Annotated in this window: 45 protein-coding genes and 2 tRNA genes (1 of these 47 cut by a window edge); 25 read left to right on the forward strand and 22 right to left on the reverse strand. The window is 60.5% G+C overall.

From position 1 onward, the window contains the following. A protein-coding gene (locus HPY65_17540) for a hypothetical protein (GenBank protein ID NPU86286.1) crosses the window boundary here: on the forward strand, window positions 1–2273 show its 3' portion. The gene continues 49 nt to the left of window position 1, outside the view; 2273 of the gene's 2322 nt are visible here — the last part of the coding sequence; its start codon lies beyond the left edge, outside the window; the stop codon is at window positions 2271–2273. Window positions 2274–2462: 189 nt separating this feature from the next. Here the strand turns inward: HPY65_17540 and HPY65_17545 are convergent, their stop codons facing one another. Together HPY65_17545 and HPY65_17550 are read right to left on the reverse strand one after the other, a co-directional pair. Continuing rightward, on the reverse strand, window positions 2463–3095 hold the full coding sequence (locus tag HPY65_17545) for a hypothetical protein (GenBank protein NPU86287.1): 633 nt from the start codon (window positions 3093–3095) through the stop codon (window positions 2463–2465). A gap of 96 nt (window positions 3096–3191) precedes the next feature. Continuing rightward, window positions 3192–3827, reverse strand: coding sequence for an IS1595 family transposase (locus HPY65_17550; protein ID NPU86288.1), 636 nt, complete (start codon window positions 3825–3827; stop codon window positions 3192–3194). Between the two features lie 408 nt (window positions 3828–4235). Between HPY65_17550 and HPY65_17555 the strand changes: the two genes are divergently transcribed. After that, window positions 4236–4400 carry a DUF2892 domain-containing protein gene (locus HPY65_17555; GenBank protein NPU86289.1) on the forward strand — a complete coding sequence of 55 codons (165 nt, stop codon included), beginning with the start codon at window positions 4236–4238 and terminating at the stop codon, window positions 4398–4400. A 106-nt stretch (window positions 4401–4506) separates the two neighbouring features. On the opposite strand, the gene HPY65_17560 is transcribed toward HPY65_17555, so the two are convergent. Together HPY65_17560 and HPY65_17565 are read right to left on the reverse strand one after the other, a co-directional pair. Continuing rightward, on the reverse strand, window positions 4507–4752 hold the full coding sequence (locus tag HPY65_17560) for a hypothetical protein (GenBank protein NPU86290.1): 246 nt from the start codon (window positions 4750–4752) through the stop codon (window positions 4507–4509). A 586-nt stretch (window positions 4753–5338) separates the two neighbouring features. Next, window positions 5339–5581, reverse strand: a complete 243-nt coding sequence (locus HPY65_17565) for a hypothetical protein (protein NPU86291.1) — start codon at window positions 5579–5581, stop codon at window positions 5339–5341. Window positions 5582–5953: 372 nt separating this feature from the next. Between HPY65_17565 and HPY65_17570 the strand changes: the two genes are divergently transcribed. Further along, entirely contained in the window at window positions 5954–6337 is a 384-nt protein-coding gene (locus HPY65_17570; protein ID NPU86292.1) for a hypothetical protein, read from the forward strand. On the opposite strand, the gene HPY65_17575 is transcribed toward HPY65_17570, so the two are convergent. From HPY65_17575 to HPY65_17585, 3 genes are all read right to left on the reverse strand, one after another. Then, window positions 6324–6545, reverse strand: a complete 222-nt coding sequence (locus HPY65_17575) for a hypothetical protein (GenBank protein NPU86293.1) — start codon at window positions 6543–6545, stop codon at window positions 6324–6326. The two genes, HPY65_17570 and HPY65_17575, sit on opposite strands and share 14 nt — an antisense overlap. A 125-nt stretch (window positions 6546–6670) precedes the next feature. Next, window positions 6671–6747 (reverse strand) — tRNA-Arg (locus HPY65_17580). 23 nt (window positions 6748–6770) lie between these two features. After that, window positions 6771–6846: transfer RNA gene (locus HPY65_17585), tRNA-Ala, on the reverse strand. A gap of 154 nt (window positions 6847–7000) precedes the next feature. Here HPY65_17585 and HPY65_17590 point away from each other — a divergent pair. Next, window positions 7001–7270: a 30S ribosomal protein S20 gene (locus HPY65_17590; protein NPU86294.1), complete on the forward strand. Its 270-nt coding sequence runs from the start codon at window positions 7001–7003 to the stop codon at window positions 7268–7270. A gap of 9 nt (window positions 7271–7279) precedes the next feature. On the opposite strand, the gene HPY65_17595 is transcribed toward HPY65_17590, so the two are convergent. The 15 genes from HPY65_17595 to HPY65_17665 all read right to left on the reverse strand — a co-directional run bounded on the left by HPY65_17595 (window position 7280) and on the right by HPY65_17665 (window position 19523). Continuing rightward, complete coding sequence (locus HPY65_17595; GenBank protein ID NPU86295.1) at window positions 7280–7813, reverse strand: hypothetical protein; 534 nt, start codon at window positions 7811–7813, stop codon at window positions 7280–7282. A 16-nt stretch (window positions 7814–7829) separates the two neighbouring features. Next, window positions 7830–10418, reverse strand: a complete 2589-nt coding sequence (locus tag HPY65_17600) for a leucine--tRNA ligase (GenBank protein ID NPU86296.1) — start codon at window positions 10416–10418, stop codon at window positions 7830–7832. A gap of 103 nt (window positions 10419–10521) precedes the next feature. Next, window positions 10522–11019, reverse strand: coding sequence for a transcription antitermination factor NusB (gene nusB, locus HPY65_17605; GenBank protein ID NPU86297.1), 498 nt, complete (start codon window positions 11017–11019; stop codon window positions 10522–10524). Between the two features lie 28 nt (window positions 11020–11047). Then, on the reverse strand, window positions 11048–11512 hold the full coding sequence (locus HPY65_17610) for a 6,7-dimethyl-8-ribityllumazine synthase (GenBank protein NPU86298.1): 465 nt from the start codon (window positions 11510–11512) through the stop codon (window positions 11048–11050). Window positions 11513–11715: 203 nt separating this feature from the next. After that, the gene (locus HPY65_17615; GenBank protein ID NPU86299.1) at window positions 11716–12921 is read right to left on the reverse strand and encodes a bifunctional 3,4-dihydroxy-2-butanone-4-phosphate synthase/GTP cyclohydrolase II; all 1206 of its coding nucleotides are present in this window, start codon (window positions 12919–12921) and stop codon (window positions 11716–11718) included. A gap of 3 nt (window positions 12922–12924) precedes the next feature. Beyond that, complete coding sequence (locus tag HPY65_17620; GenBank protein NPU86300.1) at window positions 12925–13575, reverse strand: riboflavin synthase; 651 nt, start codon at window positions 13573–13575, stop codon at window positions 12925–12927. Between the two features lie 24 nt (window positions 13576–13599). Then, entirely contained in the window at window positions 13600–14070 is a 471-nt protein-coding gene (gene nrdR, locus HPY65_17625) for a transcriptional repressor NrdR (protein ID NPU86301.1), read from the reverse strand. Continuing rightward, window positions 14067–14522 (reverse strand): cytidine deaminase, encoded by a 456-nt coding sequence (locus HPY65_17630; protein ID NPU86302.1) that lies wholly within the window; start codon window positions 14520–14522, stop codon window positions 14067–14069. The genes nrdR and HPY65_17630 overlap by 4 nt, the downstream gene beginning before the upstream one ends. Then, on the reverse strand, window positions 14519–15775 hold the full coding sequence (locus HPY65_17635) for a serine hydroxymethyltransferase (GenBank protein NPU86303.1): 1257 nt from the start codon (window positions 15773–15775) through the stop codon (window positions 14519–14521). Before HPY65_17635 ends, HPY65_17630 begins: the two co-directional genes overlap by 4 nt. A gap of 29 nt (window positions 15776–15804) precedes the next feature. Continuing rightward, window positions 15805–16266, reverse strand: coding sequence for a ribose 5-phosphate isomerase B (gene rpiB / locus HPY65_17640; protein ID NPU86304.1), 462 nt, complete (start codon window positions 16264–16266; stop codon window positions 15805–15807). Then, window positions 16263–17510, reverse strand: coding sequence for a beta-ketoacyl-ACP synthase II (gene fabF, locus HPY65_17645; GenBank protein NPU86305.1), 1248 nt, complete (start codon window positions 17508–17510; stop codon window positions 16263–16265). Before fabF ends, rpiB begins: the two co-directional genes overlap by 4 nt. 26 nt (window positions 17511–17536) lie before the next feature. Beyond that, entirely contained in the window at window positions 17537–17773 is a 237-nt protein-coding gene (gene acpP, locus HPY65_17650; GenBank protein NPU86306.1) for an acyl carrier protein, read from the reverse strand. Between the two features lie 15 nt (window positions 17774–17788). Beyond that, complete coding sequence (gene fabD, locus HPY65_17655) at window positions 17789–18754, reverse strand: ACP S-malonyltransferase (protein ID NPU86307.1); 966 nt, start codon at window positions 18752–18754, stop codon at window positions 17789–17791. 31 nt (window positions 18755–18785) lie between these two features. After that, window positions 18786–18971: a 50S ribosomal protein L32 gene (gene rpmF / locus HPY65_17660; GenBank protein ID NPU86308.1), complete on the reverse strand. Its 186-nt coding sequence runs from the start codon at window positions 18969–18971 to the stop codon at window positions 18786–18788. A gap of 18 nt (window positions 18972–18989) precedes the next feature. Beyond that, entirely contained in the window at window positions 18990–19523 is a 534-nt protein-coding gene (locus HPY65_17665; protein NPU86309.1) for a DUF177 domain-containing protein, read from the reverse strand. Between the two features lie 189 nt (window positions 19524–19712). Between HPY65_17665 and HPY65_17670 the strand changes: the two genes are divergently transcribed. The 21 genes from HPY65_17670 to HPY65_17770 all read left to right on the forward strand — a co-directional run. After that, a complete protein-coding gene (locus tag HPY65_17670) occupies window positions 19713–20897 on the forward strand; it encodes a CoA transferase (protein ID NPU86310.1) in 1185 nt (394 codons plus the stop codon). 159 nt (window positions 20898–21056) lie between these two features. After that, window positions 21057–21662, forward strand: coding sequence for a TetR/AcrR family transcriptional regulator (locus HPY65_17675; GenBank protein NPU86311.1), 606 nt, complete (start codon window positions 21057–21059; stop codon window positions 21660–21662). Next, a complete protein-coding gene (locus HPY65_17680; protein ID NPU86312.1) occupies window positions 21663–23465 on the forward strand; it encodes an acyl-CoA dehydrogenase in 1803 nt (600 codons plus the stop codon). It abuts the gene before it with no gap. An 82-nt stretch (window positions 23466–23547) separates the two neighbouring features. Beyond that, on the forward strand, window positions 23548–24006 hold the full coding sequence (locus HPY65_17685; protein NPU86313.1) for a dehydratase: 459 nt from the start codon (window positions 23548–23550) through the stop codon (window positions 24004–24006). A 10-nt stretch (window positions 24007–24016) separates the two neighbouring features. Continuing rightward, window positions 24017–24895, forward strand: a complete 879-nt coding sequence (locus HPY65_17690; protein NPU86314.1) for a SpoIIE family protein phosphatase — start codon at window positions 24017–24019, stop codon at window positions 24893–24895. Between the two features lie 39 nt (window positions 24896–24934). Beyond that, a complete protein-coding gene (locus tag HPY65_17695; protein ID NPU86315.1) occupies window positions 24935–26074 on the forward strand; it encodes an acyl-CoA dehydrogenase in 1140 nt (379 codons plus the stop codon). Between the two features lie 253 nt (window positions 26075–26327). Then, the gene (locus HPY65_17700; GenBank protein NPU86316.1) at window positions 26328–26972 is read left to right on the forward strand and encodes a PHP domain-containing protein; all 645 of its coding nucleotides are present in this window, start codon (window positions 26328–26330) and stop codon (window positions 26970–26972) included. An 81-nt stretch (window positions 26973–27053) separates the two neighbouring features. Further along, complete coding sequence (locus HPY65_17705) at window positions 27054–28517, forward strand: AMP-binding protein (protein NPU86317.1); 1464 nt, start codon at window positions 27054–27056, stop codon at window positions 28515–28517. A 516-nt stretch (window positions 28518–29033) separates the two neighbouring features. Then, window positions 29034–30593 carry an acyl--CoA ligase gene (locus HPY65_17710; GenBank protein NPU86318.1) on the forward strand — a complete coding sequence of 520 codons (1560 nt, stop codon included), beginning with the start codon at window positions 29034–29036 and terminating at the stop codon, window positions 30591–30593. 174 nt (window positions 30594–30767) lie between these two features. Next, complete coding sequence (locus HPY65_17715) at window positions 30768–31655, forward strand: 3-hydroxyacyl-CoA dehydrogenase family protein (protein ID NPU86319.1); 888 nt, start codon at window positions 30768–30770, stop codon at window positions 31653–31655. Window positions 31656–31758: 103 nt separating this feature from the next. After that, the gene (locus HPY65_17720; protein NPU86320.1) at window positions 31759–32544 is read left to right on the forward strand and encodes a crotonase; all 786 of its coding nucleotides are present in this window, start codon (window positions 31759–31761) and stop codon (window positions 32542–32544) included. Window positions 32545–32556: 12 nt separating this feature from the next. Next, window positions 32557–33741 carry a thiolase family protein gene (locus HPY65_17725; GenBank protein ID NPU86321.1) on the forward strand — a complete coding sequence of 395 codons (1185 nt, stop codon included), beginning with the start codon at window positions 32557–32559 and terminating at the stop codon, window positions 33739–33741. Between the two features lie 155 nt (window positions 33742–33896). Continuing rightward, on the forward strand, window positions 33897–35042 hold the full coding sequence (locus HPY65_17730; protein NPU86322.1) for a thiolase family protein: 1146 nt from the start codon (window positions 33897–33899) through the stop codon (window positions 35040–35042). 16 nt (window positions 35043–35058) lie between these two features. After that, window positions 35059–36228, forward strand: coding sequence for a thiolase family protein (locus HPY65_17735; GenBank protein ID NPU86323.1), 1170 nt, complete (start codon window positions 35059–35061; stop codon window positions 36226–36228). Between the two features lie 10 nt (window positions 36229–36238). Then, a complete protein-coding gene (locus HPY65_17740) occupies window positions 36239–36745 on the forward strand; it encodes a Zn-ribbon domain-containing OB-fold protein (GenBank protein ID NPU86324.1) in 507 nt (168 codons plus the stop codon). 17 nt (window positions 36746–36762) lie between these two features. Next, window positions 36763–37218 (forward strand): Zn-ribbon domain-containing OB-fold protein, encoded by a 456-nt coding sequence (locus tag HPY65_17745; protein ID NPU86325.1) that lies wholly within the window; start codon window positions 36763–36765, stop codon window positions 37216–37218. Window positions 37219–37234: 16 nt separating this feature from the next. Then, window positions 37235–38257: a hypothetical protein gene (locus HPY65_17750; protein NPU86326.1), complete on the forward strand. Its 1023-nt coding sequence runs from the start codon at window positions 37235–37237 to the stop codon at window positions 38255–38257. A gap of 33 nt (window positions 38258–38290) precedes the next feature. Beyond that, a complete protein-coding gene (locus tag HPY65_17755; protein ID NPU86327.1) occupies window positions 38291–39817 on the forward strand; it encodes an NAD(P)/FAD-dependent oxidoreductase in 1527 nt (508 codons plus the stop codon). Between the two features lie 614 nt (window positions 39818–40431). Further along, complete coding sequence (locus HPY65_17760; GenBank protein NPU86328.1) at window positions 40432–41655, forward strand: thiolase family protein; 1224 nt, start codon at window positions 40432–40434, stop codon at window positions 41653–41655. 85 nt (window positions 41656–41740) lie between these two features. After that, window positions 41741–42601: a 3-keto-5-aminohexanoate cleavage protein gene (locus tag HPY65_17765; GenBank protein NPU86329.1), complete on the forward strand. Its 861-nt coding sequence runs from the start codon at window positions 41741–41743 to the stop codon at window positions 42599–42601. An 11-nt stretch (window positions 42602–42612) separates the two neighbouring features. Then, on the forward strand, window positions 42613–42777 hold a 165-nt coding region (locus HPY65_17770; GenBank protein ID NPU86330.1), incomplete at its 3' end, for a DNA-binding protein.

Below are 42777 nucleotides of genomic sequence, written 5' to 3' on the forward strand. Positions count from 1 at the left end.
TAACTTATTTAAATAATGGGGGATTGCAAGACATGAACCAAACGGAGAGAGCGATATCCGCTATTTTATCCACATTTCCAACGGCGGAATCTTTCGAATCGTTTTATCAAATGAACGATAATTCAGAGATCTGTGATTCATTCATTTCGTTTGCCGTCCGAAACGGCGTGATCGACAGCCCGGACATGGAAAGCCTCGAGCAGTTTATTCGCACCCATACGGACAGCGCGGTTACATTCAGGGTGCCCGAAAACATCAATTTCGAGGAACTGCTGAATCGTAAAAAAGAGAGCCTGAACCTGAATCTGTCGCTTCGGGCCTTCTGCAATCGAATCAACACGATCCTGACATCGCACGAGATGGCCTTGCCGCGCGTCACCAATTCCATGCTCATACGATTGAAAAAGGAGCCCCTGGATACGCCGCACAAACGGAATGTTCTGAGAAGTATCGCTTTCTGGCTGGGTTATGAGCGAGCGGATATTTCTAAAAAATGGAACTATGACGCTTTAATAAAACTGTTTCCCGAGAACCGCCGATCCCACAAATACAGCGACTACAGCGAAGGCGTCCGGATCGGTTTTTCCCTCACGAGCCGGGGTGAAGTCATCGATCATGAAATCATCGGGTGGCTGAAGAAAACGATCAAGAACTACATCAACGAGGCGATCGGCCACTTTCTTTACGGCAAATGGGGTAAAGTCAAAGCCTACGATATCACGACATTATACGTGGACTTCCCCAAGGAAAAGGAGGGCGGCAATCTCGAGCATTACAGGCAGTGCCTGTGGAGCGCCGTCAGGCTGGCCCACCAGGTCGCCGTATGCTGGGCGCTGTCGAAATACGCCAGCAACAGCCGGTTTCTGTCCATGGCCATCGTTTCGGGAGATTACGCGACCCTGGACAAGCATCTCCTGCCGATTTTAAATGCAAAGCTGCCCGACGATCCGGTGATCCGCATGTCGGACTATGCGCGGCATGGCCTGCTCATCAACGATATCCGCGTCATACTCTGTCAGAAGCCCGCGGAAACCGGGTTATACAGCGGTGAATCGCTGCCCATCTGGTGGATCACATCCCTGTGGACGACGCATTATTTCGATTTTGTGCCTGATCTGCTCCACGATGAGACGTTGCAAAATACCCCCGCTTCGATTGAAAAGCTGAACCAGCTACTCTGGCCCATGGAAGACGTGGATTCCGCATCCTCCAAAATGACGGAGGAGAATGCGATCACCACTTTTTTCAAATATCCTCACAATTCCATGCTGGGGGTAGAGATCGCGAAAACCCTCTATTATCGAAAACGCTATTCGGAAGCGGCGGAGATCCTCCGAATCGTTCTGTCCATCAACCCCAAGGATCTGGTCGCGCGGACACTGCGCATGATGGTGCTCAGAAGCATGGCGATCGATACGCCTTCGCACCGGACGGCGGCCGCCGTTTATCGCCAGGCCAGGCAGGAAGCCGACAACGTCCTGGAATATTGCGACTGCCGGACGGAAGATTTTTATTGTGAATACGCCATCGTATTCATGACCGAAGCCCTGTCCACCGTCCGATACACACGAGCGCATCCGGAAGCCGTCTCCGATGCAAGAGAATTTCGAAAAATCAAACATGCCGTTTTCAAGGCGTTGGACCAGGCAAAGCATCTTTTTGAAAAGGGAATATCCATCTCCTCTTCCGCAACCCGCTCTTCCTATTTATTGAAAAGCGCCATTATGGTTCAGGCGATTTTGAGAAGCGACGATGAGCTGTTTATCAACCCGATTAAACCGCTTACCGCCGCTCTCGAAGTCGGCCAGCAGGATTCAATGGATGTGCAGTGGCAGGTCGGCCTGCGCCGCGGCGAGCTGCCCGCGCAGAAGCAGGATGAACTGGTTGTAAAGCTGACGATCCAAAAAGGGGCCATCCACGATGTCTCAAGCGGCCTGTTCAGCTACCGGCCGACAACCCAATTCTGCAATGCCGTCGTCCTGTGGGATTTCTTTACGGTTCACACGGTACAGACGGCAAAACTGGTTCGGGAAAAATTGGAGAATGCCATAAAAACTGCCCGGCGGGCAGAGCAGGAAAATGTCTGCATCTATTCGTTTACCCGCTCTTACGGCGAGATGGTTACGGCACAGGAATACATCGAGCACATGCAACGGGCGTTGAAAATGATCGATGAAGAAGTCGGCGGGGACTGGATCGGTCGTGATGATACCGAAATTATTGTGGGAACGACACGGGACAAACCGCCCAAGCTCTTTACCCTCAATTTTTAGCCGGTCGGATCACCCTGTGGCTCCTGGGCGGACAGGTTTTTCGGCACACTGCACGCTTCGGGGACAATTGCATATGCCGATTTCCGACTAAAAAAAGCGGCTGAAGGTGGCGGGCCTCATGATCCATGGAAGAAAGGCAACCCGGCATAACCATAAAACCAGTCCACGCCTTTGGAAGCAATCCCTGATTTAATATCGCCGTTGAGGACGCCTTTGCGTATCGTGACGCTCCCGATAAATGTCCCTCCGGAGCTGGCTGAATTCCCGTTCAAGGCGGGTCATCTCATCATGGCTGATTCCGTCTTGCCCCGCCCGCTGCATATCCGACTCAACTCTTCTCAGTTCATTCCGCAGGCGATCGGCTTCCGGCCTTGTTAATGACCCATCGCGCACACCTGCATGAATTTTTGCATGTGCATCGTTAATCTCGCTTTTCAGACGATGCCACCGATCCCGTTGTTGATGACCTCTTTGTTGTGTATCGTGCCGCTCCCGATAAATGTCCCTTCGGAGTTGCGCAAATTCGTGTTCAAGGCGGGTCATTTCCTGGTGGCTGAACCCGTCTTGCCCTGCCCGGTCCATGTGAGCCCTGATTCTGTTCAGCTCGTTGCGCAAACGACTCGCCTCGGGAGGCGTGAGCGAACCATCGCGCACGCCCGCATTGATCTTTGAATGTGCGTCATGGATTTCACCTCTAAGATGATGCCATCTCTCCCGCTGTTTTTGATCCTGATGACGACCCGGCTGAGCATAGGCAATTAAAGTTGAGAAGCAAAACAGGACGAAAACCATGACCGCGCATACATTCCAGAACTTTTTCATGTTCCTCCTCCCTCCGTCAGGGTTGACATCTTTGTTTTTCATTGTTCCCGCCGATAGGTTATAAGGGAATTAATTCTATAATAAAACAGAAGGTAATTAGTCCCATTTTGGCACAAGATCGCAGAGAAAAGTAGCAACTTGGTCGAAAATATCAGAGTTGCGATTATTATATCGAAACTCCAGTTCTTTCAAATAAAGAGGGAACTGTTCCTTGGAGACGCCATGATGCTTGATCAGTCTCTCCTTGGCCCAACTCCAGAACCCCTCCAATCCGTTGATGGTGACCTTACCGGAAGAGAAGTACTTTCCATGGTCCACTTTCAGATGCCGGTATCCGCAGAACATCAGGCTGTCGTAACTCCTGAACTTGTCAGTATAAACGACGCTTCCCCTGCGAACCTTCTTGACGGTGAGACCCAGCAAGGTCTCTGCCGTGACATTCGGGACAACACTGACCTGGACGACGCCTTTCCTCTCCAGGATGCCGAACACGGGAACCTTCCCGGCGGCTCCACGGCCCCGGTTGCCTTTCCGTCGGCCTCCGAAGTAGGACTCATCCAGTTCGATCTCACCGCCCAGGAGAACATCGGCGTCGGCTGCATGATTCAAAATGGCCATCCGGATCGTGCTCACGGCTCCATAAACAGCCTTGTAGGACATCTTCATCTGCTGGGACATCTTCCGGACAGATACTTCCAGTTCAAAGAGCTTGAGGATCGACAACCATTGCACGCAGGTTAGACGACCATGATTAATCCAGCGACCAGAGAAGTCATGGAACGTATATTCACAACGGGAGCATCGGTACCTTTCGTCGCTTAACTTGTATAACTTGCGTTGCCGGCAGCGAGGGCAAAACCGTGATGGTTTTTGAAGCTTTTTCCCAGCAGATATTTTCTGGCTTTGCTCTCGCTGGATATTACATTATGATAACTAGTTAAGTCCATGAGGCACCCTTATCACAGGTGCCAGCACAGGATCAATTACCAAACAGAAAATACCTTGCAGGCATACAAAATTCACAACTCGGTCACCGCCGCCGACCTGAGCTCTACCGGCCATATATTGCGGGAACCTTGCCTTAAAAACACATCAGGAGGAAACGCGCATGGAACGAAACGGTGGAACGATTGACAGGTCATCCGGCTCGTTATCGCCATTGTTCTCATCGCAGCCAATGCCGCAGGCTGGATAACGGGAATAACGGGGCTTATCCTTGCCGTAATTGCCGGGATGCTTCTCTCGAGCGTTGCGTCGGGATACTGCCCTCTCTATGTGAGGCTTGGAATTAAAAAGTCAATATGACCGAATATTAATGTCTGGAAATATTGTTACTTACAAAAAGACGAAACAGCCTTCTCGTCAAGGTATTCAGATATTAAGATGTAAGCGTCAACAACGCTGTGCTCATTCAATGCGATTGATCGTCTTCATCGCCATGGAAATAGATATCAAGAGACATCTGCTGGACTTTTTTGCACGTATTTGCCCAATCCATGAAAACTTTTTTACCCTCTACGGGAATCACAGGGACCTGAGCAACATACATTCTGATCATGCGCTCCATTTGTTCCTGAATGATGGTTAATGAATTGAAAGTATTGCTAAATGCCATCTTGTTAATCTGAAGCTGTCTCAAGATCATGTTCTGGTCCATTATCCATATCCTCCTTCGCGATTGATAGAATGGCAATTTGCTTTATTGTCTGTTTTTACATGATCCATGCCAACGGAGACGCTTGATTGATCGTCAGTCAACTACTAATAATTGCCTTGGGTAAGAAATGGTTCAATGTGAGATATCATGTCTCACCTGTTTTCAACGCATTGATAAAATAGAATTATTTACAGAAAAGGGATATTTGCGATGTTACGCCGGATGGAATGAATCGGAATTGTTTATAAAGATATCGACGAGAGATTTGACGTAGATGTCAATGGTGTGACGTTATTAATAGCAATAATGTCAAAAGTGATAGGGTGTCGAAAAAGATAGCTGCTGGGATCTAAAAAATCAGGCTCCAATGCGGCGATTAGAAAGTGGACTCATTATGCCGATTACGAAATGGCTCTATAGCAGTGACAATTAACACCAGGGCACCCAGATTAGGAATTGAGATAAACCTTTCTCAAAACAGCTAAATAGCTGATTTTCAAGTGTTGTCTCTTGGCTCTTTTGGCTCCAATGTGGTCAAAAGAGCCTCTTTTTTTACCTAGCCCCTTATGAAAGTCCCTTAAGGGGATTACTTTACGTTGTATTTCTTTTTTGCCTCTGAAACTATCCGCTCTGCAACCATCGCCATTGGTTTTATTGGAACTCCGCTACCCCTCAGTTTAACCCTTGACCAATTACATCCCGTTTCGTCTGGCTCCTTCAATTTCAAAACACCACCATCAAAACTGTAGCCCTCAGAGTCTTCATTTTTACGAAGCTCATTGTTTAGGATATTTACCAACTCTTTTTCCGACACCAGTTTCCTTTCCATATAGTCCCCCCTTTTGACATTATGTTACACATTTATAAAAACTGAAAATTACCAAGCCCATGAGAACATAAAAAGTCAACTTTATCCCTGGATGGAAAAAGCTGTAAGGTGAGTAAGCTTCATCAGCTCCACATTTTGGACACAGAAAATGGAGATAACCCTTGGGGTCTTTACCGAGATGTTTAAATATGCTTGTTTGAGGATTATTAATTGTGTCATGAGCCTCAACCACACCTTTAAAGCTACATTGTTTACACGTGATAGCTCTGGTTAGCATTTCCCCCTCCTTTCAAAAAGTTATCCACACCAACCATTTGACAGACTTTATACATCTGTTAAAATGGAAGTGCAAGTAATAATTAAATAAAAATTATGAGAGAAATAAAATTTAGAGCTTGGGATAAAACCAATAAAAGATCGATTGATTTAAAAAATTCTGCGATTGACCCATTGAGTGGAGAAATTATTGGTGCACATGATCCTGATGAATTCTACTTATTTGACAGTTGTGATTATGATTTGATGCAATACACAAGTCTTAAAGATAAAAACGGAAAAGAAATTTATGAGGGTGATATAGTTAATGGAGCAGGAGAATATTGTGTTGAAAAAAAACCTGTAATATGGTCAAGGAGTGGCTGGTATGCTGGTTATGAGGATAAAGAAAAAACAAACATTACAAGTTTGTGTGCACTTGATGATATTGAAGTTATCGGTAACATCTACGAAAATCCAGAATATATCAATAATCAATAATTTCCTGACCAAATTTCTTTCTATAAAGTTCCTGAACAGCTGGTGAAGGTCCATCATGCCAATGACCTTCGTAAGCGTGGGCTTTACAGAGCAAAAGGGCTTCATCGTTAATCCCTTTCATTTTCCAACCGGGAGGCAACGGTCCCTTAGCTGGGTCGTGCATCTGTTTCGCTCCGCAAAGATGGCAAACAAATTTGTGTTCATTCATCGCAATTTCCTCCTTATGAAACCCAATCCGTGTTTCTTTCCCCTCCAATCCGGTGTCCTTTTAAACCAAAGTCCCTTATTAAAATCCCTTATACGGATTAAAGGAAACTCGCTATCCCAATAAAATGGTGCCCCCGCCGCGACTCGAACGCGGGGCACCCGGATTAGGAATCCGGTGCTCTATCCTCCTGAGCTACGGGGGCAAACAAAGAAGTGGAGAAAGAAATGGTGGAGATGAGGGGGATCGAACCCCTGACCTCGGCATTGCGAACGCCGCGCTCTCCCAGTTGAGCTACATCCCCACGTCTTGGTCGGATTGGCTTGTTGCGGAGGGCACCATAACCAATCGGCAATGGCAAGTCAAGCGATTGTTGACGACTTTAGGCACTTTACCCTTGACAGGGAGGGGTATTTCGGATAATGGTCTCAACCTTAATTTCTCAAGGAGGAAGGCAGTTGGCCACACACGCATCCGCGATCAAGAGAAGCAAGCAGGACGAGAAACGGCGCCTCAGAAACGCCATGGTGAAATCCAACGTCAAGACGTCGGTCAAGCAGGTCCTCGGGGCCGTGGCCGGCAAGGACAAGGAAGAGTCGCAGGCCGCGCTGAAGGAAGCGATTCCGGCGATTCAGAAGGCCGCCGCAAAGGGCGCCTTTCACAAGAAGACCGCCTCCCGCAAGGTCTCCCGCCTCACCAGGAAGGTCAACACCCTTCTCGAGAAGTAACCCGGCCTTTCAGAAACCGGACAGAATCATGGAATACGCCCTCTCGGCTGTGTCGCTGGCCAGCTTGACAAGGGCTTCCTTTCTGTTCCGTTCGGTCACCGAGAGGCTCGACGAAGACACCTTGTAGTCCCCCGTCAATCCGAAGTCGCTGTTCGCCCAGAGGACCTTCCCCGTGTCCCGCTCCTGAAGGGAGATGTCCACGTTGACGGTCCAGCGCTCTTCCGCCGCCAGGTTCCCCGCCGCATAGGCCAGGGGTGTCCGCACCAGGTTCTTGATGTTTCCCTTCAGGACGGCGTCGGCCTGGTCGGCCCGGTCGACAATCTGGAAGCGTCCTCCCTGGATGATCCGGTCAATGAAGGCCGACCGGAACGTGTTCTCCACGTTGGGCTCGTTGGTGGCGTTTCCAAAGGTGCGGACGTGGACTCGCTTGATGGCGGGATCGATGCCGTCGCCGCCGGTGCCGACGAAGTGGTAGCCGCAGGCCCACAGGGAGGTCAGGGCCAGAACGATAAGCCAGAAAATCTGCCGTTTCGAAAGATGCATCCGCGCCGTCCCCCCGTCAGTCCTTGACCACGATGTTGACGAGCTTGCGGGGAACGTAAATCTCCTTGACCACCTGCTTCCCCTCGATCATCTTCGCGATTTTTTCGTCTCCCCGGGCGAGCGCCTTGATCTTGTCCTCCTCCTCGTCGGCAGGCACGGTGATGCGGCTGCGGACCTTGCCGTTGATCTGGAGTACGATGGTGATCTCCTCCTCGGAGGCCACCTCCCGGTCCCACGCCGGCCAGGGCATGTCGGCCAGGGGCGTCTTCTTGCCGAGCATTTCCCACAGCTCTTCGGTGATATGGGGAACGATGGGGGCCATCAGGAGAAGCACCGCCTCCACGGCCTCCCGAATCACCGAGAGGGCCAGCTTGTCGCCTTTATCCGGCCTGTTCAGCAGGTACAGGGCATTCACCAGCTCCATAACGGCACTGATGGCGGTGTTGAAACGGAAGCGGTCTTCCAGGTCGCCGGTGACCTTGCGGATCGTCTGGTGGGTCTTCCGGCGGAGGTTTTTCAGGTCCCCCTCCAGGGGCGTCTTTCCGTCGAAGGGAGCCATGTCCCGGATGTCATCCAGGTACTCTTCCATAACGATCCGCCAGATGCGGCTGAGGAAGCGGAAAGAACCCTCGACCCCCTGGTCGCTCCACTCCAGGTCCTTCTCCGGCGGCGACGCGAAGAGGCAGAAGGCCCGCGCCGTATCGGCGCCGTATTTTTCCACCAGGTAGTCGGGATCGACGATGTTCTTCAGCGATTTCGACATTTTCTCCGTCTTGCCGATGATGACGTCCTTGCCGCAGGTGGCGCATTTGCCGTCCTTGGCTTCTTCGGGGAAGAGGAAGCCGTGCTCGGGGCACTTCATCGTCTCCTTGCAGACCATGCCCTGGGTAAGCAGGTTCGCGAAGGGCTCGTCCACGCCGATGATGCCGAAGTCCCGGAGCATCCGCGTGTAGAACCGGGAGTAGAGAAGGTGGAGAATCGCGTGCTCGATCCCGCCGATGTACTGGTCCACGGGCATCCAGTAGTCCAGGGCCTTCCGGTCCAGTCCGGGCTTGACGTCGTGAACGGCGCAGCAGAACCGGTCGAAGTACCAGGAGGATTCCACGAAGGTGTCCATGGTGTCCGTCTCTCGCCGGGCGGCGCCACCGCAGCCGGGGCAGGTCGTCTCGGCGAAGGCCTTGTGCCGGGCCAGGGGCGAGCCGCCCTCGCCGGTCAGCTCCACGTCCATCGGCAGGACCACCGGGAGGTCTTTCTCGGGCACCGGGACGGTACCGCACTTTTCGCAGTAAACCATGGGGATCGGCGCACCCCAGTAGCGCTGTCGCGAGATCCCCCAGTCGCGGAGGCGGTACTGGATGGTCCGCTGCCCCCGGTTGATCGAGATCAGGTGATCGGCGATGGCATCGAGGGCTTTCATGTTCTCCATCCCGTTGAACGGGCCGGAATTCACGAGAATCCCCTCGTCGACGTAGGCCTCCGTCATGGTCTGGACGTTGAGCGCCCGGTTCTGCGGCTGGATGACCACGATGAGCGGCAGGTTGTACTTCTTGGCAAACTCGAAGTCCCGCTGGTCGTGGGTCGGCACCGCCATGACGCAGCCCGTGCCGTAGTCCGCCAGGACGAAATTGGCGGCAAAGATGGGCATCTTCTTGTGGGTCACGGGGTTGAGGCAGTACGACTCGAGGAAGACGCCCTCCTTCTCGTAGTAGTCGGAGGTACGCAGGTTCTTGTCCTGCCGCTTGATCTTCTCGACGAACTCCTGGACCTCGCCCTCGCAGGCCTTGCCCTTCGCCAGTTCCAGGACGAGGGGATGCTCCGCCGCGACGAGCATGAACGTGGCGCCGTAGATGGTGTCCTGCCGGGTGGTGAAGACCTTGATCTCGCCGTTGCCGTCGGCCATGGGAAAGATCATCTCGAAGCCGTGGCTCTTGCCGATCCAGTTGCGCTGCATCGTGAGAACCCGCTCGGGCCAGCCGGGGAGCCGGTCGCATCCTTCCAGGAGCTCCTCCACGTACGCTGTGATCCGGAAAAACCACTGGTCCAGGGTCTTCTCCACCACGTCGGAGGAGCAGCGCCAGCAGAGCCCCGCCTCCACCTGCTCGTTGGCCAGGACGGTCTGGCACTTGGGGCACCAGTTCACCGAGGAGGTCTTCTTGTAGGCCAGGCCCTTTTCGTACATCCACAGGAAGAAGAGCTGCTCCCACTTGTAGTAGAAGGGCTCACAGGTGGAAAGCTCACGGTCCCAGTCGTAGCTGAAACCCATCCGCTTGAGCTGCTTCTTCATGTTGGCGATGTTGTCGTTTGTCCAGACGGCGGGGTGGATGCCCCGCTCGATGGCGGCGTTTTCGGCGGGCATTCCGAAGGAGTCCCAGCCCATGGGGTGCAGGACGTTGAACCCCTGCATCCGCTTGTAGCGGGAAACGACGTCGCCGATGGCGTAGTTGCGGACGTGGCCGATGTGGATCCGGCCGGAGGGATAGGGGAACATCTCCAGGAGGTAATATTTCTTTCGCGCGGGATCCTCATGTACGTGGAACGTCTTGTTCTCCTCCCACTTCTTCTGCCATTTCTGTTCGATTTCCCAGGGGTTGTACTTGATGTTCATGGCGGGCTCCCTTGCGGTAGAGATGTTGTCCCGTCGTAACACAACGGACCTCTTCTTTCAACCTGATTGGGGAAAAACGGGCTTTTGCGGGACGGCGGGCCGTCTAGTCCGGGATGGATGCCGGGCTTTTCGGGTCTTCCTCGCCGGATTCCGACGCGTCGGGTTGAGGCTCCGGGGACCGGTTCTCCCGGCCGAAGCGGCCGTGGAGGGCGTCGAGGATGCCGTTGATGAAGGCCCCCGAGTTTTCGGAACCGAAGAGCTTCCCCAGATCGATGGCCTCGTTGAGGGCCACTTTGGGGGGGATGTCAGGGCAGAACCGGAGCTCGTAGACGGCCATCCGCAGGATGGCCTTGTCGACCTTGGACATGCGGGGGAGAGACCAGTGCTCGGAACAGCTTCCGATGAGCCCGTCGATCTCGTCCCGCCGCTCCCAGGTGCCGGTCACCAGGTCCGCGGTGAATTCGCGGGCCTCCGCCGGCATCTCCGAACGGTCGAAGTTCTGCCAGTAGTGTTCAAGAGCTTCCCAGGGGTCCCGTTCCTGGACGTCGAGGCCGTAGAGGATCTGTACGGCCGCTTCCCGGGCCTTTCTTCTGACTTGCATGGGCATGATGCCGCCGCCGGCGGGCCTTTCAGATCTTCCGGAAGAGGTCGACCATTTCGATGGCCGTCATGGCCGCGTCCCAGCCCTTGTTGCCCGACTTCGTCCCGGCCCGCTCGATGGCCTGTTCGATCGTATCGGTCGTGAGGACTCCAAAGGCGACGGGCACTTCCGTTTCCAGCCCGACCATGGCGATCCCCTTGGTCACCTCGGCGCTGATGTACTCGAAGTGGGGTGTGGCCCCCCGGATCACCGCCCCCAGGCAGATCACGGCGTCGAACCGGCCGCTCTTGGCGATCTTCTTCGCCGCCAGGGGCAGCTCGAAGGCTCCCGGAACCTTGTAGACCTGGATGTCCTTCTCGTCGGCGCCGGCCCGCACGAGGGCGTCCAGGGCTCCTTCGATGAGACGGCCGCAGATGAAGTCGTTGAAGCGGCTGGCGATGACCCCGAACCGCATCCCCTTGGCGACGATCTTTCCTTCCACCGTTTTCGGCATAACTTCTCTCCATTCCCGCCCTGGGCTGTTGAAAAACGGCTGTCTGCTGCGTTCCCCTCGTCCTTCGCCACCCGACGTACGAAACGGTACGACTCACGGTTCAGGATTTCGGGCGCCTTGCATCCGACCCTTTTTGTACAGCCCGGGGCAAAGGTCTTGTCCTCTCCGAGAGGAGACGGCTTTCAGTCCGTCCCCGAATCCGTCTATACTCCGTTCAGCATGTGCCCCATCTTCTTCTTTTTCGCCGACAGGTACCGGATGCTGCTGTCCGTCGGCTCGATTTCGATGGCAACACGCTCGGTGATCGTGATGCCGTATCCCTCCAGGCCGACTACTTTGCGGGGATTGTTCGTCATGAGGCGCATCTTGCGGACGCCCTGATCCGCCAGGATCTGGGCACCGATGCCGTAGTCCCGGAGGTCCGCCTTGAATCCCAGATCCAGGTTCGCCTCCACCGTGTCGCGGCCCTGCTCCTGCAGCTCGTAGGCCTTGATCTTGTTCACCAGGCCGATGCCGCGCCCCTCCTGGTGCATATAGACGATCACGCCCTTGCCTTCGTCTTCCACCATCTTCATGGCCGTCTGCAGCTGGTCGCCGCAGTCGCAGCGAAGGGACCCGAAGATATCGCCGGTGGCGCACTCCGAGTGGACCCGGACGAGGACCTCGTCCTCCGGCGTGATCTCTCCCTTGACCAGGGCGATATGGAGGATGTCGTCCACGTCGTTCTCGTAGACGGTGATGCGGAAATCGCCGCCGAATTTGGTCGGCAACAACGCCGAGGCGGAGCGGTGAATGAGACGCTCGTGCTGCATCCGGAATTCGATCAGGTCCGCGATCGTGACGATCTTCAGGCGATGCTCCGCGGCGAAGGCCTCCAGGTCGGGCATGCGGGCCATCGTCCCGTCGTCCTTCATGACCTCGCAGATGACGCCGGAGGGCTTGAGCCCCGCCAGGCGGGCCATGTCGACCGAGCCTTCCGTCTGTCCCGTCCGGACGAGGACGCCGCCCTTGCGGGCCCGGATCGGGAAAATGTGGCCCGGGCTGACCAGGTCTTCCGGCCGGGCGTTGTCGTCCACGGCCGCCCGGATGGTCGTGGCCCTGTCGGCCGCCGAGATCCCCGTGGAGACCCCGTGCTTCGCCTCGATGGAAACGGTGAAGGCCGTGCCGAAGCGGGACCGGTTGTCCCGCACCATGGGGTACAGATGGAGCCGGTCGGCGTGTTCCTCCGTCAGGGTCAGGCAGATGAGGCCCCGTCCGAAGCGGGCCATGAAATTGACGGCCTCCGGCGTGGCGAACTGGGCCGCCATGCAGAGATCTCCCTCGTTTTCCCGGTCCTCGTCGTCGACGAGTATAACCATCCGGCCGTTCCGGATGTCTTCCAACGCTTCCTTGATCGAACTGACTGCCATGTCTCAATATCCCTTGTCGAAGCCGTGTTCCGCCAGGAAGGCCCGGTCGATCCCCCGGCCGCCCTTTCCTCCCTGCAGAAGCTTCTCGATGTATTTGCCCAGAATGTCCGTCTCGATGTTCACGGTGTCGGCCACCTTCCGGAATCCCAGAGAGGTCTCCTGCGCCGTGTGGGGGATGACGTTAACATAGAAACGGTTATTTTCACAACGGTTTACCGTCAGGCTGATGCCGTCCACCGCGATGGAACCCTTCTCCACGACATACTTTCCCAGTTCCCTGGAAATCTCGAAGCCGAAGACGATCGAGGAGCCCCGGTCCGTCTTCTCGACGATCCGTCCCACGGTGTCCACGTGGCCCAGGACGAGGTGCCCCCCGAGAAAATCGGTCAGGCGCAGGGCTTTTTCCAGGTTCACCCGCTCCCCCGTCCGGAGGCCCTTCAGGGTCGTCCGCTCCAGGGTTTCCGCCGAGACGTCGGCGGCGAAGCGGTTTCCGTCCCGCCTCGTCACCGTCAGGCAGGCGCCGTTGACGGCGATGCTGTCGCCCGTCCTGATGTCCGAAAGGTCCAGGGCGGCCTCCACTTCCAGCCGGCCCTCGGGGCCTTTCTTCGCGAGCCCCCGGACGGTCCCGAACCCCTGGATGATTCCCGTGAACATGACCTGCATTCCCCGGCCTTCCGGCTACTTCTGCTTCTCCTTGTTGACTTGGAGGAAGTCCTGCAGCTCCTCCATGAAATCCCCGACGTCCTTGAAGGACCGGTACACCGAAGCGAACCGCACGTAGGCCACGCCGTCGAGGCCTTTCAGCTCCCGCATGACCTGCTCTCCGATGGCCGTGGAGGGGATCTCCTTCCCCTGGTATTCCTGGCAGGCCTGCTCGATCCGCTCGATGATCTCCTCGATCGACTCCGTGGGGATGGGCCGCTTCTCGCAGGCCTTCTTGATGCCGTTCCGGATCTTCACCATGTCGAAGGGCTCCCGGCGGCCGTCCTTCTTGACCACCACCGGCAGGACCTCCTCGACGTACTCGTAGGTCGTGAAGCGCTTTCCGCAGGCCAGGCATTCCCTGCGGCGGCGGATGGAGCTGCTGTCCTTGCTCACCCGGGAATCGATGACCTTGTTCTCGCCGTTGGCGCAGAAAGGGCACTTCATGACTGGGACACCTCGATGCCCGCCTCCTGGAGCATCTCCGCCGCCAGGTCGTCCTGGTAACCATCGCGGATGACGATCCGGACGATCCCCGCGTTGATGATCATCTTCGCGCAGATCACGCAGGGCTGGTTCGTGCAGTACAGAGTCGCCCCCCGGACGCTGACGCCGTGCAGGGCCGCCTGGATGATGGCGTTCTGCTCCGCGTGGAGCCCACGGCACAGCTCGTGGCGCTCTCCCGAAGGGACCTTTTTCTCCAGCCGGAGGCACCCCCGGTCGAGGCAGTGGGCCATCCCGGAGGGGGCGCCGTTGTACCCCGTGGACAGGATCCGCCGGTCCCGGACCAGCGCCGCCCCCACCTTGCGTCGCACACAGGTGGAGCGCCGGGAGACGACCCCGACGATGTCCATGAAGTACTCGTCCCATGAGGGACGCCTGGCCGCGCCGTCCGTCATGACCCCGCCCGGATCCGCTCCGCATAGAGGGGGAACCGCTCGCAGAGGGCCGAGACGTCCGCCCGGACGCTCGCCACGAGGCTTTCGTTGCCGGGATCCCGGAGAACCCGGGCGATCCAGCCCGCGACGAGGCGCATCTCTTCTTCTTTCATGCCCCGGGTTGTAAGGGCCGGCGTCCCGATCCGGATCCCGCTGGTCACCATGGGGCCCCTCGTGTCGAAGGGGATGCCGTTCTTGTTGACGGTGATGCCCGCCCGGTCCAGGACCTCCTGGGCGTCCCGGCCGGTCACGCCGGATTCCGTGAGGTCCACCAGCATCAGGTGGTTGTCCGTCCCGCCGGAGACGAGGCGGAAGCCTTCCTTCATGAGCGCGTCGGCGATGGCCTTCGCGTTTTTGACGATCTGGCCCTGGTATTCGGCAAAGGCCGGCTGAAGTGCCTCCTGGAAAGCCACGGCCTTCGCCGCGATGACGTGCATCAGCGGGCCCCCCTGCATGCCCGGAAACACCCGGCTGTTCAGGGCCTGGGCGAAGTCCTGGCGGCACATGACGAGGCCTCCGCGGGGACCCCGGAGGGTCTTGTGGGTCGTCGAGGTGACGAACTCGCAGACGGGAATCGGCGAAGGGTGCAGCCCCACGGCCACGAGTCCCGCGATGTGGGCGATGTCGGCCATGATGACGGCCCCGACCGAGTCGGCGATCCGCCGGAAGGCCTCGAAGTCGATGGTCCGGGGATAGGCGCTGGCGCCGACGACGATCAGCTTCGGGCGGTGCTTCTTCGCCTGGTCTTCCACCTCGTTGAAGTCGATGGTCTCCGTGTCCTTCCGGACGCCGTAGGCTACGACGTTATAAAGCTTCCCCGAAAAGTTGGCGGGGCTGCCGTGGGAGAGGTGACCGCCGTGGGAGAGGTTCATGCCCAGGACCGTATCGCCCGGCTGGAGGGTGGCGAAGTAGACGGCCATGTTGGCCTGGGTGCCCGAGTGGGGCTGGACGTTCGCGTGGTCGGCGCCGAAAAGCTTCTTGCAGCGCTCGATGGCCAGCGACTCGGCCACGTCCACGTACTCGCAGCCTCCATAATAACGCTTCGCCGGGTAGCCCTCGGCGTACTTGTTCGTCATGATGCCGCCCTGGGCCTCCAGAACGGCCTCGCTGACGAAGTTCTCCGAGGCGATCATCTCCAGCTTGCCGGCCTGCCGGATCGTTTCCCGCAGAATGGCGTCGGCGATTTCCGGATCGGTCTTTTTCAGGTGCGTCATGGATTCCGTCTTCCTCCCGTTGTTATGGATTATTTGAGGTGCAGGGCATCCTCGATCCCGCGGATCTTGTCGAGGCGCTTCCCATGGCGCCCCCCTTCGAACTCCGTCAGGAGCCAGGTCCTGACGATTTGCCGGGCCGCCTCCGGATCCGTCTTGCGCCCCGCCAGCACGAGGACGTTGCTGTCGTTGTGGAGCCGGCTCATGCGGGCCGTCTCCTCGTCCAGGCACAGGGCGGCACGGACGCCGGGATAGCGGTTGGCGGCGATGGACATGCCCACGCCGGAGCCGCAGAAGAGGATCCCCCGGGCAAACCGGCCGGACGAGACGGCCTCCGCCACGGGGCGGGCGAAATCGGGATAATCCACCGGTTCCGGACCGTTCGTGCCGGCGTCCGTCACAGGGATGCCGGCCTTGGCAAGAATCGCCTTGACGGCTTCCTTCAGATCATAACCGGCGTGGTCGGAGCCAAGGATAAGCGGCTGCATGTTCATGGGGCGAACTTTCGCAAGACAATCACGGCGTTGGCCCCTCCAAAGCCGAACGTGCTCGACAGGGCGGCCCGGATCTCCTGCCGGCGGGCATGGTGGGGCACATAATCGAGGTCGCATTCCGGGTCGGGGTTGTCGAGGTTGATGGTCGGAGGCAGGATGCCTTCCTCCACGGCCTTGGCCGTAAAGATCGCCTCGACCCCGCCGGCGGCTCCGAGAAGGTGTCCCGTCATGGACTTCGTCGAGCTCATGGCCAGCCGGCGGCTGTGCTCCCCGAAGACAGCCTTGACGGCTTCTGTTTCATAGGCGTCGTTCAGGGGTGTGGATGTGCCGTGGGCGTTAATGTAATCGATCTCTTCCGGCCGGAGACCGGCGTCCCGGAGGGCCTCCCGCATGCACCGGGCCGCGCCCTCGTGCCCCGGCGGAGGCGCCGCCAGGTGGAAGGCGTCCGCCGTGGAGCCGTAACCCGCGATCTCGGCGTAGATCCGGGCTCCCCGGTCGAGGGCCCGGTTCATTTCCTCCAGGACGACAAGCCCGGATCCCTCGGCGATGACGAATCCGTCACGGTCCCGGTCAAAAGGTCGGCTGGCCTTTTCTGGCTCGCCGTTGCGGAGCGAGATGGCCCGCATGGAGTTGAAGCCGCCGACGCCCAGGGGGGTAATGGCCGCCTCGGCACCTCCGGCGAGCATGACATCCGCCCAGCCGCCGGCGATCATCCGGTAAGAGTCCCCGATGGCGTGGTTTCCGGCGGAGCAGGCGGTCGTGGTGCAGTTGATGGGTCCCCGGAGGGCGTGCCGGATGGATACGTGACCCGCTGCAAGGTTACCCAGGACCGCCGGAATCGCGAAGGGGGAGATCTTCCGGGGACCTCCCCGGTCGATGGCCTCCTTCGCCGTCTCCATGTTCGAGAGTCCGCCGATGGCGGATCCGATGATGGTGCCGGCCCGGTCCCCGCCGGACGTGTCCGCGGCCAGGTCCGCGTCGGCCATGGCCATGTCGGAGGCGGCGAGGGCGTAAACGATGAAGGGGTCGATGCGGCGGAGCCATTTCTTGTCGACGAAGGCCAAAGGGTCGAAATTCTTCAGTTCGCCGGCAATCGTGGTCTGGTGACCCGTGGTGTCGAACCGGGTGATGGTCCCGATGCCGGACCGGCCCGCGCAGACGCTTTCCCAGGCCTCGCGGACGGAGTTGCCCACGGGGGTGACGGCCCCCAGGCCCGTGATGACAACCCTTCTTCTGTTCGTCATGAAATCCGCCTGCGGTCGATGGCTGGTCAGGAAACGCCCTTGCTCTTGAGGAAGGCGATGGCGTCCTGGATGGTGCGGATCTTTTCCAATTCGTTGTCGGCGATCGTGATGCCGAAATTTTCTTCCATCTCCATGATCAGTTCCACCAGATCAAGCGAGTCGGCGCCGAGGTCCTCGATGAAGGCCGCTTCGGGAACGCACTCCTCGCGCGTCACTCCGAGCTGCTCCATGATGATGTTGATGACCTTTTCCTCCAGTGTCATGAACCGTTTCCTCCTTCAGGATTGCACCGGCTGCTCCGCATCCCCGCCGAGGAGCGAAGCGGCTTTCCTCAGGGAATCCGCATTCTCCGCGTTCAGCAGACGGAACCTCCGGTCGATGCGCTTGATAAGGGCCGACAGGGTGCGCTTGGGACCCATCTCCAGGATGGTATCCACCCCCAGGGCGGCCATTTTTTCGATTGTCTCCTTCCACCGGACCGGCCGGATGATCTGCCGGCACAGGAGTTCCCGGGCTGTTTCCCGGGTATAGAAAACGTCGGGATCGCAGTTCGGGATCACGGGCACGGCAAAGTCCCCGAAGGGAATCTCTTCCAGATCCTCCCGGAGGCGCTCCGACGCCCGGGCCAGGAGATCGCAATGGCAGGGCACGCTGATGGGCAGCTTCACCGCCTGCGCCCCGCCGGACCGTCGGATCTCTTCAACCACACGCTCCACCGCCCCGGCGTGGCCGGAAACGACCGTCTGGCCGGGGGCATTGTGGATGGCCAGCGTTACTTCTTCCCCTCCGGCACAAACCTGGAGACAGGCCGCCCGAACGGCTTCCTCGCCGGGTCCCAGGATCGCGGCCATGGCCCCTTCCCCTACGGGAACGGCTTCCTGATGATAACGGGCGCGGGCCCGGACCAGGGGGAGAAGGTGTTCCAGGGACAAGGCGCCGGCGGCATACAGGGCCGCATATTCTCCCAGGCTGTGACCCGCCAGGACGGCCGGAACCAGCGGCATCTCGCTGCGAAAAGCCTCGTAGACAGCGATATCCAGGGTCAGGACGGCCGTCTGGGTGTTGACCGTCAGGTCCAGGGCCTCCCGCGGCCCCTCGAAACAGAGGGACGCCACATCAAAGCCGAGGATATCCCGAGCCCGGTCGAAGACGGCGCGGGCAGCGGAGAACTCGCTGTACAGATCACTTCCCATTCCTACGTACTGCGAGCCCTGTCCGGGGAAAACCAGTCCCAGTCGGAACATGGACGGCCCTCTCATGAACGGCCGGCTCGGACTACGACAGTTTTTCCGCCGGCACGACCTCGCGGCCCTTGTAGGTTCCGCAGTTGGGGCAAACGCGGTGGGGAAGCTTCGGCTCACCGCACTGGGGGCAGGCGGAGCCCAGGGTCGGGGTCAGGAAATCGTGGGATCTCCGTTTGTTCCGGCGGGTCTTGGAATGTCTTTTGACTGGGTTTGGCATGACCGATGTTCCTCGTTTTCAAGAATTTTTCAGCTTCAGTTTTTTCAGAACGGCGAGGCGCTCGTCGCCCCCGCGGGGGGGACATGTACAGGCATCGCGGTTCAGGTTGGCCCCGCAGGATCCGCAAAGCCCCCGGCAGTCGTCCCGGCAGAGCATCTTCATCGGAACCTGCAGCATGATCTGCTCGTAGATAACCGGGTCGAGGTCGATGACCTCCTCCCGGTAGTACACGCAGTCCAAGTCGTCCCTGGACAGCTCCATTTCCTCCGCGTGTATATCCGGTTCGGGCAGAAAGATATAGCGGAATTCGCACTGGATACGCAACCGTGCATTTTCCAGACAGCGGCAGCACTCGCCCAGGACTTCCGTCGCCAGGGAGCCTTCAACATAAACGGCCTCCCGCACCTTCCGGAGCACACAGGCGACCTGGACTTCGCCTACCGAGAATTCCACCGGCTCGCCTCCGTCCAGCAGCTCCGGCAGCCAGTCCTCCTCCTTTATTATAGAGTAGGCCTTCCCTTCCTCGGGGATCTGTCCGATGGGGATTCGCATGAGAATTACCTCAACCGGAAGAAAGGGCTGAATAAAGGACAAAACATGGGCCTTGTCAAGGAAATTCTCGGCGAAGATTTTGCTTGACAAGGCATTCCGAAGTCGTTATTCGATGCCTGACTGACTGGTCAGTCACATTTTGCCAACACACAGGATCATCCTGTAAAGTCAATGGGAAAGGAGAGAATAATGAAACCCCTGAAAGGCGTAAAGGTAATCGATTTCACCAGTTCCATCTCGGGGCCGTACTGCGGCGCCCTCCTGGCCGACTACGGCGCGGAGGTCTACAAGCTGGAGCGGCCGGGCCGGGGAGAGGACTCGCGGCTGTTCCCCCCCCAGAAGGATGGCGTTCCGCTGGGCTTCGTCAGCATCAATCGGGCCAAAAAGGGCCTGTCGATCGACCTGAACAAACCGGAGGGACAGGAGCTCTTCCGCAAGTTGGCCGCAAAAGTGGATGTTATCCTTGAGAATTACACACCCGGGACGATGAAGCGCTGGAACATCGATTACGAGACGATCAAGGCCGTCAACCCCAAAATCGTCTACTGCTCGATCTCCGGTTTCGGCCAGTTCGGCCCCCTCTCCCCCCTGCCGGGTTACGATGCGGTCATCCAGGCCATGAGCGGCATGATGATGTCCACCGGCTTCCCCGACGGCGCCCCCACGAGAACGGGTAACGCCGCCGTGGATTACCTTTCCGGGACCTTCGGGGCCCTCGGAATCGTGATGGGCGTCCTCCAGGCCCGGACGACGGGGAAAGGCATGCACGTTGATGTCGCCATGCTCGATTGCGTCCTCAACACCCAGGACGTTCCGTTCCTCAGCCCGATGAACCTGGGCAAGGAAGTCCAGCGCTTTGGCAACCGCCTCGCCTACGTCACCCCCTTCGACACCTTCAAGACGAAGGACGGCTGGCTCATGATCGCCACGGCGAACAATAACAATTTCGGCGCCCTCGCCAAGGTCATGGGACGCGAGGACCTGATGGAAGACCCGAAATTCTCCGACAACTACCAGCGCTGCGTGAACGAAGCCGACCTCCGGGAGATCATCGTTGGCTGGACGGTTCAGCATGGAACCATGGAACTGCTCGGCATGCTGATGAAAAACGGCGTGCCCTGCTCGCCGATCCAGAATGCAGGCGACATGCTGAAAAATCCGCATGCCCAGGCGCGCGGCCTGGTCGCGGAAGTGACCCACTCCAGCGGCCTTCAGGTGAAGGTCCCCGGCGTGGCCATCAAGATCGACGGCCAGATCCTCCCCGTCGAGGGGAGCTCCCCGGATGTCGGCCAGCACAACGCTGAGGTCTTCGGCGAGTTGCTGGGAATGGGAGAGGCGGAGCTGGCTCCCTTGAAAGAGAAGGGCATCATCTGATAAACGGAAGCGTCGACCATGGAATATCAACGGAAGGACCGTTTTTGATCCCGGGCCGTGCGGCCCGGCCGTCGCGGAAGAAAGATCCCGCGTTGGTACCGGACCGCCGGCCCTGCCTGTCATCAACGCACAAATCCTACCGGGAAAGAGGGAATCGCTATGACGGAGAAGGCACAGACCAAAAGGGACATCATCCTCGAAGCCGCCGTCCGGGTATTCTCTGAAAAAGGCTACCACAACAGCCGGACCCTGGACATCTCGACGGAAGCCGGGGTGGCCTACGGCTCCCTCTACCACTACTTCGCCAGCAAGGACGACATCCTCCTTTCGATCTTCCGGGAGCGGTGGCATGTCCTCCTGGATCGGATGGAGAGGATCAACCAGACCGTCAGCGAGCCGGGGGAAAAGATCCTGGCCATCATCGATTTTATCTTCCGCAGCTATCAGAACAACCCGGACATGATGAAAGTCCTCATCATGGACGTGCCCCGGCACTCTCAGTTCTATTCACCGGAGAACTGGAAAGTATACAACGCCTTCCTCAAAAACCTGGCGGACGTCTTCCGTGAGGGGCAGGAAAAGGGGATCTACTGCCAGGCCATCTCCCCCCTGGTCGCCTCGTACATCATCTATGGGGCCGTGGACATGACGATCCGCCAGTATGTCTACAACCCCGAATTCAATCACGACGAGTTTCCCGTTGAGCAGGCCAAGGAGCAGATCGTGCGCATGCTCAAGCAGGGTTTTTCCAATAGGGAGGTTTGAATGGGTCAGAACTTTTACAAGCGGGACGATCGGGACCTGCGGTTCGTCCTGCACGAACAGCTGGGCATCGAGCGGCTCCTGGAGCTGGAAGCCTACCGGGATTTCACCCGGGAAGATTTCGACATGATCCTCAACCAGGCGCAGAAGATCGCCGCCGACGTCATGGCGCCGACGTTCCAGGACGGGGACCGGGAAGGCGCCCGGTTCGAAGCGGGCCGCGTCATGGCGCCCAAGTCCTTTCACGATGTCTGGAAGGTATTCCAGGAGGGCGGCTGGTTCGCCCTCGCAACGAAGCCGGATTTCGGCGGCCAGGGGCTCCCCCTGGTCATCGCCGAGGCGGCCCAGGAATTCTTCATGAGCGCCAACTTCGCCTTCGGATGCTACGCCGGCATGGGTCCCGGTAACGGGGCCATGATCGAGAAGTACGGAACGCCGGAGCTGAAGGAGCGTTTCCTGTGGAAAATGTATGACGGGACGTGGAGCGGAGGAATGTGCCTCACCGAGCCCGCAGTAGGTTCCGACGCCCATATGGTCTCGACGAAGGCGACTCCCGACGGGGACCTGTACAAGATCCAGGGGACCAAGATCTTCATCACCTCCGGGGAACACGACCTGGTGGAAAACATCATCCACCTCGTCATTGCCCGGATCGAAGGAGCCCCGGCGGGGGCCAAGGGGGTTTCCCTCTTCGCCGTACCCAAGATCTGGGTGAACGAGGACGGCTCCCTCGGCGAGCCAAACGACGTCTCCTGCATCGGCATCGAGCACAAGATGGGCCTCAACGGCTCGGCCACCTGCGTCATGAACTTCGGGGAGAACGGCAACTGCCGCGGCTACCTGATCGGTCAGCAGGGGATGGGCCTGGCCTACATGTTCGACATGGTGAACCTGGCACGGATGGCCGTCGGGCTCGAGTCGGTAGCCTTCGGGGCGAACATCTACGCCAATGTCCTGGCCTACGCCAAGGAGCGCATTCAGGGCGTTCCCTTCGGAAAGAAGGGGGACCGGGTGCGAATCGTCGAGCACGTGGACATCCGGCGGATGCTGATGAACATCAAATCCATCACGGAGGGTCTGCGCGCCCTGGTGTTCAAGGCCTATTTCATGGAAGACCTGGCCAAGGCGGCGGCCACGGAAGCGGAGCGAAAGGCTGCCCTGGGCCGCCTGGAGTTCCTGACGCCCCTGGTGAAGGCCTACGGCTCCGACCGGATCTTCGAGCTGGGCCGGGAAGGCATCCAGATTCTCGGCGGTTACGGGTTTACCAAGGAATATCCGGTGGAGCAGTACACCCGGGATTGCAAGATCCTCTCCATCTGGGACGGCACCAATTACATTCAGGCGCTGGACCTCATCGGCCGCAAGCTCAACATGGAAGGCGGGAAGATCTACCGGGAATGGATGGACGAAGTCCTCGCCCTCATCCGGAAGGGACGCTCGGAAAACCGGTTCCCCGGCGAGCTCGCCATTCTCGAGGAGGCCCTCGAGGCGGTCATGGAGATCGCCCTTCTCTACGGATCCTTCCTCAAGGAAGGAAAGGTCGATCTTGTTCCCCTGACGGCGACCCGCTTCCTCGACTGTGTCGCCGAGGTGGCCGTTGCCCATCTGCTCCTGGAGCAGGCCCTCATCGCCGAAGACAAGCTCCGGAGCCGGGACACCGACCCGGCGGACCGGGCGTTTTATGAGGGAAAACTCCATACCGCAGCCTACTATGCCAACAACCTTCTCCCTCAGGTCTTCGGGCGGGCCCGCATCATCAAGCTCCAGAACGACTCGGCCGTCCGGATCCCGGAAGACAGCTTGTAGGAGGGGAGCGGAAAGGATATCATAGAGGGCAACTCCCTTATTCCCGGATAGGGGGATATTCCATCTCAAGAGAGGAGAAGTCATGGATAAGCTGTTTTTGGAAGATTACACCGTAGGAGAAGTTCTGAAATCGCCGGCCCGGACCATCACCGAGACGGACATCACCTTTTTTGCAATGCTGACGGGAGACTGGCACCCCATTCATACGAACGTCGAGTTTGCCAAGAAAGCCTTCTTCGGTGAGCGGATCGCCCACGGCATGCTTTCGTTGTGCATCGGCAGCGCCCTCATCTTCCGGCTCGGCCAGTACGTGGCCCTGCCCAAGTCCTTCATCGCCTTTTACGGCATGGATTCCGTCCGGTTCACCGGCCCCGTCAAGATCGGCGACACGATCCACTGCGAAGTCACCGTGGAAAAACTGGATCCGAAAGACGACAAGACGGGCGTCATCGTCTCGAAGAACGCCATCAAGAACCAGCGGGGCGAAGACGTGGTGATCTACACGACGAGGGCCCTTTGCGGGAGAAAACCGAAAGGCTGAGCGGGAGACGTTGCAAAATAACGGCTATCTCTTCAACCATCAACACCGCTCGGTCCGCCGCCCCGGAGTTCTCGGGGCGCGGGTCCGGGCGGGATCAACCGGATCCCCGCCGACGTCGGGGGTCGGCGACGGGATCCTGATTCACCCCGACAAGGCCTTCTTCGCCGTCGGGGACGGTTCCGACCGGAATCCCCGGGCGGTCCGGCGGGTCATGGAAGGGTTCAGCGCGATCCTGAACGGGATGACCGGCCTGGAAGCGGGCCGGGCCTACCGGGAGGAGGAGGCGGCGATCCTCCGGGAAAGCGTGGTTCTCGCCGCGGCAATGCTGGTCCGGGAGCTTTATCCTTCCGACGGCTGCACCTTCACCGGCATCCTGCTCTTCAGGCAGGACAGCGGCCTCCGGGGCCTGATGTTTCATGCGGGCGACAGCCTCCTGTACCGGATCGATACGGAAAGCGGCTCGGTGCAGAGACTGACGGAGAACAACTTCTGGTTCGTCGGCCGGGCGGACCGGTTTTCGCAGGTCGAGGAGATTTCCCTCGAGGAATCGTCCCGCCTGCTTCTCGCCACCGACGGCTTCGCCGCCCTGCTCCCGTCCGGGGAGGGCGACGGGAAGGAGCTCGGAGAGATCTGCCGCCGGTATCCCGTCGAGGAAGTTCCGGACCTCCTGTTCGACCGGTACGACCGGCCCGGATGCATTCTCGACGACGCGGCGGTCCTGTGCCTCGCCCCGGCCGGACCGACGGGTTGCGGCTCCCCGTTCATTCTCGGGGGAACCAGCGCCGCGGAAGAACAGAGGAGAAGACAGCAGGTCGAGGGGCTCCGCCGGGAAGACCGCTACGAAATCCATTACCCGGGCGCCGGAAAAGGCTGCCCGGACATATACTGAACGGAATCGACGAGACTCCGGAACCAAGAGGGATGATCCATGTACAATGACTATTTCAGTGAATCACACGACATGCTGAGGGACAGCGTCCGCCGCTTCGTCGCCCGGGAAATCGCACCGCACCTCGACCGATGGGAAGAAGAGGGAATCATCCCTCTGGAACTCTACAAGAAGGCCGGAGACGCCGGTTTCATCGGGCTCGGCTATCCCGAGGAGTACGGCGGAACGCCCGGCGACATCTTCCACCAGGTGGCCTATACGGAGGAGATCATGCGCTGCGGCGCCGTCGGGCTTCCGTCGAGCCTCGGCTCCAGCGCCATCGCCGTGCCGCCCATCCTGGCCCTAGGAACGGAAGAGCAGAAGCAGAAGTTCGTCCCCACCGTCCTGGCGGGCGACAAGATCGCCGTTCTGGGCGTTACGGAGCCGAGCGGCGGTTCCGACGTGGCGAATCTCCTCACCCGGGCCGTCCGGAAAGGCGACAAGTACATCGTCAACGGCTCGAAGACCTTCATCACCAGCGGGAGCCGAGCGGACTACGTGACCACCGCCGTCCGGACCGGCGGACCGGGACACGGCGGCATCAGCCTCCTCGTCATCGAAAAGGGGACGCCGGGATTCACCTGCTCGAAGAAACTCGAGAAGATGGGCTGGTGGTCTTCCGACACGGCAGAGCTGAGCTTCGACGAATGCGAAGTCCCCGTCGAAAACCTCCTGGGGGCGGAAAACAAGGGGTTCGTCGGGATCATGGTGAATTTCCAGAAGGAACGCCTCTACCTCTCGGTGGAAGCCCACGCCGTGGCGGAAATGGCCCTGGAGGAGTCGATCAAATACGCCAAGGAGCGGATCGCCTTCGGCAAGCCCCTGACGGGCTTCCAGGTGACCCGCCACAAGCTCGCCGAGATGGCGACCCAGGTGGAGGCGGCCAAGCAGATGAGCTACAGCGTTGCCACCAGGATCGGCAACGGCCAGCCCGCCTACAAGGAGGCCTGCATGGCGAAGAACTTCGCCACGAAGGTCTGCGACCGGGTGGTCTACGACGCCGTCCAGATCCACGGCGGCTACGGCTACTGCCGGGAATATCTCGTGGAGCGCCTCTACCGCGACTCGCGCCTCTTCGCTATCGGCGGCGGGACGTACGAGATCATGAACGAAGTCATCAGCAAGCAGATGGGCTTGTAGTGAAGCGGGCTGCTGAAACGGGGCTGCCTGCGGCGTTGCCCTGATCCCGTGCCACTCGACGTGTACAAGATGATGAAGGAAGTAATCGGCAAGCAGATTGGTTTATGAACGAGAGAAAGGGCTGTTCAAAAATGCCCGGAGGCAAGGCCCCCGAAATCCTGAGCCATGAGTCGTACTTTTTCGGTACGTCGAATGGCGAAGGATGAGGGAAACGCAGCAAACGGTTATTTTTCAGCGGCCCGGGATACACACCATGGAGATGGACCTTCACATCCACACCAACCGCTATTCCGGTTGCAGCAACCTGCCCCCGTCCGGCCTGCTGCGGAAGGCCCGGGAAGCGGGCCTGGACGGCATCGCCCTGACGGAGCACGGCATCCGCTGGTCCGACGACAACCTTCAGGAGCTCGTCGAAGCCAGCGGCGTGGAGAACCTGCTCGTCCTGGCGGGCCAGGAGGTAGCCTGTTACACGAAGCGCGGGGAATTCCAGGGGGAATTTCTGCTGTTCGGATATCCCCGCAGCCTCGGATCGAGCCGTTCCCTGGAGACGATCCTGGAGATGGTGCACGGGGAAGGCGGTGTCGTCATCGCCGCCCACCCTTTCAAGAAAATCGTATCCTCCAACAGCGATTTCTACGGGGCCGGTTTCCGGGTCTACGACTACGACCTGGATGGTCTGGAGGTGGTTCACCCCTCCTACGACCGCGAGAGCATCGCCCTGGCGGAGGAAGCCATGAGAAAGCGGAACCTGGCCGGCATCGGCTGCAGCGACGCCCATGATCTCCGAAGCGTCGGTCTCTGCCGGACGGTGTTTCCGGATCCCATCACCGACATGGAGGGCCTCTGCGACGCCATCCGGGCCCGCCGTGTCACCGCACGGAGCCTGAAGGCCCTGTAATGCCATTCATCCCGTTTTGGAAGCGACGTTCTTTGTGCAGACAGACATGACTGACCAGTCAATCTAAAAGGAGGAAACGACATGTCGAAAGTGTTCAAAGTACCGCGGAACCGTGAAGAGATTATGGCCTGGATCGACAGCATCCCCCTGTACAAAGGGGACCAGCCGCTGGATCTCGCTTTCAAGAGCAAGGAAGAGATCCGGAGCGCCCAGGATGCCAACCTGGTCGCACAGATGGAGCGGCTGGAGAAGCAGAGCCCCTTCTACCGGGAGAAGTTCAAGGAGTGGGGCGTCGATCCGAAGTCGATCAAGAGCGTCGAAGACCTGGAAAAGATCCCCGTCACGAGCAAGGCCGACTATATGAAGGACCGGGGCGAATCCTTCAAGCTGGACATGGATTTCGCCAAGATCATGGATTACATCCTCTATGAGATCACGTACACCACCGGGACGACCACGGGGCTTCCGTCGAGGTTCTACAACACGACATACGACATGTTCCTGCAGACCTGGATGTTCCGCATCGGCTGCAAGATCACCTATCTCGAGCCCGACGACATCCTCATGAATCTCTTCCCGTTCCACTTCATCCCCCACATCGGGTACTACAAGACGGTCCACTTCGCCTCCGCCGTGGGGATGACGATGTGCTGGGGCTTCACCGGCGCCCCGCTGCCCGGGTTCCCCTACAGCATCCACCGCTCCATGCAGCAGGCCATCGAGGATATCGAGAAGAAGAAGGTCAATGCCCTCTCGGGGATCGCCTCCTACATCCGGCGGCTCATCATGACCGCCGAGGAGCAGGGGCGCGACCTCTCCCGGATCAACAAGATCCAGGCCCTGGGCGAGGCGGTGCCCAAGGGGATGCGGGACGACATGCGCAGGCGCCTCCAGAAGATGGGGGCCGGCGAGGTCTACATCAGCAACGCCTTCGGATTCACCGAGGGGCAGACGGCCTTCCAGGAGTGCGCGGAGCTGGGCGGAGCCCACTGCGGGGTGCCCCAGATGTACTACTTCGAGGCCGTGGACGAGAAGGGGAAGCGGAAACCCGACGGGGAGCCGGGGCTCTTGTGCATCACCCACCTTGACCGCCGGGGCACCTGCCTGCTTCGCTACCTGGTGGGCGACATCGTCGCCATCACAAACGAGCCCTGCCCCATCTGCGGCCGCAACGACCAGCGGATCGTAACGACCGTGGGAAGCACCTACGGGACCCGGACCAGTGAGCTCATGAAGGTCAAGGGAACCCTCATCAACCCCGAGACCATGCGGGACGCCGTGGCCAACACCCCGGGGGTCATCGAGTACCAGTTCATCGTGACCAAGGAAAAGGCCGACGATCCCTACTCCATGGACCTCCTGATCCTGAAGGTCGGGGCCGACGAGGGCGTGGACAAGGCCCGGATGGAAGGGGAACTGAAGGAAAAGGTCAAGCGGGCCGTGGAGCTGACGCCGAAGGTGGAGTTCGTGCCGTTCACGGAAATCTTCAACCCGGGCCAGACCCTGAAGGCCACCCGGATCGTCGACCAGCGGCCAAAGGAATGAGAAAGGGATCAGACGGGAGACGGGACGGCCCATGGGGCGCGGGGGCTGTCACGGGGGCTCCCGCCGTCGCGAAAACGTTTCCGCTCTTCGCCTTCTGAAACCGAAGAGCCTGGGAGACGGAAACGTTTTCCAATTGCTCCTCTGGGAACCCCCGGCCGCGCCCCCGCGGACGAAGCGTAAAGAGGCACGAAAAAGTTCAGGAAGGGTAATTTTTAAATCTGTGCCCGGGTGGTCCGGGAAACCCGCCTGAACAGAAAAAAGAAAGAATGTAAGGCGACGCCATCGCCTCCCTTCCCCGACCGACGGGGGAAGCGGACGACCGGTTATCGGCGACACCGCTTCCCCTCGAGGCGCGGGGCAAGTTCCGGCTGACGGGAGGGCGGCGGGGCGGCGCCGGCGGAAAGAATCCTTCCCGACGGGCGGGCTTCTCCAAGACCGGAGGGCCCGTCCGTATCGGGGCGACGGGGAAAACAACCGACATCCATGCAGGGAGCCAGACAAAAGGAGGGCAACATCATGGTGCTGGGAGATTTTCTCAAGAAATACGCCACAGAGCGTTCGGATCGGGAAGCCGTTGTCTTCCAGGACCGGCGCTTTACGTTCCGGGATTACGACGAACAGACGGACCGCGTCGCCGCCGGGCTGCTCAGGCTCGGGGTTCGGAAGGGCGACCGTGTCGGCATCTACGTCCCCAACTGGCCGGAAAATGTCTTTCTCTACCTTGGTGCCGCAAAGATCGGCGCCGTGGCGGTCCCCGTGAGCTGGCGCTTCACGCCCCAGGAGGTCCGCTTCGTTGCCGAAAACGCCGGGATCTCCGTCCTCGCCATGACGGCGGGATTTCTGGGAATGGATTTCCTCCAGGGCCTGGCCGCCGTCCGGAGCGAGCTCTCCTCCCTCCGGCATGTTGTGATCCTGGAACGCGACAAGGCCGCGGCGGGAATGATTCCGTTCGACGATTTCATCGCCGACCCCGGACCGGATCTGGAAAAAGCGAAAGCGGCCGTCCAGCCCGACGATCCCGTCCTGTTTCTCTATACATCCGGCACCACGGGGGTGCCCAAGGCCTCCGTCCTGACCCACCGGAACCTGATCTCCTATACCGACGGCCAGATCGCCAGTTCCGATTTCGCCGGGGACCACCGGCTCCTCCTGAACATCCCCCTGAACCACGTCGGGGGCGCCGTCATGGCCGTCATCGCCTGCCTGAACGCAGGCAACACCCTTGTCATGATGGACATGTTCAACCCCGAAGAGACCCTGAAGACGATCGAGAAGGAGAATATCTCCGTCATCGGCCAGGTGCCGGCCCAGTACGCCCTGGAGCTCCTGAATCCGAACGTCGAGAAGTACAACCTGAAGTCCATCCAGGTGGCCATCGTCTCCAGCCAGCCCTGCCCGTCGGAGCTGATCCTGGGAATCAAGACCAGGATGGGCGTCATGCCCCGGAACGCCTACGGGCTCACCGAGGTGAGCGGCGCCATCACCTTCACCCACCCGAGCCATGGCGAGGAGAAGCTCAAGTACTCGGTAGGCCGGGCCATCCCCGGGGTGGACCTCGTCATCATGGACGAGCGGAACGGCATCCTTCCGCAGGGCGAGGTGGGCGAGATCGCCGTCAAGGGCGATCCCGTCATGAAAGGCTACTGGAAGCGGCCCGACGAAGACAAACGGGTCTTCGACGACAAGGGATACTTCCATACCGGCGACATGGGGCGCCTCGAAGAGGACGGCTCCCTCGTCATCGTGGGCCGGAAAAAGGAGATGTTCATTCGCGGCGGCGAGAACGTGTATCCGCCGGAGGTGGAAGAGGCACTGGCGAAGCATCCCGATGTCCTGATGAGCGCCGTGGTGGGACGGCCCGACCCGGTCATGGGAGAGGTGGGACGGGCCTATATCATGCCCAAGCCCGGAACCAGTCCCACGGCCAAGGGCATCCGGGAGTTCCTGAAGGACAAGCTGGCAAACTACAAGATCCCCGAAGACGTGATCTTCCGCGCCCAGCTTCCCCTGACACTCCTGGGCAAGGTCAAGAAACTCGACCTGTACGAGGAAATGAAGAAGGAGTTTGGGAAGTAAACCGCATTGAAAACAAGTGATTCGCGCCATCCTCCTTGGATGAACGGGAGGGAGGGACCGGCCTCCACCCCTCCGGAGCCGCCCTCCGCCCGTCATCCCCAGGGGAGCGCCTGAAAACGCCCGATGCCCGTCCCGGTGGACGGGGACGGGAAAACCCAAGAAAGGAGTCTCAACATGGAAGTAAAAAAATTCACCGTTCTGGGGGCCGGCACCATGGGCCACGGCATTGCCCAGGCCGCCGTCCAGGCGGGTTTTGATGCAGTTCTCTACGACGTCAGCACGGAGTTCGTCGAGAAGGGAGCCGCCCGGATCCAGAAGAGCCTCGCCAAGCGCGTCGCAAAGGGAAAACTGGCGGAAGACGAGATGAAGGCCATCCTGGGCCGCCTGAAAACCTCCACGGACCTGGCGGAAGCCGTGAAAGACGCCGACTTCGTCGTCGAGGCCGTCCCCGAAAATCTCGACCTGAAGAAGAAGATCTTCGCCGAGCTGGACAAGCTATGCAAGCCCGAGACGATCCTGGCCACGAACACCTCCGTCCTGTCGGTCACGGCCGTGGCGGGGGCGACCAACCGCAAGGACCAGGTCGTGGGAACCCACTTCTTCAATCCTGCCGCGGTGATGAAGCTCGTCGAGATCATCTGCCCCGTCGGCGTGGCGGACAAGACCGTGGAGATCGCCATGGATACGATGAAGCGCCTGGGCAAGACACCCATCAAGGTGAAGGACACGCCCGGGTTCATCGTGAACCGCCTGCTGGGCCCCCTCTACATGACGGCCGCCCAGATGGTCCTCGAGGGGACGGCGACGGCGGAGGACATCGACACGGCGATGAAGCTGGGCGCGGGACACCCCATGGGACCCTGCGAGCTGGCGGACTTCGGCGGCTTCGACGTCATCCAGATGGCCCAGGACTCTGTCTTCGAGTACACCCACTCCGAGGCGGACAAGCTGAACATCCTGTACCGCAAGATGATCGAGGCGGGCCGTCTGGGATTCAAGAACGGCAAGGGCTTCTACGACTACTTGCCGGACGGTACCAAGAAACCCTTCAAGGTTTTCTGATTCGGCGCCGTCAAGGCCCCGCTGGTGAAACGGACGCTTCCCCCGGACCGGTGCCGGAACGGATGAAGGCGATCTATCAAACACGGAAAGAAAGGATCATTCCATGGAGTACAAAGACATCATTGTGACGAAGGACGGGGCCGTGGCGACGATCGCCATCAACCGGCCGGAAGTGCTCAACGCCATCCGGGACAACACCATGTTCGAGATCCAGGATGCGCTGAACGGAATCGAGAAGGACGACGCCGTCCGCGTGGTGGTGCTCACCGGCACGGGCGACAAGGCCTTCGTGGCGGGAGGAGACATCTCCATCATGGCCAAGGGTGCCGGCTACCTGGACGTCATCCACGGCCTCCCGGCGGGGCAGCAGATCACCTGGAACATCGAACACTTCCAGAAGCCCGTCATCGCCCGGATCAACGGCATCGCCCTGGGCGGGGGAACGGAGCTGGCCCTCTGCTGCGACATTCGCGTCGCCGCCGATACGGCCATCATGGGCGTTCCGGAGATCAACCTGGGCATCATCCCCGGCTACGGTGGAACCCAGCGCCTCGCCCGGCTCTGCGGCGTGGGCATGGCCAAGAAGCTGGTCCTGACAGGCGAGCACATCAAGGCCGAGGAGGCCTACCGCATCGGCCTGGTGGACATGCTGGTCCCGAAGGCGGAGCTGGACGACGCCGTGGCGAAACTGGCGAAGCGCATTGCATCCAAGAGCCCCATCGCCCTGGCCATGGGCAAGGAAGCCATCAACATGGGCATCCAGGCGGATCTCCGGACGGGACTTTCCATCGAGGCACGCTGTTTCTGCATGTGCTTCGGGTCGCAGGACCGCGTCGAAGGGATGAACGCCTTCCTGGAGAAGCGGAAACCCGTATTCACGGGCAAGTAAGGAGGTATGGACATGAGAGAAGTATACATCGTCGACGGCGTCCGGACGGCCATCGGCCGGATGGGAGGCGCGCTCTCCGGGTTCCGCCCCGAGGAACTGGCTGCCTTCGCCCTCAAGGGGCTCATCGAAAAGACGAAGATCGACCCGGCCATCGTGGAGGACGTCCTCATCGGCCACGCCTGCACGAACAACGCCGCCGTCAACATCGCCCGCTGGGCGGTCCTGAAGGCGGGATTCCCCGTCACCGTTACGGCGCAGACGGTGGAGCGGCAGTGCGGCTCGGCCCTGCAGACCGTCAATTCCGCCGCCATGGCCATCCTGGCGGGCTTCGGCGACACCTACATCGCCGGCGGATGCGAAAGCTGGAGCAACGCGCCCTACCTGATGGAGCGCCAGAAGGTCCCCTTCTCCCTGACGCCCAACGCCTTCATTACCAAGGAAGTCGGCCCGACGCCGGAGACGAACGCCCCCATGGGAATCGTGGCGGAGATCCTGGCGGAGGAGTGGGGCATTTCCCGGGAGGAGCAGGATGCCTTCGGCCTCCGGAGCCAGACCCTGGCGATCAAGGCCATCGAGGCAGGATATTTCAAGGAAGAGATCGTGCCCGTCACGATCCCCCAGCGGAAGGGCGATCCCGTCGTCTTCGACCGGGACGAGCATCCCCGGGCGACGACGCTGGAGAAGCTGGCGTCGCTCAAGCCCGTCTTCAAGAAGGGCGGAACGGTCACTGCCGGCAGCTCGTCAGGCATGAACGACGGGGGTGTGGCCCTGCTGCTCATGGCGAAGGAGAAGTGCGAATCCCTGGGGCTCAAGCCCCTGGGCCGCTTCGTCACCTGCGCCCTCGCCGGCGTGGAGCCGAAATACATGGGCATCGGACCGGCCTATGCCATTCCGAAGGCCCTGGACCGGGCCGGCCTGAAACTGGCGGACATGGACATCGTGGAATGCAACGAGGCCTTTGCCTCCCAGACCCTGGCCGTCATGAAGGAGCTGAAACAGAACGGCCATGCCGTCGATCCCGAAAAATGGAACCCCTACGGGGGGGCCATCGCCTTCGGGCATCCCAACGGCATGAGCGGCGGCCGCCTGAGCCTGGCGGTGCTCCATCACCTGAAGAGGACCGGCGGCCGTTACGGACTGGCCACGCTGTGCATCGGCGGAGGCCAGGGAATCGCGACAATTTTCGAGCGGTTATAGAATCGACAAGAAACCACCAGGCCCCGGTGTGCCCGTGCGGGCGCACCGGGCTATCAACCCATGACCGGCGCCCGAACGCCGACCTCCCGCCCGGAGGAAACCGTCCATCACGGTCCCGGCGGAGGCGCCTGCGGCCGCCGGTGAAGGAGGCAGGCATGACCGAACGAGTCGCCATTGTAGGCGTGGCCCAGACCCGCTTCGCACCGAAGCGGTCCGACGTCAACTACGGCGAGATGGCCTACGAGGCCATCTCACGGGTTCTCAAGGACACGGGGCTGGCCCTGCCCGAGGACATAGACAGCGCCATCAGCTGTTCCCACGACATCTGGGACGGCCAGACCATCTCGGACATCGGCATCACCGACGTCATCGGCGGACACCTGCGGGCGGAGGAGAAGATGGCCATGGACGGATCGACGGCCGTTTTCTACGGGGCCGTCGGAATTCTCTCCGGGGAATATTCCTGCACGCTGATCATGGCCCACACCAAGATGTCCCAGACAAACCGTCACATCGTAAACAACGTCGCATTCGACCCCATCTACACGCGGATGCTCGGATTCGACTTCACCTCCGCCGCCGCCCTCCAGGCCCGGCGATACATGTACAAATACGGGATTACGCGGGAGGACGCGGCCCGGGTCGTCGTGAAGAACCTGTCCAACGCAAAGCGCAATCCCTGCGCCTCCCAGTCCGGCGACTTCACCGTCGCGGACGTCCTCTCCTCCCCCGCCGTGGCGCCGCCGCTGCACAGGCTCGACATCGCGCCGGACGCCGACGGGGCCGTGGCCCTGGTCCTGGCCTCGGAGGAGCGGGCCCGGAAGATCACCGACAAGCCCGTCTGGATTCTCGGCATCGGGACCTGTTACGACGCCCATTACCTGGGCGACCGGGACCTGGCGGACACCTTCGCCCTGGAAAAGGCCGCCGGCCGCGCCTACGCCATGGCGGGCATCAAAAATCCCCGGCGCTCGGTGGACCTGGCGGAAGTGGGCGACGAATTCTCCTACCAGGAACTGCTCTGGCTCGAAGGACTCGGCCTCTGCGATCGCGGAGAGGCCGGGCGGTTCACCGCCTCCGGCGCCACCGCCATCGGTGGGAAGCTGCCGGTCAATCCGTCGGGAGGGCTCCTGTCCGGCATTCCCGCCAACGTGGCGGGGCTGAACCGGGTGGCGGAAGCGGTTCTCCAACTCCGCGGAGAAGCGGGAGAGCGCCAGGTCAGGGGGGCGAATATCGCCGTTGCCCAGGGTCACACCGGGTTCTGCGGCCAGCACCAGTGCGTCGTCGTACTCGGAAACTGAAGGACGGAGGTAAGCCATGAAACGAAATGTAGCCATCATCGGCGGCGGCCAGACCTACCATGCAGCGCGCCGCCACGATGTGGACCAGGCGGAAATGGTCAACGAGGCGGTCCGCGCCGCACTGAAGGACGCCCGCATGACCATGGACGAGATCGACCTGGTCATCCTGGGAAATATGGAGTTCTTCGAAGGCGTCCACCTGACGGACTGCTGGCTCGTCCACGGGACGGGAGCCTACGGCAAGCAGGGCGTCAAGATCACCACGGGCGGGACCGTGGGCGCCACGGCGGTCTGCGCCGGGGCCCACCATGTAGCCAGCGGCCTCTTCGACAAGGTCCTCTGCATCGGCTTCGAGAAGCAGGAGGAAGGCGATACGGGCGCCATCCTGAGCGGCGTCGCCAATCCCCTCTGGGGCCGCTCCATGGCCGGTGCGGCCGTGGGCTACTTCGCCATGATGGGGTCTTCCTACATCGCCAACTGGGGCGCCACGGAGGAGCACTCCGCCATGGTGGCCGTCAAGGCCAGACAGAATGCACGGAAGAACAAGTATGCCCATCTGAAGCTCGACATCACCATCGAGGACGCCCTCAATTCCCGGATGCTGGCCTGGCCCATCCGCATGCTCGACATGTGCCCCGCCTCCAACGGCGCCTGTGCCATGATCCTGGCGGACGAGAAGACGGCGAAGTCCCGGTGCAAGAAGCCCGTCTGGATCCGGGCCATGGAAACAGCCCACAACGAGCAGTTCGAGCTCGACTGGCGTGACGTGAAGACGAAGCGCCTGATCTTCTCCAGGGCCTGCGCCGGAAGGCTCTACCGGAAACTCGGGGTGGACGACCCGGCGAAGTACTTCGACGTGTTCGAGATCTACGAGCCGGCGACCTGGGCGGAGCTGATCTGGTACGAGGACCTGGGTCTCTGCGGACCCGGCGAGGGCTTCCGGCTGATCGAACAGGGCAAGACGAACATCGACGGACCGATTCCCGTCAATCCCTCCGGCGGCGTCCTCTCGACGAACTGCATCGGCGCTTCCGCCATGCTCCGCGTCTGGGAGGCGGCCCTGCAGATCCGGGGAGACGCCGGGGAACATCAGGTGCCCAGGGACGTGCGCCGGGCCATGACGACGGCCTACGGCGGCACGAACTGGACGGTCATGACCGCCCTGTCCAAGACGCTGGAAGATTAAGGAGGATACCATGGCGACAAAAGACAAAGAATGGATCTCCATCCCCATGACGGTGGATGTGCCATACCGATTCGCGGCGGGGGGGTACATGACCAAGTGCCTGACGGAGCTCCGGGACAACGGAAAGATTTTCGCGGTCGAGTGCCCGAAGTGCAAGCGGGTCCAGTTGCCGCCGCGGGTCGTCTGCGCGGAATGCCACGTGAAAAATGAAAAGTGGGTCGAGCTGCCCCACGAGGGGACCCTGATGAACTTCACCATCATGTACCTTCCCCTGACGGACCCCACCACCGGCAAGCCCCATGAGCCTCCCTTCGTCTACGGCTCCGTCCGGCTGGACGGCGCCACGTCGGTCCTGGACCACATGGTGGAGGTCGAGCCCGACATGGACAAGGTCTGGGTGGGCATGCGCTGCCGGCTGGTCCTCCGCCCGAAGGAAGAGCGGATCGGCGACCTGAGCGACATCCGCTACATCGAGCCCCTGCCGGGGCAGAAGAAGCCCCAAACGAAATCGCGATGAAGGGGAGGAATGACAAGATGGAAAACAAGACGGAATACAAACCCTTCGAAGTGGACCAGCACCTGACGGCCCACGGAAACTACTGGGCCGGCAAGGCGGGGAGTCGTTTTTTCACAACCCTCCGGGACCGGAAAAAGCTTCTCGGGTCGCCCTGCAAGACCTGCAACAAGGTCTTCTGGCCCCCCCGGTCCGTGTGCACGTTCTGCTTCGGCGAGCTGAAAGACGCGGTCGAGATCGGCCCCCTGGGGACCGTGGAGACCTTCACCCTCGTGACCTACTCCGAGCCGATCCAGCCGCGGCCGGCACCGTTCATCTACGCCGTGATCCGGCTCGACGGCGCCGACACGGGCATGGCCCATTTCCTCGACGAGGTCGAGTTCGGCAAGGTCCACATCGGCATGCGGGTGCAACCCGTATTCGCAAAAGACCGCAAGGGAAACATCCTCGACATTCAATACTTCAAACCCCTCTGAGGAACGGAGAAAAACCATGGAAGAAAAAGAAAAACGATGTTTCCTGGCCTCCTTCAACGGTGTTCCCGGCGCGGAGCGGAATCCCGCGAACTACCAGCGCCGGGACGACGCCAGCCACATCTACACCGAAGGCGACTACTATGAATGGTGGTACGTGGACTGCTCCTTCGACAACGGCTACCACATGGTGCTCACGTACCACTACCGGAACCAGTTCATGAATCCCATCATTCCCACCACCCAGCTGATGATCTACCGGCCCGACGGCACGCAGACGGCGCGCTACGCCGTGTGGAAGCCCGAGGAGACCTATGCCGGTCCCGACTGGTGCGACGTCCGCATGGGCGACAGCTGGCTCAAGGACCTGGGCGGCGGCCGCTACGAGCTGTCCATGATCATCAACAAGATAGGCGCGAGGCTCGTCCTCAAGAACGTCGTCCCCGGCTGGAAGCTGGGAACGGGGTTCAACTACAAGAACGAGGAGACGGGGAAAGTGGCCGGCTGGGTCGTCCCCGTGCCCTACGCCGAGGTGGAGGGCGAGCTGTACATGAAAGAAGGGACGATCCCCGTGAAGGGGGCCGCCTACCACGACCACAACTGGGGAAACGCACGGATGCACGAGGTCTGCTCCTCCTGGTACTGGGGCCGCATCCACAGCGGCGACTACTGCCTGGACTATGGCTGGGTGCTGCCGCGGGACCCCGAGGCGCCCGTCTTCGCGCCCCTGCTCATCGCCCGGGGCAACGAGATCGTCCTGTCGACGAACATCATGCACACGGAGCTCGGCAACTTCACGAAGGAGCCCAAGATCGGGCAGGAATACGCAAACAGCCTCGTTCTCACCACGGACAACCTGGGCGTAAAGATGAAACTGGCCATCGACACGACCCGGCTCGTGGAGACCATGCAGCTCCCCAAGGCGGCCGCCTGGGACCAGTACTACTTCCGGTTCCTCGGCGACTACCGGATGGACATCGAAATCGACGGGAAGAAGGACACCGTCCAGGGGGAACTGCTCCACGAATTCATGGTCCTGTAACAGGCCATTCAGCATAGAAAGGAACGTAATCTCATGACCACAGCAAAAAAATACGATGCCATCGTGATCGGCGCAGGAGTCGGGGGGCTCTCCGTGGCCACCCTCCTCGCCAAGGAAGGCAAGAAGGTCCTGGTTCTCGAGCAGCTCGACCGCCCGGGAGGACGCGCCCTGTCCATCCAGGGGAAGGAAATCGCCGACAAGGGTCTCGACTGGTACAAGAAGGTCCTGGCCTCCCAGTTCACCTACATTGCCGACTCCGACCCGGCCATCGAGAAGATCCTGGCGGACCGGATGCTCGACGGCTACACCCTCGACATCGGCTATCACGCCATCAGCGCCAACGGGGCCGGCTACATGCTCGACTTCGAGGACCTGATCGGGGGGCTCCCCGAGGTGGCGAAACACGGGGCCATGTACGGGAACTACTACAAGGGCACACTCTACCGCGACGTCGCCGGAACCTTCGTCGATCCGCAGCTCAAGAAGATCGGCAAGGAGATGAAAATCCCCTTCCTGGCTTTCTATTACGAGGCCTACGGCCTCCCGGAGGAGGAAATCGACCGCCTGGAGAAGGTCTCCTTCCAGGAATGGGCAGAGGGCAAGGGCATCACGAAGAGCGACATCCTCTTCGACCACCTGCACTCCGTGGGAACCCTCTTCTCGACGATCAACGACCCGAAGGACATCTCCATGGGGGACATCTTCCGCTACTTCAAGCACGCCTTCGGCCCCAAGCTGACCCGGAACGTCCTGGGCTTTGTCGGCGGGTTCGTCGGCAACGGCACGATGGAGTGGTCCAAGGCCATCGTTGAGAAGCTCAAGGGGTTCGGCGGCGAGGTCAGCTACCAGTCCAAGGTCCTGGAGATCAAGGTGGACGGCGGCAAGGTGACCGGCGTCCGGGTCGAGACCCCCGCCGGGGAAGAGACGTTCCTGGCCGAAACGGTTGTTAGCAATATCCCCGCCCAGCACACCTTCAAGGTCATCGACCGGAAGTACTTCCCCGAGGCCTGGTCGACGAAGGTCGAGTCCATGTACGGCTACGGCAGCTACGCCCCCTACATGGGCCTCAACAAGCTCGTCATGCCCGAGGAAGAGGCGAAGATGGGCCTCAAGAACACCTGCATCCTCCCCAAATCGGAGGGCTACGACTACGACGTGTACATCTGCTGGAACATCCAGTCCGCCGTGGATCCGTCCGTGGCCCCGGCGGGGAAGTACCTCTACACGGCCTACCTGCCCCTGACGGAGAAGGAGTCCCGGAATCCGGAACTCGTGAAGAAGATCGTCGCACGCCTTCCGGAGTTCATGGAGGAGATCTACCCCGGCTTCAAGAAGAGCATCGACTGGAAGCTCGACCTGGTCTGCTGGAAGCTGGAAGGGGTCGCCAAGAGCATCAACCAGGCGGGGACCCAGAAGGTGCCTGTCCGGTCGGAGCACGTGCAGGGTCTCTTCTTCGCCGGCGATACCGCCAAGGGATACGGCGTGGCCATGGACTGCGCCATCGCCTCGGGCGTGATTTGTGCGGGGGAGATTCTGGGCAAGGACTTCGGCATCCGCTAGGGTCGGCCTTGAAAAAGGCCGGATGCTGCGTTGCGCGGCACCCCTCGTCGCTGCGGCGTACATAAAGTACGCCTCACTCCTCGGGGTTTGCGCGCCTTGCCTGCGGCCTTTTTGAAGGCCGACCGGGCCGGGGCAACGCATAAAATAACAAGGGAGCTCCCTTTTCCTGCGGAAAAGGGTTTCACCTCCTTCTTTTACCAGGGCCGATCAGCCGCGGGGGCGCGGCCGGGGGTTCCCAGAGGAGCAATTAGGAGACTTTTCCATCCGGACGGCCTTTCGATCGAACAAGGCGCTCCGCGGAAAAGTCTCCGCGACGGCGGGAACCCCCGTGACAGCCCCCGCGAACGTCCGTCGGGGAGGGGGGCTTCCCGGAGCGCGAATAGCGGCTTTTTCGGGGTACCCTGCCGTCGCAGAGAAGCGCCCGCAAAGTCATCAGTCTCTGCACCGTCCGGTGCGAGTTATGACTTTGCAGCGGAGCGAGACGATGCAGGGTCAAAAAAACGCTTCTGAGCGCGAGGGAAGTCCCTTTCCCGGGTCATGCCCTGTGGCCGGGCGGAGTCCCCGCCGGTGTACGGGGATAGAATAAAAAAAGAATAGAAAGGTGCTTACAACCCATGCAACCCAACGATGTAGTTATCGTGAGCGCGGTCCGGACGCCCTTCGGGCGGTTCGACGGCGTTCTGCGATCCATTTTGAGCATTGACCTGGGGGTCAAGGTGCTCCAGGAAGTCGTCCACCGCATCGGCCTCGATCCGGCCCAGGTGGACGAGGTGTATTACGGGACGTGCATTCCCGCGGAATACGCCATTTACACGAACGTTCCGGCCCGGCAGATCACGCTCCTGGCCGGATTTCCGGAGAGCAACATCTCCCTGACCATCGACCGGGCCTGCTGCTCCTCCATGACGGGCATGCGCCTGGGCTACCGGGCCATCAAGTCGGGGGACGCGGAGGTGGTGATCGCCTCGGGGGCGGAGAACATGGGGAACGTTCCCCTGATCGCCAGCGCGGCCAAGGCTCGCTGGGGGACCCGCCTGGGGCACATCGAGCTGGAGGACGTCCTGTTCGAGCTGGGTTACGGCCGGAAGGGATTCGCCCCGGTGGCGACCGACGCGGGGCACGTCTCCCTGGAGTACGGGGTGACTCGGGAGATGCAGGACGAATGGGCGGTGGCCAGCCACCGGAAGTATTTCCAGGCTTATGCGTCCGGGAAGTACAAGGTTGGCGAGGAGTTGATGCCCCTGGAGATTCCCCAGAAGGGCAAGGCTCCGCTGGTGATGGACCGGGACGAATCGCCCCGGGAGAACCTGAACATCGAGAAGATGTCGGCCCTGAAGACGGTTTACGGGAGCCCCACGGTGACGGCGGGGAACGCCCCGGGACTCAATTCCGGCGCTTCCGCAATCGTCCTGATGTCTCGCCGCAAGGCCGAGTCCCTGGGGCTGGAGGTCCTGGGGGAGGTTGTGGCATGCGAGGCCGCGGCGGGGACGCCGAAGTATATGGCCGACGTGCCGGCCCAGGCGATCGGGAAGATGTTTGCCCGGACGGGAAACAGGATCGACGACGTGGACCTGATCGAGATCAACGAAGCCTTCGCGGCGGTCACGCTGGTGTCGCTACGTCTCCTGGCCGGGAAGGACCCGGAGAAGGAGAAGGCCCTGCAGGCGAAGGCGAACGTCAACGGCGGGGCCATCGCCATCGGGCACCCCGTCGGCGCCAGCGGCGCCCGGATCGCCATGACGATGATGTACGAGCTGCGGCGTCGCGGCGGCGGCCTCGGCGTGGCGGCTATCTGCGGCGGCCTGTCCCAGGGAGAGGCGCTCTTGCTCAAGGTGTAACGAACGGTTCCGGCGGCCGGCGCCGCATCCCCGATGCGGGGCGCCGCCGGATCGGGGAATATCCATAGAAGGAACGGGAGTCTTTATGAGCAGAAAAGTAATCGTAACGTGCGCACTCGTCGGATCGTCGACGCGCAAGAACCAGAATCCCAACACGCCCTACTCGCCGAAGGAACTGGCCGACGCGGCGGAGCTGGCCTACAAGGCGGGCGCGGCCATGGTGCACGTCCATGCCGTGGAGGACGACGGTGCCAATTCCATCCGGATCGAGCGGATCAAGGAAAGCCACGACGCCATCAAGGAGCGGGTCCCGGAGCTGATCGTCAACATGACGTCGGCCCTCGGCCCGGGGGCGACGCCGGAGCTCCGTCTCCAGCAGATGGAAGCAGTGCGGCCCGAGATGTCCTCCCTCAATATGGCCACCATGAACTTTGCCGCGGTGAACCGGAAGACCGGCGAAGTTCTCGTGGACTATACGTTCGAAAACTCCCTCATCATGGTGGCCAAATTCGCCGCCCGGATGAAGGAGATCGGGACCAAGCCGGAAATCGAGGTCTACTCCTCGTCGGGAATCGACAACTACCACGCCATCTCGGGCGGCGGGTCCTTCACGGAGCCCGTCAACTTCAACTTCGTCTGGGGGGTCTGCGGCGGGAACACCTTCCGGCCGGGGACTTTCATTGCCATGGCCTCCTCGCTGCCGCCGGGAGCCAACTTTACCGCCTGCGGCGTCGGGAACGACGAATGGCCGGCCATCACCCAGTCGATCCTCAGCGGCGGCCATGTCCGGGTAGGCCTGGAAGACAACATCCGGATGCCGGACGGGGCGCTGGCCAAGGGAAACTATGAACTCGTGGAGCACGCGGTCCGCATCGTCCGGGCTCTGGGCCACGAGCCGGCCACACCCGACGAGGCCCGGGCGATCATGGGAACCATAAAACGGTAGAGGTGAATAACATGACGGATTGGATCAAGGAAGTAGAGCCCCTGACCCTGAAGGGTCAGATCTCGGTCCCGTACACGTGGTGGGCCGGGGAGACGGCGGGCCGTTTTCTCTCGTCGCTGCGGGACGAGCGGAAGATACTCGGGACCCGTTGCAGCGGGTGCGGGAAGGTGTACGTT

It is taken from the genome of Syntrophaceae bacterium (assembly GCA_013177825.1).
GTDB lineage: Bacteria > Desulfobacterota > Syntrophia > Syntrophales > PHBD01 > PHBD01.

Bases quoted from the DNA above. Each gene is read 5' to 3' on its own strand.
- HPY65_17595 (NPU86295.1), bottom strand. From the start codon at position 7,813: ATGCATCTTTCGAAACGGCAGATTTTCTGGCTTATCGTTCTGGCCCTG.
- HPY65_17700 (NPU86316.1), top strand. From the start codon at position 26,328: ATGGAGATGGACCTTCACATCCACACCAACCGCTATTCCGGTTGCAGC.
- HPY65_17560 (NPU86290.1), bottom strand. From the start codon at position 4,752: ATGGACCAGAACATGATCTTGAGACAGCTTCAGATTAACAAGATGGCA.
- HPY65_17635 (NPU86303.1), bottom strand. From the start codon at position 15,775: ATGACGCACCTGAAAAAGACCGATCCGGAAATCGCCGACGCCATTCTG.
- HPY65_17765 (NPU86329.1), top strand. From the start codon at position 41,741: ATGAGCAGAAAAGTAATCGTAACGTGCGCACTCGTCGGATCGTCGACG.
- HPY65_17565 (NPU86291.1), bottom strand. From the start codon at position 5,581: ATGGAAAGGAAACTGGTGTCGGAAAAAGAGTTGGTAAATATCCTAAAC.
- rpmF (NPU86308.1), bottom strand. From the start codon at position 18,971: ATGCCAAACCCAGTCAAAAGACATTCCAAGACCCGCCGGAACAAACGG.
- HPY65_17610 (NPU86298.1), bottom strand. From the start codon at position 11,512: ATGCCGAAAACGGTGGAAGGAAAGATCGTCGCCAAGGGGATGCGGTTC.
- fabD (NPU86307.1), bottom strand. From the start codon at position 18,754: ATGTTCCGACTGGGACTGGTTTTCCCCGGACAGGGCTCGCAGTACGTA.
- HPY65_17615 (NPU86299.1), bottom strand. From the start codon at position 12,921: ATGGCAGTCAGTTCGATCAAGGAAGCGTTGGAAGACATCCGGAACGGC.
- nusB (NPU86297.1), bottom strand. From the start codon at position 11,019: ATGCAAGTCAGAAGAAAGGCCCGGGAAGCGGCCGTACAGATCCTCTAC.
- HPY65_17570 (NPU86292.1), top strand. From the start codon at position 5,954: ATGAGAGAAATAAAATTTAGAGCTTGGGATAAAACCAATAAAAGATCG.
- HPY65_17705 (NPU86317.1), top strand. From the start codon at position 27,054: ATGTCGAAAGTGTTCAAAGTACCGCGGAACCGTGAAGAGATTATGGCC.
- HPY65_17680 (NPU86312.1), top strand. From the start codon at position 21,663: ATGGGTCAGAACTTTTACAAGCGGGACGATCGGGACCTGCGGTTCGTC.
- HPY65_17665 (NPU86309.1), bottom strand. From the start codon at position 19,523: ATGCGAATCCCCATCGGACAGATCCCCGAGGAAGGGAAGGCCTACTCT.
- nrdR (NPU86301.1), bottom strand. From the start codon at position 14,070: ATGAAGTGCCCTTTCTGCGCCAACGGCGAGAACAAGGTCATCGATTCC.
- HPY65_17725 (NPU86321.1), top strand. From the start codon at position 32,557: ATGAGAGAAGTATACATCGTCGACGGCGTCCGGACGGCCATCGGCCGG.
- HPY65_17710 (NPU86318.1), top strand. From the start codon at position 29,034: ATGGTGCTGGGAGATTTTCTCAAGAAATACGCCACAGAGCGTTCGGAT.
- HPY65_17730 (NPU86322.1), top strand. From the start codon at position 33,897: ATGACCGAACGAGTCGCCATTGTAGGCGTGGCCCAGACCCGCTTCGCA.
- HPY65_17760 (NPU86328.1), top strand. From the start codon at position 40,432: ATGCAACCCAACGATGTAGTTATCGTGAGCGCGGTCCGGACGCCCTTC.
- HPY65_17685 (NPU86313.1), top strand. From the start codon at position 23,548: ATGGATAAGCTGTTTTTGGAAGATTACACCGTAGGAGAAGTTCTGAAA.
- HPY65_17630 (NPU86302.1), bottom strand. From the start codon at position 14,522: ATGACGGACGGCGCGGCCAGGCGTCCCTCATGGGACGAGTACTTCATG.
- HPY65_17575 (NPU86293.1), bottom strand. From the start codon at position 6,545: ATGAATGAACACAAATTTGTTTGCCATCTTTGCGGAGCGAAACAGATG.
- HPY65_17720 (NPU86320.1), top strand. From the start codon at position 31,759: ATGGAGTACAAAGACATCATTGTGACGAAGGACGGGGCCGTGGCGACG.
- HPY65_17735 (NPU86323.1), top strand. From the start codon at position 35,059: ATGAAACGAAATGTAGCCATCATCGGCGGCGGCCAGACCTACCATGCA.
- HPY65_17715 (NPU86319.1), top strand. From the start codon at position 30,768: ATGGAAGTAAAAAAATTCACCGTTCTGGGGGCCGGCACCATGGGCCAC.
- HPY65_17675 (NPU86311.1), top strand. From the start codon at position 21,057: ATGACGGAGAAGGCACAGACCAAAAGGGACATCATCCTCGAAGCCGCC.
- HPY65_17695 (NPU86315.1), top strand. From the start codon at position 24,935: ATGTACAATGACTATTTCAGTGAATCACACGACATGCTGAGGGACAGC.
- rpiB (NPU86304.1), bottom strand. From the start codon at position 16,266: ATGAACATGCAGCCGCTTATCCTTGGCTCCGACCACGCCGGTTATGAT.
- HPY65_17740 (NPU86324.1), top strand. From the start codon at position 36,239: ATGGCGACAAAAGACAAAGAATGGATCTCCATCCCCATGACGGTGGAT.
- HPY65_17620 (NPU86300.1), bottom strand. From the start codon at position 13,575: ATGTTCACGGGAATCATCCAGGGGTTCGGGACCGTCCGGGGGCTCGCG.
- fabF (NPU86305.1), bottom strand. From the start codon at position 17,510: ATGACGAACAGAAGAAGGGTTGTCATCACGGGCCTGGGGGCCGTCACC.
- HPY65_17750 (NPU86326.1), top strand. From the start codon at position 37,235: ATGGAAGAAAAAGAAAAACGATGTTTCCTGGCCTCCTTCAACGGTGTT.
- acpP (NPU86306.1), bottom strand. From the start codon at position 17,773: ATGACACTGGAGGAAAAGGTCATCAACATCATCATGGAGCAGCTCGGA.
- HPY65_17670 (NPU86310.1), top strand. From the start codon at position 19,713: ATGAAACCCCTGAAAGGCGTAAAGGTAATCGATTTCACCAGTTCCATC.
- HPY65_17745 (NPU86325.1), top strand. From the start codon at position 36,763: ATGGAAAACAAGACGGAATACAAACCCTTCGAAGTGGACCAGCACCTG.
- HPY65_17545 (NPU86287.1), bottom strand. From the start codon at position 3,095: ATGAAAAAGTTCTGGAATGTATGCGCGGTCATGGTTTTCGTCCTGTTT.
- HPY65_17600 (NPU86296.1), bottom strand. From the start codon at position 10,418: ATGAACATCAAGTACAACCCCTGGGAAATCGAACAGAAATGGCAGAAG.
- HPY65_17755 (NPU86327.1), top strand. From the start codon at position 38,291: ATGACCACAGCAAAAAAATACGATGCCATCGTGATCGGCGCAGGAGTC.